Source organism: Diplocloster agilis (genome assembly GCF_019042275.1).
Classification (GTDB): domain Bacteria; phylum Bacillota; class Clostridia; order Lachnospirales; family Lachnospiraceae; genus Diplocloster; species Diplocloster agilis.
In genome coordinates this window covers 1-57384 of the sequence record NZ_JAHQCW010000005.1, presented here as the reverse complement: position 1 = coordinate 57384, position 57384 = coordinate 1, and the positions used below count along the sequence as shown (strand labels likewise).

Below are 57384 nucleotides of genomic sequence, written 5' to 3'. Positions count from 1 at the left end.
TCTGCGGTCTGTCGATATGGCCGTTATTTTGAAGAAGTTCATTGCGCAATTGATCTATTATGGCTTCCTGGTTTTTGATCTGGTTATGAAACTTTGTTAGTGCTTTTCCGTATTGTGTCATGATCTGATTTACACAATCTTTCTTTATGCCCAGATCTTTTAAAAACTTTCTATCCATAAAATCTCCACCTTCTCTGTCCGGTACTTCGCTTATTATCGGGGTCGCGTCCCCGTGTACCCGCGCCGATTACGCCCGCGCCCAGGCAGATTATTTATAATAAAGTCCGACAGCAGCCGAACCTATTACCAAGTCAATACTGTTCTACAAATTCCTGTCTTTATTTCAGCTATCCGGCATTTATACCGAATGATTTTCCATATACTGTACTCCTTCTTTGGTAAGAAAAAGGTTATCCCGGTTTAATACCCGAACCCTTCTGATATCCATCGTCTCAGCCGGACTCCAAAACACCCCCTGTATTAATTTCTCATTCTGCAGCTTCATCAAAGCAGCCAAAAATATCTGCTCTTCTATCTGTAATTTTTTACTTGTGATTTCCCCCATATTTGGCAGTTCCTTCTGGTACTCCGCATAAATAGCCTGAAGCACCTGTTGTTTTATATCTGTTGCCATCTTATCCTCCTTACGTGTGTTATCCCGCATCAACCGATGGGAATAAACATGTTTTGTGTGACCTGTCAGCTTTTTTTCTATCCTATCATTTCCAAATGGGACATGTAGGACATCCAGGACAAACTTTCATTTATTTCAAAAAAGTTTAATTTTCATTCAAAAACCTGAAATATTCCTTTTTCACGCTCTCACCGGTAGCCCCTCTTCCCATTTTTACAGCTACCGCTTCCCAAGTCAGACGCTGGAACACTTTAAACCGGATAATGCGTTGCATACGCGCCGGTACCGTGTTCAGGAACTCTTCCGCCTGCAGTTTTACACGTTCAGCATTTTTCTTCCGCTCCTCTAACAGTTTCTCTTCCAAATGCAGCTGCCAATCCTTCTCCAGCACATCTTCCCGGCCTGTAGCTTTCATGTAATTGTCTGCATTGGAATATTTATTGCCAGGACCTTCTCCCGTCTCCGATGCCCGTTTTTTCTTTTTTAAATATTTGATGTCTTCTTCCGTTTCTTTTACCAATTCGCAAGCATCGATATATTCTTCCAGTATTTCCTTTCTCATATGATCCCCCCTCACCTGGCCGTTTGCAGCGGTTCGAGCTGAAAATACTCGATACCGTTGTGTATGATATAATTTCTGCGGTAAAGTCCGTCTCCCTGCATTCTCGTCATAACAGGTATGCCGGAAGCCTCTGAAAGCTGCTTAAGCCCCTTATAAAGATGTACACAATAATCATTCAGACTGTCTAACGGCTCGATTTCTTTGCCGTCTCTTACGCCCTCCATTAATTCTCTGTGCTCCAAAAAAAGCTTTTCCAAACTTAGCATCCATGCGAGTACCTCCTTCTGATTTTCCATTGCTTTGCATCCTCCTTCCTATTTTCCATGTTCCCGTTCTAATTCGCTTGACCGGGCGGCCACGGAAACCGCATAATTAGAATAATCACCCGCTCTCCATTTTTGATATGCCGTATCCTGACACATGTTATATTTCATTAATACCAGATAAATATCTTCATTTTCCGAAAATAGTTGGGACAGATAATCGATACCAACCAAAATATTCTGTCTTGGATCTGTCAGATCGGCAGCCCCGAGTCTCTCCATTCGATCCTGATGCCAGTAACTGTTAATTTGCATCAGCCCGATACATTGACCATTTACCGCCTGCGGATTCCAGTTACTTTCAGCTTCTATGATCGCTTCCACCAGCTCCGGGCAGATATTATATTCCTCACTGATTGATTCTATATAGGTTCGCAGAGATTCCCTATTTTCCTCCGCCTCATTACCCAGTATATTCATGGGCATGACTGCAGCTAATAGTAAGAGCAAAACAGGTGTCACCAGCAGTTTTCTCTTTAAATTATTCATAATAATATCCCTTACTCTCTACTAATTTAATTTTAATAAACCGGTTATAATGAACTTTACTCTTTCTGGTATTATCAAAATGTAAATTTGGCATGATCATAACAACTTCTCCTTTTTGTTTATACAGATAATCTTTTGAGTTAGTAGAACTTTAGTTACAACATTAGATATTTGCTGATTAGAATTTAAAATAGTATGCAAAGATTAAAATCCTGGAAATATAAAACAGAAATATAAAACTCCTCTTGCACGGATTACCAAATTATGGTATTATAATATCGAACATTAGTTCTTATTTACATTTCGTGTCCTAACTCACCAAAAAAAATATGCTAACTTACTTACTTTTTATCTCTAATTCAAAATTACAATTTTACATTGTATTGCTAATTTTCATTAGATTTATGTATATATAGCTTTTAAACCATGCTAACATCCTATAAAACAAGTAGATTTAAAAAATAGAGTTCGTCACGTTTCGTGTCTATTAATGTTATATCACATCCAGTAATCTGTGTCAACACTTTTTTTTACGTTTCGTGTCTATTTTTATTTACATTCATCACAAAACGTGATATTATATAGGCATGGAGGTTGGTAATATGGGAAATTTTAATAGTGTTTTTCGGAGTTTAAGAATTGAGGCTGGATACACACAGGATGGATTGGCTGAAATACTCGGCATATCCCGGAGCGCCGTCAGCATGTATGAAAATGGAAATAGAGAACCCGATTTTGAAACCCTGGAACAAATAGCTGACCTATTTCAGGTAGATATCGATTATCTCCTGGGACGTACCGGTAAACCGGTCAAAACGGTAAATGATTATGAACCGTCTTATGAAGACATTCAATCTTTAGTAGCCAGAAATGGCAGAAAATTATCGGTGGAGCAAAAGCAGGAAATTATCAGGACCTTATTATCAGATTAGCAGGTGATCCTATGGATACGCTTCGTATTCAACAAGAAATCTTAGATGTTTTTGAGACAAATTCCATATACTCTTTTCCAATAGACTGCTTCTCTTTATTGCGAAAATATGGCTATGAGTGTTTGAAATATTCCGATCAGAATACAGAGAAAAGGGCCACCTGCCTGCAGGTCAGCGACGATGCTTTTCGCCTAAAAAATAAGATCTACTATAATGATACTTTGCAAAATTGCAGAATACGCTTTACTCTTATGCATGAATTAGGTCATCATGTATTGAATCATACCGGGGATTCACAGCAAAATGAAGCAGACGCCAATTATTTTGCCAGTAACATACTAGCACCGCGTATCGCGATCCACTATTCTGAGTGTAAAAATGCTAACGATGTATCCCACATTTTTTCTATGAGTTTTTCAGCGGCTGAAATCGCTTTTAACGACTATCGCCGCTGGCGCCGTTATATTGCCTATCACAAGATGAGTGTATTGGATAAAGACATGTACCGTCATTTTTTTAATCGCAATGCGAATCGGTTTGTCTGGCACCTGGAACAATGTTGGGATTGCGGCCGCGAGATTTATAATCAGCCGGGTAAGGAAATCTGCTCCATATGCAGCGCCAGGTCAGGACTTACTTTTGCTTCGGATTCTGAATATTCCGACCGCCTTTCAGTGGATGCCCGGGTGTTGGGTTATATTACAAAATTTTGATATTTAAAAAGGCTCCGGCTAATTGTATCTGCAATGCTGGCAGCTCTTCCCAGGTCCAGAACTGCTCCCAGGGCGTGAACAATCGTGGATATTATTTATTCCATATTTTCCTCATTCAAGCAAATATCTCAAGCATCTGATTTAACTATGGATGCTCTTATTTTATTCCGGCAATATCCTATGAATATAAATTCACATGCAGTTCAGCATCGCATATAATACATTAAAATTATGATCGGTGCGCTTACATGAATGATCCTCGTGGAACTATGTTTCAGCAGGGCGATATTATGCGAATAAATAATGCCTTTGTTGAAGATGTTTCTTGTTCTAATAACTCTACTGGTTATATAATAGTCTCTTACGCCGTGCCAGAAGGAAATAATACATTATCGATCCAAAATATTCAGTTAAATATCAATAGAAATACCGCGATCTTAAATTCTTTTGGACAACGTATGTGCTCCTGCTGTATTCAAAGGGGTATGTGGGTCAATGTTGCATTTTCCTCGCGCATGACAATGAGCATACCACCTCAAGCTGCTGCTTTCTGGGTGGCTGTCCAAAGGAATCCCCAATTTCCCTTGCCGCCATTGCGGCCCATACCACCCCAGCGTCCTTTGCCTCCCCAGCGCCCATTGCCGCCATTGCGGCCTCAGCGCCCCTCTTCTGAGACCACGGGCCGGATTGTTTTAATTGATTTTGACAATAATTATATCATCACAGAAGACCCGAATGACAGGAACAACCAAACCAGATTTCTAATTACGAATTCGACTTCCATTACCAACCGTTTTGGTGCCCCAATCAGATTACGTAATCTCCAGCCCGGACAGATGGTCAGGATTACACATTCAAATATACAAACGCTTAGTATTCCGCCTCAAACTACTGCGTTTCACATTCAGGTGATCTAATCTATGGATCCATCTTATCAAGCAGAAAACCCAGAGAATAAGCTTTCACTGGGTTTTTACTATATCATTCTGCTTATGTCACTCTACTTATAATATAATACTTATAATGTATTACTATCAACTTCATATACTGTCATCTGAAAATCACCGTTCTGCTTCCCTATAATTCATTTTCCTGCTTATTCCAACTTTTTTTCAACATTTTCAACCTCGTTCCAGCTTCATATTGTGGCATATGATATTTTGTGTTATAATGCACTCTGGAGATGTTTAAAATGGAAATTGGAAAAAATTTGGCTGCATACAGGCGTGCCGCAGGACTTACACAGAAACAGGCTGCTACTAAAATACATGTATCGAGACAATGCCTGGGAAATTGGGAAACAGGAAGACGACAGCCCCGGATTGAAGATATCATACTCCTATGCCGGCTTTATGGGATCTCCCTGGATCAGCTTATCGGTACAATAGATTAAAACCTTCCTGAATCAAAATGGCGGCTGGCCGCAGTCCGAGGGGATGAGGAGTGTGTATGGGCGTTGAATATGCCGCTTCATATATTTGACATTCCTTCTCTCCTCTACCCTGCTTATGCAAACTCGATCACATCCACAGATTCAAAAACCGCACCAACCATTGAAGATAAGTGCAGTTCATATTATACTACAAATTTATAATTTTCTTAGATCTTTCCAGCCTTAGCAACTTCTCAACGAAACGGTGAAGGGCGAGTTTTCAAAGGGGGGCTTGTACGCTATGGCTGTGCTACTCTGTACTACTACTGACCACCTTCCATTCCTCTTATCCCTTTTATGCAACTCGATTCATCTTACTAACTTTATCAATAAACTCTTTCATATCATCCACATAAGAATATGGGGCATACTCTGAATAAATATCCGGATCATCTAATATCACAATCTGTACTCCATCAGCTCTCAAAGCCTCCAATGTTCCCGGCAAACAACGCGCTTCGCTTACCGTCTTACACAGATATGCTATACAGCCCTGTTTATCAAATATTTTAGCTATAATATATATTTTTTTATCACCCATCCAAATCATCTTCCCAATATTTTAGGCGCTCAACAAACAAATATTTTATATTACAAATTCCTCTTCATATGCATAACTATTTTCATACATATATTCAGGTGCGCAATCAATCTCACCGTTCATCCATGAAACAAATCCATGTGATACATGCACATCACTAAATACCTTTTCATCAGACAAGGGGGCAAAAGCTGATCCTTGCAGCATAGTAGTATCAAACAACCTTTTTTCTCCAGTTGAAAAAGTCAGCAATAACATACCATATGGCAATGGTTTTGCCTCTTTTATTTTAATATTTTCAGTGAGTTCCCCAGCATAAACAATACCATTTACTAAATACATATATACTCCTTTCTCACTACATGGGCTTTATTTTTTCAAAATGTTCTCCTTGTACAGCCAAGTTCCAAGCTTTATATACATTCTCTTCATTATAAAGCAGCCATCCAACTAAAATCTTATACTGCTTGCTTGGCAAAGAACCTGACAACAATTCACCATCTAATCCCACTGATGCTTCATATTCTCCATAGTATACATGAACATGTGGTTTATTGTGCTGTTTTGTATCTTTAAAAAGCATAACTATTACCATACCACCAAATCTGCATAATTCTGGCATACGTCATCACTTCCTTTATATTTTTCTTTAATTATATCATTATTATGTTTTTTTTCCAGATATCGATGCAAAAAAATAGCTGCACCAACCATGAAATGTCAGTGCAGCTATATGAATCCATTATATTATATGGTTTTTCTTAGAACTTTCCAGCCTTAGCGCTCTCCTCAATGCCGACAGCCACAGCCACCGTAGCGCCTACCATCGGGTTATTCCCCATACCGATCAGTCCCATCATCTCGACATGAGCCGGAACAGAGGAAGAACCAGCGAACTGAGCATCTGAATGCATTCTTCCCATCGTATCCGTCATACCATAGGAAGCCGGGCCTGCCGCCATGTTATCCGGATGCAGCGTACGGCCTGTTCCACCGCCGGAAGCAACGGAGAAATATTTCTTGCCCTGCTCGATACATTCCTTCTTATAAGTACCTGCAACGGGATGCTGGAATCTGGTCGGGTTGGTGGAGTTACCGGTAATAGATACATCCACGCCTTCCTTATGCATGATCGCAACACCTTCGGTTACATCATTCGCGCCGTAGCAGTTAACCTTCGCACGAAGGCCTGTGCTGTAGGATTTGCGGAAAATCTCTTTCACTTCTCCTGTATAATAATCCATCTCGGTCTCGACATAAGTAAATCCATTGATTCTGGAAATAACCTGAGCGGCGTCTTTTCCAAGTCCGTTTAAGATAACACGCAGAGGTTTCTGGCGAACCTTGTTCGCTTTTTCTGCGATACCGATCGCGCCCTCAGCCGCTGCAAAGGACTCATGTCCTGCCAGGAAACAGAAACACTCGGTATTCTCTTCCAACAGCATTTTTCCTAAGTTTCCGTGTCCCAGACCTACTTTTCTCTGGTCTGCTACGGAACCGGGGATACAGAAAGCCTGAAGTCCCTCTCCGATAGCTGCCGCAGCGTCCGCTGCTTTCCGGCAGCCTTTTTTGATAGCGATTGCGGCACCTACCGTGTAAGCCCAGCAAGCATTCTCAAAACAGATGGGCTGGATTTTCTTTACCTGATCGTATACATTCAGGCCGGCATCCTTTGTAATCTTTTCGGCTTCTTCAATAGAAGCGATGCCATAGCTGTTCAATACGGCATTAATTTTATCAATTCTTCTCTCATAGGATTCAAATAAAGCCATTCTCTCTTACCTCCTCAATTACTCTTGTCTAGGGTCAATGATTTTTACAGCGTCATCTACACGGCCGTATTGACCTTTTGCTTTTTCCCAAGCGGTGTTCGGGTCATCGCCTTTTTTGATGAAGTCTGTCATCTTGCCAAGGCTTACAAACTGATAACCGATAATCTGATCCTCTTCGTCCAGAGCGATACCGGTTACATAGCCTTCCGCCATTTCCAAGTAACGAGGTCCTTTTTTCAGAGTTCCATACATGGTACCAACCTGGGAACGAAGGCCTTTTCCCAAATCTTCCAGACCTGCGCCTACCGGCAGTCCGTCTTCGGAGAATGCGCTCTGGGTTCTTCCGTATACGATCTGAAGGAACAGTTCTCTCATAGCTGTGTTGATCGCGTCACAGACCAGGTCCGTATTCAGTGCTTCCAGAACGGTTCTGCCGGGCAGAATTTCAGAAGCCATAGCTGCGGAGTGGGTCATTCCGGAACATCCGATGGTCTCCACCAGAGCTTCCTGGATGATTCCTTCTTTCACGTTCAGGGTCAGTTTGCAGGCGCCCTGCTGAGGAGCACACCAGCCTACCCCATGGGTCAAACCGGAGATATCGGATACGTCTTTTGCCTTTACCCATTTCGCCTCTTCAGGAATGGGAGCAGCACCGTGGTTCACGCCCTGCGCTACCGGACACATTTGTTCTACTTCATGTGAATAAATCATTATAAGACTCCTTCCATATGTATAGTGAGATTTGCGTGCGGCTACCTTTGTTCGACATCGTTACTTATTTAACGCCGCACCTTAGGTTATTTTCTCACAAAATGGCGGATTCGTCCAGAGGTTTCCAGAATTTTTCGGATAAATTACTTTTACAAACGATCCGTGTCTGTGCTATACTGTTACAAAAATGTCAAAGTAAGGAGTGTCACTTCATGGAACGAAAAGAACTCATAGAGATTGTACATCAAACCAGAACTTTGGTGATGGATGAAGCCAATTCCAGAGCGGTCACCGCAAAAGGCACCGCTGATTTTGTCACCAAAGTTGATTTTTCGGTTCAGGATTTTTTGAAGAAGATCCTATTTCGGGAATATCCCGGCATCGGCCTCATGTCCGAGGAACAAAAAGAAAATGAGATCGGTCCGGATACGGACACCTGGATTTTAGATCCCATTGACGGAACGACAAATCTCATCCATCATTACCAGCATAGTGCCGTTTCCCTGGGACTCTATGAGCAGGGAGAGATTACATTGGGCGTCGTATACAATCCATTTACCGATGAGACGTTTTCCGCCGCGAAAGGATGCGGTGCGTATCTGAATGAGCAAAAGATTCAGGTAACCGATCAGACCGATATGCTGCGCACCCTGATATCTATGGGTACAGATCCTTATGAAAAAGAAAAGGCCCCGGAGAATTTTGCGCTGTTCCAAAAGGTTTTCATGGAGTGCACGGATATCCGTATTTCCGGCTCATCCGCACTGGATCTTTGCTACGTGGCCTGCGGCCGTCTGGATACTTTCCTGGAACGGAATCTGAAGCCGTGGGATTACGGCGCCGGTTCCCTGATTCTGACAGAAGCTGGCGGTAAGATAACGGACTGGAACAATCAGCCTCTTTCGTTTGACCGGAACTGCAATGTCCTGGCCACGAATGGACGACTTCACAGCTATTTCTTAGAGAATATTGTAAATGATTAACGGTATCTGATTTCCGGTATATATAAAAATCGGTTAAACCTATGTAATACCTACTACTGTTACCTACTGTTATGATATCTCTCTACTGTTATAATACTTATCTGATATACTACTTATCTGTTTTAATACTTCTCTATCGTAATACCTCTCTGTAAAACGAGATTTGATTTAGCGACTGTCTGGTTGATCATATTCTTATTTTACCCAGAGGTATTTTTATCCGTTCCTTTTCCATAATCTTAACATAAAATGGCACAATGATTAGAATAGGACAATGATTAAAATGCCAAAATTTGTGCTGCCGGCCATCTGCGGGATGTAATATTTGGCAGCCTATGGCGTAATTGGGGGAAAGATGGTATGATATTTTTGTTCCGGACAATTTTGGACCGAAATTATTGATTATTGATACAACTTTGAAACAATTTTCCGATATAATGACACTATTCTGATGACATTGGCGGAACCGTGCCAAGGAATGTAGAAAAAGAAAATAAATTGAATTTTTTGGAAAATAGATGGAACTTTTTCCAGGTTTCATGGATCTAATAGACAGATGTGAAAACCTTTATGAGGATGACTTATATATGGAAGCAAATTATGAACGTACACGTTATGAGGCCCGCATGAGGCTGCGCCGGAAAAAGAAGTTGATTAAAGCAGCAAAGCTTTTGTCTTATCGCGTGATCAAATCTCTGATTTTTATCGTAATTGGGATGATTCTGGGTTTTCTTTTGGCCCATAAGACTACCGGGACGCCCAGCGAGGCGGAAAATTTGACATCTCTTGCTCCGAAGCCGGAGATTCCGGTGGTTTCCGACGCTCCTAAGAAGATTCAGGTTCTTCTTGATCCGGGACATGGCGGTAAGGATACCGGAAGCGAAGCGGCCGGAACACCGGAGAAGACGTTGAATCTGTCCATCGCGCTTCTGGTGGAGGAAGAGTTAAAAAATGCCGGCATCGAGGTGGAAATGACCCGCAGCAGCGATCAGACCGTAAGTCTGGATGAGAGGGCGGCTCTCGCCAACGAAAATAAGGTACAGGCTTTTGTCAGCATCCATCAGAATTCGTTTAAGGATGACCGTTCCATTCGGGGATTGGAAGTCTGGTATAATGATGTGAAATCTTCAGGGGCGGCCGGAAGCAGAAAATTGGCGGACGCCATACATACATATGCCAAACAGACGGCAGGTACATCGGACCGCGGGACGGTGCCGGATGAAAAATTGAAGGTTCTGCGCACAACTACCGTTCCGGCCTGTCTGATCGAAGTCGGGTATTTGACGAATACAACAGATAAGAATTTGATCTTTTCAGAGAGTTATCAAAAAGAGCTGGCTAAAAATATCGCCAGAGGAATACAGGAATTTTTACAGTCCTTAGGAACGTCGGCCGAATAGGAGGGACGTTCCGAAGGACTGTGTCTGATATCAGGAGGTATCCGATTTGATTACGATATTAATTGTGGAAGATGAAAGCGCCATCGCGGAGCTGATTCAGGCCGGGTTTGAAAAAGCCGGATATGCCTGGGATTACGCCGCGGATGGAAAACAAGCCGCGGACAAAATAGAAGTTCGTACTTACGATCTGGTTTTGCTGGATATCATGCTGCCGGAAATAGACGGTTATGAGCTGATGGAGTATATTGAACCGCTGGGTATACCCGTTATATTTCTGACGGCGAAAGGGACCACCAGCGACAAGGTGAAAGGGCTGCGCATGGGCGCGGATGATTATATTGTTAAGCCGTTTGAGATCGATGAGCTGCTGGCTCGGGTGGATTCTGTGCTGCGCCGCTATAATAAAGGGCAGACCCTCTTGTATGCGGCCGATGTGGTCATCGATACCCAGTCCAGACGGGTGATGCAGAATGGGCAGGAGATCATGCTCACGCCAAAGGAATATGAACTTCTGCTCTTTCTCGTCAGAAACAAGAACTCGGCGCTGTACCGGGAAACCTTATTTGAACGGGTGTGGATGGAGGATTTCACGGGAGACTCCCGTACATTGGATCTGCACATTCAGCGGCTGCGCAAGAAATTAAATTGGAAGGACCGGATCAAGACCGTATACAAAATCGGCTATATCCTGGAGGTTTCCACATGAAATTTTCCACCAAACTGATTCTGAGCATGACGATTCTGGTTGCCGTCCTGTTTTCCGTGGGGGGCACGATTTTAATCAGCAGAAATTTTAAACACTCTCTGGAGACTGCCGCCGCGCAAAATGTGGAGCAGCATCTGCTGGAACGCTATGCCATCGAGTCGAATATGATTAATTATATATTAAGCGGCGAGAGTTATTCCGAAGATAAAGTGGCGGACTATGCCAAACGTCTCTCCGGTTATACCGGCGGCCAGAACAAGGTGATGGCTCTGTATTCAGACGCCGGAAAGGTACTGTATACCAATCTGCCGCCCCTGTCCGATAAGAATATGGAAGCTATACTGAGCCAGGAGGGCAACACGTATCTGATCCGGCAGGCGGACGGGTTAAAGTATATGCTGCTAACCTCCCAGCTGGAAATAGACAAAAATATGGTTCTGCTGGTCAGCGCCTATGATATTACCGGCTTGTTCTCGGAGAGGGACCGTCAATTACAGGATTTTCTGCTGTTAGACGGTATCGTGATCCTCCTGTGCGTTCTGGCCATCGGGCTTATGACCCACGTTCTGACCGGGCCGATTCAAAAGTTAAATAACACCAGTCTGCATATCGCCAACGGCGCTTACAAAGAACGCACCCGTATCCGCAGCTCCGACGAGATCGGTCAGCTCAGTCGGAACTTCGATCTGATGGCCGATGCCATTGAACAGCAAATCGACGAGCTGCAGTTATCGGTACGGCAGCGGGACGATTTTATCAACGCATTTTCCCACGAAATCAAGACCCCCATGACAGCTATTATCGGTTACGCGGATATCCTGCGCACCAGCGCTACCGATAAGGAGAAACAGATCCGGTATTCCCGAACCATTTATCAGGAGAGCCGCCGTCTGGAAGAACTCTCCCGAAAGCTTATGGATCTAATGTTCTGTTCCGAAGAGAACTTAACGACAGGGCCTCAGCCTGTATATACGATCGTACATCGTCTGCATCAGCAGATGGAACCTTTGCTGGAGGGAATCCGGCTCTCCATCGCTGTGGAGCCTGCGTCGGTAGTCGCCGACGCGTCTTTGCTGGACTGCCTGCTTCGGAATCTGATCTTAAACGCAAAAAAAGCGGACCCGAAGGACCGCACCATTGAACTATATGGGAAAATCAAGGATCAGGCTTATCGCTTCTCGGTGGAGGACAGCGGCTGCGGTATCCCGCCGGAGGAGTTAGCCCGTATCACAGAGCCTTTTTATATGATTGACAAGTCACGTTCCCGGGCTATGGGCGGTTCCGGCCTGGGTCTGTTTATATGTTCGAAAATCGCAGACCTGCATCACACTAAGCTGCATTTCGAAAGCGAATTAGGCATTGGAACCACTGTTTGGTTCGAACTGGAGGTGGCAAAAGATATTTAAATATTGGAAAAGTTTAGTGTTTTTGATTCTGACTCTGATCATCGTAGCAGGGGCCGTCTGCTTTCCCCGTCTTTTCTTCACGATTCAGGACGCGCAGATGATGGCAGCCGCTCATTCCCGCCAAGAGATCCATGCAAAGCTGGCGCCTGAGGCGGAAGAAATCTATCTGGTCAACGCGATCCGGGATATCTATCACAACAACCAGTACTTTGACTACGGCGGCGGTTATAATTATCCTCTCAGCATCGATGACTCTCCTTTTTCCTCGACCATTGACAGCCTGAATGAACAGTTGGACATTATGACCGATCAGTCTGCTTTGGATATGGATTTATTGAACAGCTTCCATTATATGATTGATCCCATGATCTGGGTAAACGGCACTTACGGCATATGGGAGGATAAAGAAACCCCTTTTTCATTTTATACCATCTATGACGATGCGTTTATTGCAAACGGCTTTGTCGATATTGCGCCTCAGCTGTCTTTTTATATGGAGCCAAAGACAGGAAAGGTTCTATACCTTCGGATGTTCACTGAGCAGCGGGAAACATTAAAAATTGCGCCAAGAGAAAACATTAACGCCTATATCCGTTATCTGGGCCTGGACGTCCTGGACGACTGGACTTATCAGCCCCAGGGAGCCATGTCTGAAAAGGCACAGTTAAAGATCATATATATGCAGAACGATACGGAATATCACATACAGATCCTCCCGGTAGGTTATTATTTCTACGACCCTTATTTAAAATACCGTGATATAAATTCATCCGGCGCAGGCAGCACCATAGATAGTTATATCGAGAATAACTCTGCATATTCCGCTCAATAATATAGATCTTTTGCTTTCGCAACCAGCCTGTTTTTCTTCTCCTGCCGTATCATGGCCGCAGCCAGGATCACAGCCGTAAGGATAAACACGCTGCCCCCTATGATACCCGTCGGCGCCGGCCCGACGAACGGATTATATACATCGGTGCCGGTCAGAAAATAGATGCCTATGGACGCGAAACCGTTCAGACTGCCGTGGGCTATGGCCGCCGGCACGCAGCTTCTGGTTTTTAGGGACAGGAAGGACAGCAGCGTTCCCATGATAATGCAGAACCCGCACATAGCCAGAATTCCGGTAATGGGATAGCCGGTGTAACCAAATCCATAATTATGCCCCATGACGGTAAGCGGCGCGTGCCACAGTCCCCAGATCACTCCGCTGATCAGGAGGGTTGGCAGTATCCGGAAACGCTCCGCCAGTTTTGGGACCAGGTATCCCCTCCAGCCCCACTCTTCACCGATACAGGTGAAAATATTCAGGATTGGCCCAATCACAACCCCGATTCCGATCTGAACCAGCATATTTGTCTTGATAGCCTCCAATGGCAGATTGATTCCCATCGCCTGATAAGTCTCCATCATGTATCCCAGATTCGGATCGAACCTGTCCGGATAAATCAGAAAATACACGACACTGCCAAGCACGGTCAGGATCACCGGAAGGAACCATCCCATCACATAATACCGGATATGACCGCGAAAATTCGGCAGAATCCATGCATCCCGGAACCCTTCTTTTGTAATCAGCCTGGTCAGCAATACACAGACCGCCGGAATAAACATCATGGCGGAAACCAGCAGGCTGACCGCAGACGATGACTGTATACTGGAAACCATACTTCCGATTACCAATATCTCCAATGCATATGTTATCACGAATGTCAGCCCAAGATAAATAAGAATACGTCTTCTTGTACCACACTTACTCTTTTCCATAACCGGCCGCTCTTTTCCTTTCCCGATCGTTTTCTTTTTACCATATCACGAATAGGGCAGCTTGAAAAGAGGGGTTATTTTAAAATCACCATAGCCAGGCCAAGTCCCGCCAAGACCACGCCTGTAATCCGGTTCAAAGTCTTGGTGCTTGCTTTGTTCGCAAAACCTGCGGCTGCCAAAGCACCGGCAAGGGTAGCTAGGATACAGGCCGCCAAAGCGAACAGATCCGGCTGCCCGCCGATCGCCACATGGCTAACGGCTCCAGTCAACGCGGTAAACGCCATGATAAATACGCTGGTGCCGACCGCTGTTTTTAATTCGTAACCCAGAACACTGGTTAATATAAGCAGCATCATCATACCGCCGCCCGCTCCTACAAAGCCGCAGATAAACCCGATCACGCAGCCCGCGATCAGGGACTGTATGATCTTTTTCTTCCGGGACTTATTCTCATTCGCTTCCCTGGTCGTCATAACCGGACGAACAATAAATTTGATTCCCAGCAGCAGCGTCATATAGACGGAAAAGTTTCCCATTGTGGTGTTTGGCACATAGGATGCCACCTTACTGCCAACCATAGTCAGGATCAGCGTCGTCACCAGCATCAGAAAACCATTCTTAATATCAATATTCTTGTTGCGGTAGTAAGTCCACGCGGAAGCCGCCGACGCCAATACATCAGAGGCCAGGGCGATTCCGATCGCCTCATAGGCCGGAAAGCCTAAAAAAGTAATCAACATAGGAGAAATCACCGCAGCAGCCGACAGTCCGGCCAATCCGGTCCCAATCCCCGCTCCAAGTCCGGCAATGATACAGATCATCAGTTTGAACACCATTTCTTATAAACTCCTTCCATATTTTCTCCCATTTTATCCAGTATTTTTTCAAATAAAGCCTGTTCCTCCTCCGTGACTCCATCAAACAGCCCGCTGATAAACTGCATCTGAACCACGGCCAGGCGTCTGACCACTTTCTCGGCGGGTGGTTCGATCTTCAGATGCACCTTCCTCCTGTCCGCAGCCTCCTGCCGGCCCGACAGATATCCCCGTTCCGTCAGACTGTCTACCGCTTTGCATACATGTGATTTTGAAATCATCCGGTAATTCACGATATCACTGGCCGTGTCATAACCCGGATTGTTCCACAGACAAAGCAGCACGTCTACCTCATTCTGCGTTAGCTTTTCCGCTTTCGCGATATCGTGAAATATACGTTCATACGTCTTTTTGGCTTTCGCCGCGCTGTGCATAAAATCGATGGTAAGCCTGTTTTCAAAGATTTTTTTTGCCAAGATTCTTTCCTTCTTCCCAGTTCGGAAGTCAATTCTAAATCGTGTATAAGTCCACTTCAAAATAGTTCATTTATGAACTGTTCACTTATGAACCATTATACCTGATTTATTTCATTCGTCAAGTCCAATCAAAGTCTTAATTTAGATTCTGTTCATAAACCAATCCTAGATTCTGTGTAAATTATCCCTCCCAATAGGTTTGGTTCACAAAATATGTCTGTCAGGCAGCGTGCCCATATGCGAACACATAAAAACTGGATCTGCGAAAAAATCACAGACCCAGTCAGTAACATCTACAGAAATATGAAATCTAACAGAATATTATAGACTATTCTTTATTCAGCTTAATAAACCTCGGTATATAAAGTACGAAAGAAAGAAGCATAAAACAAACGCAGATTCCAATACAAATATTTACCGCCAGCACCGGCAGCTCCGGGAACAGGAACAGCACGAACATTACCAGATACAACACGGCTGTGCACACCTTACCATACCACATAGCCCCGTCCAGCATCTTTCCTTTTCGCAGCATCACCGCGCCCATAATCCCCATAAATCCTTCCTTCACAACAAACAGGATCAACATAGGAATCATCTGCCTGTATCGGATCGTCAGGCAGAGCACCATGGCCGCCTGGGTCAGTTTATCCGCTATCGGGTCCAGCGCTTTGCCCAGCTGCGTAATCTGATTAAACCTGCGGGCGATCATTCCGTCAAACAGATCGGATATACCGGATATCACCACAATCAACGCCGCCACATAATAATCACTGACCGAATCCGCCGTCACATATCTCCACACGATAACCGGTACCAGTATAATCCTCAGATAACCCAGCAAATTCGGTATGGTAAAAAGCTGTTTACGCAATGGCACATCATGTTTTATCTGCATCAATCCCACACTCCTTCATCATCTCATTACGCGTAATATAGCATATCTGCTCCGAAAGATCAAGAAATGACAAAAATCTGCAGATTCTGGTTTCTAATCTCCGTCAATAAGAATAAGCCCAAAGATTTTTAATCTGCGGTTTAATATCCGCATATTTCCACGTTTTTTGACTGCGGCTTGGACTATTGGGATCGTTGACGGTGATTTCCCCGTTTTTAAACCCGGTTAAAACAATAAAGTGTCCGGATGTCGTAAAATCGCCGGGGCGCATGCTGCAAATTACCACCTGCCCTTTAGCAAACACATTATACAAAACATCCTCATCTAACGGAATCTCCCTCGCCCGAAGTCCAAGCTTCTGGGCTCCGGTTGTCATCAGTTCCCAGGTAGTGCCGTACTGGGGATCGATATATCCCTGAGCCTGGCTGAATTCCGCCACTTTTTGAGGATTCATGTCGGTCTGTCCCGTCAGCCCCACGATCACCATGGACAGACAGGTGGGCCCGCACCCATCCATTCCGATCATTCCATCGTCTCCATATGAATGATATCCCCATCTCTCATCCCATTGCAGGAAAAGCGGGATCTCCCCCTTTTCGTAGTCTTTCGATATATCTATACGGCTGCTGTCCGTAAGCCGGTCCTTTTTTTCCGGATAATCCAGTACGAATTGTATCGTTTCCGGATATTTTAACACAAACTCCAGCATCTCCTGCGGATACAGGCCGGGATCCTCAAGGATTTCTTTTATCTTAGGTTCCTCATCGAGCATCTCTTCCAGCTGTCCAACCACTTCCGGATCCACCTTCACATTAGACCGGGTGACATTCCCGGAATTCGTCTGGACCGCCGCCACCGGCTCAAATACTTCTGGCTGTACGTTACTGTTGTCCTGCGTCTCATGAGCCTCCAGCTGATTCGTCCACTTGTGAATTACCGTTATAACCAAGAACATCGCCACGCAGATCAGTCCTAATTTTCTCAACATTAAAAGGCGTCTTCGGCGGCGTCTCCTCTTTTTTTTCTCCATCAGCATTTTCTTTCGTCTGATTGCTTCTTTATTATCTCCCATCCCGGTACCTCTCTGAATCATTCGACAATTTTCTCCATGCCGTTCTGCTCCTCGGCAAAAAGAGGGCAATTAATTTTATTATATCCCTTTTCCGACATTTTTTCCGAAAGATTTTCTTAACTTTTGTTTTCTATAGGTATCTTAGCATGGCAATGTATCAGGCTTGTATCGAATTTACAGCAAAAATGTTGTTTGACCAAAAAAACTGCCTGTAATAATAGCAGGCAGCTTTCCATTTTGAGACGGCTTGAGAATTTCCTTTATGAATACCTTTGTATCAGATCATTAATCTTTTTCTCCGTGATTTCATGCACCGGCCGTATCGGTTCCGGATTACTGTTATAAGGAGCGATCTCTTTTTCAAACCAGGTTACGTCATGCCATTTCCCGCATTTATATCCTGTATGACGGTAAGTCCCCAGCGGTTTAAATCCAAGGCTCAAATGCAGCCCTTCACTTTTCTCATTCGGTACGGTAACCCCTCCATATACGGTTCTGATCCCCTGTAATTTTAAAATCTCCATTAGAATCAGATACAGTTTCTTTCCCAAGCCCTTTGAAGTATAAGCACGGTCCATATAAACCGATAATTCCGCGTTCCACTGATATGCTTCCCGTTCCATCTGTCTGTGCGCGTAGGCGTACCCGATTATCATCCCGCCGTCTTCACATACCAGGTAAGGATAATCGCGGCTTATCTGTGCTATACGGTCTGCAAATTCACCGGCCGTAGGAAGCGCACACTCAAAAGTAATGGGCGTCTCTATATACTGCGCATAAATCTTCCGCAGCGCCTGGTTATCCGACACCGCAGCCAACCGGATTTTCATCTATGGTCTCCCCCTTCCCGGACACTATACCGGTTCTTATTCATACTCCGTATATTTCAGGTTCTTCCCTCTCGCCAGTTCAGCCGGATATTTTTTCCGGTTCTTTTCGATCTTGCGGACCAGAGCTTGTTCCAGATCGATCCCGTTTTTCTGCGCAAAGCGCAGCAGGAAAAAGAAGATATCCGCGGTCTCATCCTCGATCTGTTCCCGTGTGTCCGGCTTCCCGAGCATTTCCCTCATCTGTTCTTCAGACTGAAACCGGAATAGCTGCAACAGCTCATTTGCCTCCGTCGATAATCCGATGGCCAGTTCCTTCGGATTGTGAAATTGATCCCAGTCCCGTTCCTCACAAAAATCTTTCACCAGCCCTTTCAGCCGATCTAGTTCTTTCTGTCTTTCTATTTCTTTTAGTCTCTCTATTTCTTTCATTTTTGCTGCCTCCTATTATTAACCTCCAGGTAAATGAAAGAAGAGTTCCAAAAACCAGATATCAGCTTTTGGAACTCCCTTCCTTACAGCAGATTCACTCCGCGTGCCTTCGCATATTCCCAGATATCATCCGGCCAGATCGAGGACTGTACTTCTCCGATATGAGCCTTGCGCAGATAAAACATGCAGATTCTGGACTGTCCGATACCGCCGCCTACCGTATAGGGCAGTTCGTGGTTCAGCAGTGCTTTCTGGAACGGAAGTCCTGCCCGGTCCATGCAGCCCGCTTCTTCAAGCTGGGACAGCAACGTCTCCTCATCTACACGGATACCCATGGAAGACAATTCCAGCGCGATATCCAACACCGGGTAATACACAATAATATCCCCGTTTAACTTCCAGTCATCATAGTCAGGCGCTCTTCCGTCGTGCTTTTCCCCGGACTTTAACCGTCCGCCGATCTGCATGATAAATACGGCGCCGTACTCCTTCGCCACGTTGTATTCTCTTTCTTTGGCCGTGCAGTCCGGATACCGGTCCTCCAACTCCTGTGAGGTAACGAACGTGATCTCCTCCGGCAGGAAACATTCCACATAGCTGTACCGGTTGGCAATATATTTTTCCGTGACGCGCAGCGCCTCGTATACCGACTTTACCACATCCTGAAGCGTTTCCAGCGTCCGGTCGCTTTTGTCGATAATCTTTTCCCAATCCCACTGGTCCACGAAAATCGAATGGATGTTGTCCGTCTCCTCATCCCGGCGGATGGCATTCATATCCGTATAAAGTCCCTCTCCCATCTGGAAACCGTAGCGTTTTAACGCCAGCCGTTTCCACTTGGCCAGTGAATGGACGATCTCCGCCTCCGCATCTCCCCGTTCCATAATCCCGAACTTCACGGGGCGCTCCACTCCGTTCAAATTATCATTCAGTCCGGATTCCGGCAGCACGAACAAGGGCGCAGATACCCGTCGAAGATTCAGCTGCGTCGCCAGCTCCCGCTGAAAGAAATCTTTCACCCTCTTAATCGCAATCTCTGTCGCCTTAATATCCAGCAGCGGCTGGTACCCCTCCGGTATTACTATCTTACTCATCCTCAAAAATCCTCTCTCTTATAATTCGCAGTTATTTACGGTTCTGGGGAATGGGATTACGTCCCGGATATTGCCCATACCGGTGATATACATCACGCATCTTTCAAAGCCTAAGCCAAAGCCCGCATGTCTGGCCGATCCGTATTTACGAAGATCCAGGTAGAAATCATAATCCTCTTTATTCAGGCCCAATTCTTCCATTCTGCCCACCAGCTTGTCGTAGTCATCCTCTCTCTGGCTTCCGCCGATGATCTCGCCGATCCCGGGTACCAGACAGTCCATAGCGGCCACTGTCTTCTGGTCGTCATTCAGTTTCATATAAAATGCCTTAATCTCCTTCGGATAATCCGTAACGAATACAGGACGGCCAAACTCCTTCTCCGTCAGGAAACGCTCATGCTCGGTCTGCAGGTCACAGCCCCAGGACACTTTATATTCGAACTCCTCGTTATGCTTTTCCAATATTTCCACAGCCTGTGTATAGGTTACATGGGCGAAATCCGAGGATGCCACATGCTGCAGGCGTTCTAACAGTCCTTTGTCCACGAACTGGTTGAAAAAGGCCATCTCTTCCGGCGCATGTTCCAGCACATAATTGATCACGTATTTCAGCATGCTCTCCGCCAGAATCATATCATCCTGAAGATCCGCAAACGCCATCTCCGGCTCAATCATCCAGAACTCCGCCGCATGTCTCGTCGTATTGGAATTCTCCGCCCGGAACGTAGGCCCAAAAGTATAAATGTTCTTAAAAGCCATCGCATACGTCTCACCGTTCAGCTGTCCGCTGACCGTCAGATTCGTGGGTTTTCCGAAGAAGTCCTCTTTAAAGTCAATGCTTCCGTCCTCCGTGTGAGGCACCTGATCCAGATCCAGAGTCGTAACCTGGAACATCTCTCCCGCTCCCTCACAGTCACTGCCGGTAATCAGGGGCGTATGCACATAAACAAAATCCCGCTCCTGGAAAAATTTATGAATGGCATAGGCAATCAAAGACCGGACCCGGAACACCGCCTGGAATGTATTCGTCCGGGGTCTCAAATGCGAGATGGTCCTCAGGTACTCAAAAGAATGGCGTTTCTTCTGAAGCGGATAATCCGGAGCGGAATTTCCCTCCACGCAAACTTCGCTGGCCTGTATCTCAAAGGGCTGCTTTGCCTGGGGCGTAGCCGTAAGAACTCCCGTCACAATGACAGCGGCTCCCACATTGAGTTTGGAGATCTCCGCAAAATTATCGAGGGCATCCCCATACACCACCTGTAAGGGTTCAAAAAACGTACCGTCATTAATCACCAGAAATCCAAAGGTCTTGGAATCTCTTTTGCTTCTGAGCCATCCCCCAACCGTCACTTCTTTCCCAATATATTCAGATTCATTTCTAAATAGATCTTTAATGTTCACTAATTCCATCATGAAACTCCTTTTCCCTGTATTTTCCACCATAAATTGAATTATATAATAGACCCTGCAATAATTCAAGGTGGAAGTTTCAGAAATAAAGAGAGGCCGGTGGTTATCCGGCCCCATGCACATCATAGTAGAAAGCGTATTGCTGAAGAACCCCCGCGAATCCCCGATAGCGGTTCAGCGGGAACCCGGATGGATAATGGGTCAGAATGACCTTGCGGATATGGGTATCTACGGGAAAAGCGTCGATATGATGCAGGGCGAACAGGCAGACGCACTCCGCCACTTTGACGCCAACTCCGTAGCACTTCATAAGTTCGGCTTTGGCCTCCTCGTACTTAAGCTTCTGTATGGCGGACAGGTCCACGGCGCCTTCCTCCACCATTCTGGCTGTTTTGAGGATATATTTGCTCCGGTACCCCAGATGAATACTGTCAAGCGCCTCATCCGGCAGCCGCCCGAGAACCGAGGGCGAGGGAAATGTGTAGTAAGGTTCTCCGCGGTAATTTTCTCTGCGCTCACCAAATTGGGCGCACAGGGATTCCACACATTTTTTGATTCTGGGAATATTGTTTTGCTGGGAGATGATAAATGTGACCAGGGTCTCCCAGAGTTCCTGGCGCAGAATACGGATTCCGCCTCCAAAGCTTATGGCGGTGCGCATATAATCATCTGCAGGATCGACGCTTTCTTTCATTCCGGCATAGTCGGTGTCCAGATCAAAATAGCTGCGCCATAGGGTTTCAAATTCTGTCCCGGTGCAGGAAAAAGTGATCTCACCGCCCCGCTGGCTTATTTCGAGATAACGGCCCCCCGCGACTAACGCATAGGAGCCGTCCTGTCTTTCATTTAACCGGAAACACTGCCCGGAATCTGCTGTCTGCCGGATATCGAAATCCGTTATGGTTTTTGTAATCATTTTCTTATTTCTTTTCTCTATTTCTTTTTCTTTTTAACTTATCTAAAATTTACTGGCTGTCTTCACTTCCCGGAGCGCCGCCAGGATGCCGTCCAGATCCATACCGGAGACCGCGCAGATCGTGGCCTGTACCGCGCCTTCCACCAGCGGACAGTCCGCCATCCGGATCTTTCTGCCCTCCATGGCTTCTATGACCATCTCCGTGGTCATGACCGCGCTGCCCAGATCCATCAGGATGAGGACGCCGTCATCGGAATAAACGGATTCCACCGCCGCATGTATTTTTTCAAAGCTGGTCCCAAAAGAGCCATCCTCCATGCCTCCTGCGCAGGCTACTTTGGCATCCGACGCCATTACCGCGGTAAATTCGGCGACGCTCTCGGCCAGATGACAGCTGTGGGATACGATTACCACTCCAACCATGTTCTTTCTCCTCTGAAGCATTTTTGCTAAAATATTCTTAAAACTTCCGCTAAAACCTTCTTAAAACTAAAACCTTCCTAAAACATAGAAGCAATGGTTTCCAGCATATAAGCGAAGGAAGTAGCGCCCGGATCCTGATGCCCCACGCTTCGTTCTCCCAGATAACTGGCTCTGCCCTTCGTAGCGATCATATCTTTCGTCCCTTCCACGCCGTCCCATGCCGCTATTACACCGGCCTTCAAAACTGTGTGGATCTGGGCGTTTGCTGACGCTTCCTCCTCCATGGCGTCCATGGCCGGCAGCATCGAATCCAGCATCGTCTTCTCTCCCGCGCCGGCCCTGCCCCGCATCTGGACTGCTTCTACTCCCGTGCGCATGGCTTCCAGGAAATCAGACAGATCCATGTCCTCCTTTCCCGCCATCGCCACGCCTGCTTTCATAAACGCGGAACCATATAAGGGGCCTGAGGCGCCTCCCACTGTGGAAACCAGAGTCATTCCCACTGTCTTTAATATGGTTCCGATATCTTTATCGGCCAAAGACGGCAGTTTCTTCTCCACTGCTTCGAATCCCCTGGCCATGTTTATCCCGTGATCACTGTCGCCAATGGCAGCATCCAGCCGGGTGAGATAATCTTTCTGTTCCGTCATCTTATGACTGATCTGCATAAGAACAGCAGTCAGTTTTTTACCATCAACCATGGGTCTTGCCTCCTATCTCCTTCCAGGCGGGCGTATCCGCCTTAGCATCCAAGAGCTCTTTCATCTGCTCATCTAACTTCAACAAGGATATGGAAAATCCCTGCATTTCTATGGACGTCATGTATTCCCCCACATAGGTGCGGTACACGCGGATACCCTTTTCCTTCAGGACGTCCGCCACATGGTTGTTTATAATATACAGTTCCATCAGAGGAGTCGCTCCCGCGCCGTTAATCATCACTGCCACCTCAGAACCGGCATAGTCGATATCGGCCAGAATCTGGTCCAGCAGCAGATCCGCGGTCTCATCCGCGGTCTTTCTCTCTTCTCTGTGGGTACCGGGCTCTCCGTGGATTCCGATCCCGACTTCCATCTCATTCTCCCCGAGTGTAAATCCCGGGTTACCGGCAGCCGGTACCGTACAGGGCGCGATCGCCGCCCCCATAGTCCGGACATTGTCTATCACTTTTAAGGCCACCGCTTTTACCTCAGGCAGAGCAGCACCCTGTTCCGCCAAAGCTCCTGCGATCTTATGTACAAATACGGTGCCGGCCACGCCCCGGCGGCCCACCGTATACAAGCTGTCCTTTACCGCCACGTCATCATTGGTGATTACATGATCCACCCGGATTCCTTCCATTTGGGCCATCTCCTCGCCCATCTCGAAGTTCATAACATCTCCGGTATAATTTTTGACGATCAGCAGGACGCCGGCCTCTGTAGCCACTTCCTTTACCGCCTCATAGATCTGGTCCGGCGTCGGCGATGTGAACACCGCTCCCGCCACCGCAGCATCCAGCATGCCCTCTCCCACAAAACCTCCGTGGGCCGGTTCGTGGCCGCTGCCGCCACCGCTGACCAGTGCGACTTTTCTCTCTTTTTTTGCCGCGCGGACCACCACATTGCCGCAGTCCAGTTTTTTCAGATATTGCGGATAAGCCTTCACCATCCCCTGAATCATCTGCTCTTCCACAAGATCTACGTCATTGATGAATTTCTTCATGATTTTGATCCCTCCATGATACATCTTACGTTATGTTTTTCCCCACCATAAAAAAGAAAAGGCCCATATACGAAGCAGTCTCACTTATTTCGTCAGGGCCCCTCATACGGCACAAAGCCGTGCTAAAGTTATTTTACTATAATCATTTTATGAATTCAACCAACTATTTTTGAACGAATCGTGAACACTTATTCTTCCGTGTCAACGATCCGGTTTCCCATATATTGGAATCCCCCGTCTGTTATGCGAACCGTCGTCTCATGGGTAAATGCTTTGTCCGTCTCTTTTTGCGGCCACACGGCGTCAACTGTCAGCGTTAGCGTACCATCCGTATTTTCCACAGCGCGTGTCACTTCCGGAAACGGAACAATTCCCGGGATACGTTCCATTTGATCCGGTTTCTTCCATATATAATGTCCCTCTTCATGGGGAACCAGTTTTTTTATCTGCTCCTGTGACACAGGCAAATAGTTCTGAATCAGGTTTTCCACATCCTGATCCGATAGCCGGTTCCATAGTAAGGAATCCGGGCGGTAACCGTATTCCATTTCATATAAAACAGGAAACAGGTCTGCAAATTGAATCTGATCCAAATTCTGCCGATCCCAGTCTATGAGGAACAGATTCCTGCAGTGGTACCCCACCGGTGCTATCATTTCCCGGCAATAAGCCCGAAGCTCATCAGACAACGGAAGGATACGGATAGCATCACAGCCATCCGGCCCGTCATAACCATCCGGCTGATCTTTTTGGAACAGCAGATACCCTTTTTCCGTATATGCAAAACTTTTTGCTGTGTACTTTTCGATGGCGGATACCCACTGTCCCCCGGTCTCTTTCCAGGCTGTGGCGGTTCTGGTTACCGTTAACTGATTCATCTTTGATTCCAGATCCAGACGGACCAGCGTTTTATCTTCATTTATCCGATATAGCGTAGTCTGCGCTTTTTCCCCTTTTATGAGCTTCCCGCAAAAAGCTCCGGCCGCCTCCGGATTCTCCAGATTACAACGGTTTTCCTGATCTGTAACCGCATACTTTTGACTGGCCAAATACCGGACAGCCTCTTGAAGAGTTAGATCTGAATTTTCACTAATTTTATCAGTCAGTTCTCCGGCCACACGCAGAGTCTCTACCGCCAACTGATATCGCTGCTGAGAAGACAGGTGGATGCCGCTGTAACTGATCTGGTCCAGCAGCTCTTTTTGCTCCAGGTTTAACGTATTTTCTGATAAAACAGTTTGATTCCCTGTTCTCTCAGCAACGGGTTCTGTCTGACTACATCCGGCAAAGAAAGTTGACGCGATCAGTAACAGCGGTATGTATAGCCATTGAATATTCTTTTTGCCAGGTTTCCGCATATAATCAGCTCCTATCGTAACGTTCTCTTATCCTATGGCTAATATAATCTTAATTTTGTATTTCATTTATTTAAATATTACATTAGTAAGTTTTCATAGTCAAGCATTTCTTCAGTGGGGTGCGATCAGATAAGAGCAGGAAACAGACGCAAAGGGCGCAAAGCATCCATCCTGGTACACCGTCTTGGATTATCGATTCTCCAACAGAATCTCCCCAAAGCCCTGTACCAAGGACTGGCGCTTTGCGCCTCCCAGTCATCTATCCGGTCAGATCGGCAAAGCCTGCTGCATCAGCACCTGTTCCGCCTCCTCGCACCAAAGCATATCGTTTGCCTTCACGATCTCATCTAACTGCCGGAACATGGGGTCTGACTTACCTAACGCTTCAAAATCCGTCAGAGCGGTCAGCGGCAGACGGATCTGATTATAGATCAGTTTCTTCCCGCCGGGTATGGAGGGCAGATTCAGGGTCGTATCAACCACAGCGTCAAGACCTCCGATATGGGTGATCATAACCTCCGGATGCAGCTGGCCTGCGCTCATCATTTCCACACAGTGTTTCATGGAGTGCAGCGTCCCGCCGGTAACCCCTATGGTATGGGTACCCGCGTAATGGACATTATAGAGGTTAATCTTCGCTCTCAGATTCTGATCCGTAGGGCCCGCAAAGAACATGTGGCAGCCGTCATTGGCCAGTATCTGATCCGCCAGTTCCGCAACCGAAGCAACCGGCGTCATGTTAAAGACATCCTGATATCCCTCCGGTGATAACCTCATCAACTCCGCATATACGTCCGAGCGGGCGGAATTCAGGAATTCCAGCCGTACCCCCTGTTTATCCGCCTTCTCTTTCGTAAATATACGCTTTGCCCTGGCGAGCCGCTCTTCGTTGACATCCGTCACGACTACAAGACGCGGATGGTTATCACAGTGCAGCGCATAATCGATGCAGCCAAGCCCCATAGGACCGCAGCCTCCCAATATCGCCATAGCCCCGCCCGGACTGATCCCCATCCGGTGCTCCCTTGTCTCCGGGTCCACATGATAGCAGCCGTCGAAGCCCGCTCCGATACAGCCCATGGGTTCCGCCATACAGCCCCGGAACCAGGAAGAGCCTTCGTATTTTATGATACAGTCCCGCTCCATCACAATATTCGGAATCACGATATGGGTGGCATCGCCGCCCACATAGGGGAACGAAAACCCAGGGGCAGCCAGAGATCCTTTTACATTCAGTGAAGTTTGCATGACAAACCGCTGGCCGATCTGGTATTTATCCTTCCATTTTTCTCCGATACCGGTGATCACACCACAGAATTCGTGGCCGATCAGAATCGGGTTCCGGTCGATATCCTCCGGCACCCTTTTATTTTCTTTTCCCATGATCGCCACTTTATAGGTGGACATACAGATGCTGTCCGTATAAATCGTGGCTGTCATCTCATCCTCCCCCATCGGGGGCAGTTCAAATTCCTCCAGCCGTAAATCTTTCACTCCATAAATCCTTACGCCTTTTGTCCGCATGCCATTTCCTCCTTATCAACTCATCCCGCTCCGGTCATCCCCTATGGTTCAAACGGCATCTTCGCATGCCGTCTTACATATACCTCATCAATAACCGAATTATTTCGGTGAGCCAGAATAAATACGATAATCTCCGCGATCTCTTCCGGCTTACAGTAGGCGTCACCATTCAAATCAGGCCGGGTGATACGGATCATGCCGGTATCCACTCCCGTGGGAGCAATCGTATGTACCCGGATCCCCGTCTCATACAGCTCCATCGTCAGAATCTCCATCAACGCCCGCTGCGCATGTTTGGAAGCGGAATAACATGCCTGCCCCACATAGGGATACATCCCCGAGGAAGAACAGATCGTAATGATATCGCCCGCCCCGGAATCCTTCAGCATAGGTACGGCCGCCTGGGCCATGGCTAACGGAGCGTACGCGTTAATTTCAAAATGTTTCATCAGTTCCGCCTTCGTCACATCCAGAATCGGCTTTCTCGATGCGATACCCGCGTTATTGATCAAAATATCCAGCCGTCCAAACCGTCGGGCGCAATATGCGATAATATCAGCGGGGGCCCCTTCCTGCAGCAGATCCGCCGCAAAATAAGCACAGTTTTCTCCCAGCTCCTCCGCAATATCAGCTAATACATCCTCTTCCAATCCGGTAAGCAAAAGCCTGGCGCCCTCCCCGATCAGCATTCTGGCAATAGGAATCCCGATTCCGCCTGTAGCGCCGGTTAATAAGATGACTTTGTTCTCCAGTTGTTTCATCCTGTTACCTCCCATCACGGAGTCCCGCATCCTGCTGCGTCCTCCGATGAATTCTACTTTAAATATATCACAGGAAAACCATTTCGGAGCAGGGAAATCTCCCGATAAATTGGACGCGGATTTGGGAATTCTCCCACTTGGCACAGCATGCCCGGAAGACAGCGGCCATTTCTTGCAAAATCCGCTCCCATACTATATCATAGAAAAAAGAAATATAAATTACAGGAGGTTCACATGATTCCCGATAATATCGATCTGATTACCAGGGTTTTGACGGAATACTATGAACTGGGGTATACCCAGTCTGAGATCAGTTATAAAGAACATATATCGAAGTCCTCGGTCAGCCGGATTATCCAGAAGGCGAAAGAGGACCATTATGTGACTTTTCAGTTAAATCTGCCTTGTGAATCGCTGTATGAACTGGAAGAAGAATTTAAGGAGTGTTTTTCCCTTCCAAGCGTCCATATTATCCCCAGTCCGGTGGATGACTTAAACCTGCGGTTTCAAAACACAACGAAAGCATTGTGCAGCTATCTGAACGAACTGCTGGCCGACGACGATATCATTGGCGTTTCCTGGGGGAGTACGATGGAACAGCTGTCCAGGAATCTCGTTCCCTGTAAGCCTCCCAGGCATAATCTTAAGGTGGTACAGCTGTGCGGCTCACTGGCGAAGAATTTCCAGTCCTCCAAATCTTATACCATCGTCGAAAACTTTGCCAGCAATTATCTGTGCACCTCTTATATGCTGCCGGCCCCCGCTATCGTGGATACGGTTTCTATCGCCCAGGCTCTTTGTTCTGATTCTCAGATCCGGGAAGTGCTGGACGCCTCCGTGAAGGCGCGGATCGCCGTGTTCGGAATCGGCGCTCTCTCTATGCGTTCTGTCATCCTGGAGAGCGGAACCCTTTCTCCCGCCCAGTATGAATACCTCTCCCAACACAGTGCCGTATGCGATGTCCTGTTCCATTTTCTGGACATAGAGGGGAATATCGTGAGCCGGGAACTGGATCAGCGCACCATCGGAATCCGTCTGGATGATCTGCGCAAAAAGGAACACCGGATCGCGGTCGCAGTCGGAGAATGGAAGGCGAAGGCTATCATATCCGCCCTGCATGCGGGTATCATCAACATACTGTTTATTGATGAGCTTACCGCGAGAAAAACACTGGATGAGTATCACCGGTGCTTTTCTTAATTCCGGGCTCTTATGTCTCAATCGTAAATCCGCTTTTCCCTCTATTTTTCGTGGTGTAGAGTGCTTTGTCGGCCTTTCTATACAAAGATTCAAAATCATTTCCATCACCGGGCTCTGCCATCACCGCACCGATGCTGGCCGATATTGCACATGCTCCGGCATCTATTGTAATATTCCGGTGCAGGGAATCCGTCAGGTCCCTTAGTTTCTTCTCTAGGACCTCCTTATTGGGTATCTTCAAAAACACGACAAACTCGTCTCCGCCAATCCTCCCCTTTACATCGCCGTCTCTAAACTGCTCTCTAAGCGTTTGGGCAAACTCGACCAAAACCTTATCGCCAGCCGCATGCCCGAAACGGTCGTTGACACTCTTGAAATTATCAATATCCAAAATAATATAAGCGAACAAGGATTCCGGGGCCTTTTGCAGTAAAGACCGCACATGCTGCTGCGTCGCAGCTTTATTAAGCAGACCGGTCAGTGAGTCTTTCTGCATCTCTTCTAACATAAAAATCTCTCTGCGCTTCTCGTCATCAATATTTTGCCTGTATATAAGCATCCGCACCGAGTTGTCTTCCTCCCAATAAAAGATATGGGCTGTGATGCGGATCCAGTAATAGGTTCCTCCGCCATTTGTAAGCATAAAATCATTCCGGAGGTTTTCGATGCCTTCCTCATATGCCTTCAATATTTTATCCGGAGAATAAGTATCTAGATAGCTCTGCCGGAACTCTTCTTTGATCTGCTTTTGGGCAACCATTTGTAATGCCTTGTCAAAAGGTGTTCCCTTCGGAGCTCCCAGGCTCTCAAAATATTGCTCCGTTGCTTCACTGGCCGCCCGGTTATGAGTCACATCTATCTCATATATATTTTCGTAAAACTGTTCCGCCGCCGTCTGGAAAATCGTTTTGTATTCCTTTTCTTTTTCCACCGTCAGCTGAATAATTTGCTTATTATATTTTCGAATAATGTTTGTAATGGTAAAGAGCACAAAACCGATAACTGCCAGTACCACAAAGACCGAACTGGCGAACTGACGGTTTAACTGCCGGTCCAGCTCCGATGTATTGTGGTCAATCACCAGGAACCAGTTCAGGCTTTCAATATACTGAGTAACCAGATATCCTCCGCCTCCCGGGGCATCATACCAAAAATCCTGTACATCTTCTCTGTTTGAGAGTATTGGATCCTTAAGCCGTGCAAAGTCACATTCTTCGAACAAATTTTCCGCCCGGTATCCGGTTTTGTCGTCTGCGATCTCGATGATTCCGTTTGGATCCACCAGATAAGCCCGCACATCAAACTTTTCTCCATAATCTCGCAGCAGCTCCTGCAGGGAATCCACCCGGAATCCAACTCCCACGACTCCTATAATTCCCATATCCGGATCCTCGATCTTACAGTTGATAAAAACGGTGACTTCATCATCCGCCGCCTCATCATTGTCGATGTTGAGAGAATACTCCTCTTCTGAATTCAGAAATTGATAGTACCATATATTTTCATCATTGTCCGGATTCAGTATACGATCCAGACCGTTAAAAATACGGAATCGTAGCCGTATTTATTCCGATAGGTCTCCAGATAATTACGCATGGTCTGAATAAACGCCTCGTCCTCCAGATGTTCTTCCTCCTCGGCCAGGAACTCCTTGAGCAGACTATCATTAGCCATTGTCAGAGAAATATTTACCGGCTTTGTAAAGATCGTGTCGATTTGATGCGTAATTCCCTCCGCGGTCAGCGTGGAAACCTTCTCTACATCCTTTTCAAACGCTCCGCGGTTGGAATGATAGCTGATAAAAGCGGTAATCACAAATCCCACTAAGATAATGAAACAGACTAAAAGGTTGGTTCTCATTAAAACATTCTTTTTCATAATGGATGCGGTCCTCCCTGTTCTCCCGTCACTCCCTCTTGACCACAGCCCTGTGAATCTGTTCGACACTCACAGGTTTGAGCAGATAACCATTGACCTGAATGGCAGAGGCCTGCTCTAAGTAATTTTTTGTTTCCGTCACGACATAACAACTCACGTCCGGATATTTCGCCCGGATCATCTGGATCAGAGTCAGTCCATCTAGCGGAAACGGTTTCATTCTAACCTCGGTAAACAGCACGTCGATCGGATTCGTAAGTCCATACTTTACCACATACATCGGATCTGAAAAATGCAGTATCTGTGCATCGGTACTTAAGTCCTTCAGTATCCGACTCAATCTCCCGGCACTGCTTTCATCCCTGTCCGCTATGATAATATTCAATCTGGTTTCCTCCTGCTATTCCATTGTGTTTTTTCTACTGTTATAAAAAAGGCACAACACCAAGACTACACCAGCAGGAGGCCCATTCCGGGTTTTACATCAGCTTGTTGTCCAGATAGCCGATTACAAATTCAGCCCAGCTGTAATTCATCATATATTCTCCAGTATATTCATTTACTGCCTTCACATCCCATTTTAAAAACCGGTAATAATCACAATTTTCAATCCGTTCCACATCCACCGCCGTGTAATTATAAGTTCTGATGATACAATCCTCCGCCCCCACTTCCTTTAAGCTTTTCATCATAGCGGACATGATCGTTTGTACCTGTTTTTGCAGCGTCAGGCTATAGGGCTGGTCTTCGAACAGCAGCGCTGCAATCTCTCTGGTACCGCAGCCCGTGCCTCTTTTGTGAATCAGATAGGCAAAGAGCTCCTTCGCCTTGCTGCGTGCAAAACGCAGCGGCCTGCCGTTATAAAACACCTCAAAATTTCCAAACGTCTGGATACGCAGCCCCGTGTCCCGCTCCTGCGCCACCGGATGCCTGAGATTCTCAAGTTCCTCCTTTACCGCCTGCCAGGTAACCGGCTTAAGCAGATATCCGCTGACATGCATGGAAAAAGCCTGGCCCATATACTCGGAATAGCCGGTGGCAAAAACGATATTTACCGAAGGATTTATCTCTTTAAGCCGCTTCGCAAGCTCAATCCCGTTCATACTGCGCATCTCAATATCCAGAAAAGCCACATCGCAGGGATGCTCCACGACAAATTCCAGCAGCTCCCCTGTCTTTTGAAAATCATAAAGCGACGCATCCGGGCAGGCTTTATGAACCGCTTCTTTTAACACTTCCAGCGCCAAGCGCTCATCATCCGCCAGCAAAATTTCCATAATCATCCCCCCTCCTGGCGTTTTCATCATCATACTTATTCATTATCTGCAACAGCTTCTAAAAAGCTAGTATTTCTTTCTCATTCCTTATACTTTAAATACAAACAACGGGACTGTCAAGCTGTCCGAGACGTAAAGCTCCACTTTTTCCGATTAGTCTTAAAAGCAGTCGTTCAATTTGCCGCATCCTGTATCTTTCAAATAGGAAGAGCCGGTAACCACGCTTTTGTTCTGCGTGTTACCGGCTCTAGCGTCTATTTATCTTGTTTTTGTTGGTGCGTTTTAATACTCTTTCCTTTTAAAGACAGTGACTGTTACAGGATAGGAGAAAGCAAAGGCCGATAAAGCGCAGGCCAGCATAAGTAAAGTCCCCAGAATTATCTGCCAATTCGACATCCCTGCGCCAAACATAAGATTGATCATGGTGATAATCCCCATGACAATCCCAACCGCACATAGCAGGCTGATCACTAAAAAGGCGCCGTTTCTCTCCTCTGCGCCTAAGTAAAACAGCGGGAAGAAGATCGCCGCTGTAAATAGGCTTATGCCGATCCCCACAGCGAACATCATAAGGGCATCTATGCTCCGGTCAAACGGACATCCATGCAAAAGCCAGGATAACCCCATACCAATCCCTGCAAAAACCACCCCTACAAGCAGCCATATAAGCTCGTTGATAAAATAGCTCTTTACAATATCCGCTCTCTTTACAGGCGAGGTGAGTTTATATTTCCCCCATTTTGAAATATAATCTTTCCCCATACCGGCGACGGCGTTTATGGAAAATCCGGTTATCCCCAACAGCATATAAAAAAGCAAAAGCTGCTGACTGACAACGAGAGTGACAAAAGCGCCCAATAAGAGCATGAAAATTGCAAATATTTTTGCACTGGACCACACCGCATAAAAATTATTTTTAAGAAGTCCTTTCATACTCGTTCCCCCTTTACCAGCAACAGCATGATTTCGTCCACTGAAACATGGTCTACGACAAAGCCCCGGTATTTACGCTGCGCTTCTTTCCCATCGGACACCAACACATCCATTTGAAAATCCCGTTTTCGGTAGGCAAGTATGTCGCCAGGATCTAATTCGAGAAATTGACTTTCTTTACAGCGCATAACCGCAAAATTATATACCAGATCATTTCTGGAAGCGGTCATAATAAGCCTCCCATCATGGATAAAGGTGATGTAATCAGCGATTTTTTCTAAATCCGTTGTAATATGGGAAGACAAAAGAATAGAGTGATCTTCCTCCTGCACAAAGTCGAGAAATACGTCAAGCATATCATCACGCATAATGGGGTCTAACCCGCTTGTGGCCTCGTCCAAAACCAAGAGCTGCGGATGATGTGACAAGGCTGCGGCAACGGCCAATTTCATAGTCATGCCTCTGGAATAATTTTTGATCCTCTGCCCGGGCAGCAGCCGGAAATCCTCCAAATATTTATGGAACAATGCGTTGTCCCATCTTGTGTATAGCCCCCCCATAACGCGGGATAACTGTTCTGCAGTCCAGTACGACGGAAAGTTATCGCCATCATATACCACGCCTATTTTCTCCCGCAGATCCGTGTCGGCATCCGACATTTCTTTTCCGAACAGCTTAACCGTTCCGCTGTCTTTGGAAATGGTATTCAAAATACAGCCTATCGTTGTCGTCTTCCCGGCTCCGTTTTCTCCGACAAAACCCATAATTGAGCCATACGGGATCGAAAAAGACACCTGATCCAGGGCAAAGTTCGTTTTGGGAAAGGCTTTGCAAACCTGTTCCAGCTCTAAAATATTTTCCATACTATTCGTCCTCCAGGTAAAACAGGGTCAACAGCTCTGTCAGCTTAGCCAGCGGAATGTTGCTGACCCTGCCGATCTCAGCGGCAATCTGCAGATGTTCCTCTGCCAGACGTTGCTGTTCCTCCTGATAAAATTCTTTATTCTGTGCTGATACAAAGCTTCCTCTGCCAACAGTCGTTTCGATGAACCCATCCCTTTGCAAATCCTCATAAGCCTTTTGAACCGTAATAACGCTTACATGGATCGATTTCGCCAATGCACGCATGGAAGGAATTGCATCCCCGGCTTGTAACTCACCGCTCATTATCATCGCCTTTATTTGCGAGGTGATTTGTTCATAAATCGGCTTGTTGGCATTGTTGCTGATAATTATTTCCATTGTTTACCCCTCTGCGCTTCGAAGTGTACTTATTGTACAAGTACATTATATCTTTTCTAGCTACAGCTGTCAATCACAAAATACGCTCAATGGAAACGACCCGGCCGGACAAACCGCATCTATAAAAAAAGTAGCGCTCGAAAAAGCCTCGCTGTATACCGCCCATATTTACTAAAGTGTTATAAATTTTTTTAGAAACAAGTAACCGTTTTTAACTATGCCGCTCTGAATTTGACTTTTATGAGACGCAGCTTTAAAATGGAAATAAATACGCCTTCGACGGATAAGGCGTCCTCGACAAATACAAAGTTTGCGGGAGGAATGGAGATTAAAATGGATAAAAAAGATGCAGTCAAAAAGTATATGATGCTATATATGGGTTTGGGAATGTGCTTTGGTGTATCAATTGGTTTGGTATTTGGAAGGATTCTGTATCCGGATAATATGTCTATGGGAATATGTTTTGGATTACCTATAGGAATGTATATTGATATGACAATCGGTACAGCGAAGGATAAAAGGCTATCTGAAAACATCATGAAAATATGCAGAATTGAAGCGATAAGCGGCTCATCAGATACAATGATTTACTCCTTAGATAAAAATGGGACAGAAAAAGAATATAGGGTCACAGAGAAAAAAATGAAAGCGGAAAAATTTGTAGTGAATGACCGGGTTGCCGAAGAAACGGACGGTTCTTTAGTATCCTTAGAAAGTAAATAAAACCATACAAATACCGGCAGCTCATCTGACCCTATATTGATAGTCCGGCATCTCAGCCGGCATCAGCACCCGATTTCCCAGGAACCGGATACACCCGTCATCCGTAAACCGCACACGCAGCTCATGGGTAAACAACCGGTCCGTCCCCAGAATCTGACAAACCGCGTCCACGGTTAAACTTACAGTGCCATCCGGATTTTCCGAAATTCCATTAATCTCCGGCTTCGACGTATCAAAAGCCTTCGGTGTATAATTACCACAGGACAGCGCCGCCCACCCATAGCAATTATCCTGTTCCTCAAAAACCGCAAACTCTTTCAACTGTTCCCGGCTCACCGGCAGAAACTCCGTCAAAACCCCCTCAAACACCGGCGCCGGAATTCCCCGCGTATCTTCCGAAAACTCATAAGCATGATTATATTTTAATGGATACATATATTCAAACAAACCATTAAAATCCAGCCCATCCAAATGCTCCCCGTCCCAATCCGACGAAAACAGATTATGCCCCTGATAACCAACCGGTTCCAAAAACTCTCGCATAATCTCCCGCGCGCGTTCCTCCACAGGCTTCACCCGGATCATTTCAAATCCGTTCACTACCTCCGACACCACCGGAGGTTCCGGCACGCGCAATTCATAAATAAACCACCCTTTCTCCGTATAACTCCAATCCTTGACTTCCATACGGACCGTCTCATTCACCACAGGAACAAAACCGTCCCACACCGCGCAGGTATACAAAAGCTCCATCCTCTCCCCATCAAAACGGAACCATTTCTGTCCAATCCCGCCATCTCCATGCACTTCAAAAACCGCCGTCTCGCCCCTCTGTCCTTTCCCGGCCCCATCCAAAAACTCTTCCATTCCTCCACCATTCCCAATCCCGTCCCCGGAATCAGCCACCACAGCCGCTTTCCCCGTCTCCCCAATCCTTTCTGCCATCAACTCCCGATCCGACCGCGAAATCACGATATTAGCAGCCGTCCCTTTATCCGCCCGCTCATAAATATCCCGAACCGCATCCATCACAAAAACGCACTCTGAAGCCGCCTGCTCCTTCTCCCCATCACTAACCGGCAGCCGACAAACTCCCTCATCCTCCTCCGTTCCCGTCAACGGATAAAAACCCGTTTCCTCCCCCCGTCCCGGCGTTTGAGTAACCCCTTCAATCCCAGCCCCGTCTTCTCCCACCTTATCCTCCATACGCCCGCCGCAACCAACACTACCGCCCAAACCTATCACAATCCCCACTATCATCATCCCCATTAAAACCACTCTCTTTTTCATACTTTCCTCCATTTGCCGCTCCGCATACTCATTTCATATATCTTACACTTGTAAGTTTATTAGGTCAGGCCCAAACCTCCCCATTCTCCCTAAAATTGCCGGCCAGCCCAAACAAAGGGTGTCCCAAAAGTATGTATGGCGGGAGGCAGGGGTGTGCTCTGGCCGGGTGGGCCGGGCCGATTTTGGACGGCTGCCCGGACGAAGGCGGGGAATCCCCCTGTTTCGGTACATAAGGCGCCCGTGAGAAATCTTAATGAAATCTGCCCCGGTTGTTATGGGCGAAAGTCTGTTTTCCAAACAGACTTTCGGTGGCTTCTGAGCTGCGAATGTATCAACATTCGGAGCGAATAAGCCACGCACCCATAACAACCGGGGCAGATTTCATTTAGATTTCTCCGGGAACAAGCCTTAAGTACCGAAACAGGGGGATTCCCCGCCTCCGACCGGGCAGCCGTCCAAAACCGGTCCGGCCCACCCGGCCAGAGCACACCCCTGCCTCCCGCCATACATACTTTTGGGACACCCGGTCCTTAGATGACCCGGCCCTTAGATGACCCACCCCTTAGGCCTCAGCCCTTCTGATACCTCCGTATCATGGAAATACACCTCTTGGTCTCCTCCAAGCTGTCCCTCTCCGGATGAATATCAGGAATCCATCCCTCATACTCCACGCACAGATAATGATCGATGGCGCTTTGATTAATCGCATCCATCATCTCCGGAATCGGGAAATGCGGTTCCTCCCCATTTTCATCCAGAGACAGCAGTTTGAAATGAATATACGGTGAATACGGCATACACTCCCGGAACAGATCCATTGACGCCGGCGTAGGTTTCCCTGCGCTAGGATCTTCACAATGCGGGCCTAGCGGCAGATCCGGGGTATCGAATCTCCATGCCTCCAGATCCGGACACACCGTATAGTATTTGCTGTTAAAATATTTCGCCATCTCCAGGCTGAGCTCCGGCGTTCTCTCCCGGGCGCATTCATGGGAAATGGGCATATTATATTTTTCCGCGAACGGCAGCAGCTGTTCAAAATAGTGGATCAATTCCTCTTTGTTCTGCTCGTAAGTCTTATCCCTTGTATTCAGAAGCATCGGGATGCAGATAAATTTCGATCCCATTTCCGCCGCGATGATGATATTTTTCTTATATACCTCCAGCACATGAGCCTCATCGCTTGCTTTGATCGCATTGCCGATCTCCGTGCAGAACCAGGTGGCTCCCAGTTCCAGATGCTTGGATTCCGCGAATCTGCGGAGTTCTCTTAATTTTACCAAATCCGGCTGCGGATGGCAGGGAATATATTCTTCGCAGATATCGATCCCCTCCGCTCCCATATCCGCGACCATGCAGATGATGTCTTCAATAGTAGCTCCCTGTGTAAAGGAAAGCTGCTGCAGGCTCCAGGAACTTACTCCGATTGTGCTTTTCATTTTGCATCCTCCTCACATACTTCCAGGCAGCCGTCCACGAATTCCACACGGAACGGCCACTGGCATTTTAGATCCAGAACCTGAGTGTCTTCCAGCATACTCATGGTAAAGGTACATTTGACATGGTGCTTCCCGCCGCTTACTTCTTTTCCGGCATCAAAATACACCTGGGCCTCTTCACTGAGATTCCAAAACACTTCACTGATGGTGTACATTTTGGATGCGGCAAACCATTGTCCTCTGAGGACAAAATAGATATTTTTCTCATCCACGGCTTCGCCGTCCAGTTCGATTTCCAGTTTTTTGATCCAGCCGATGGGATGGACCGCGTGCAAAAATTGATTCTTGATCCCGATGCGGTAATAGGTTTCCTTTGTCTGTGCATCCGTACATTTTACCATTTTCTCAGACAGCATGCCGTCCTTGAATGTGTATGATGTTCCAGCGGGCATATTTACATCTCCTCTTTATTTTATAATTTTCTAGCCGTTTCCTATATTTCCGATATTTCTTGTAAATCTTTCAATCGCTTCCGAGCTTTTTGATAACCATAGCTTTCTGCCGTGTCTTTTCCAGGCAAACCCTTAAGCCCACCACATAGCGCCGGCCTGCTCCCGGATCAGGATGTTCTGCAGAAAAGATACCGCTTTCTCCACACCCTCCTGAATAGACATCAGCGCGTCCTCATGTTCAATGCTGATCACATCGTCGTATCCGATGGTCTTCAATGCGGATATGATATCTCTCCACACAGTTTCATCGTGTCCATAGCCGACGGTGCGGAATACCCAGGACCGGTGCTCGATATCCCCGTAATGCTTGGTATCCAGGATACCGAATTTGTCCACGTTTCTGGGATCGATCCGGCAGTCTTTGGCATGGACATAATGAATCGCGTCTTTCAGCTCATAGATAGCCGATATAGCATCCGTTCCCTGCCAGAACAGATGGCTGGGATCAAAGTTGGCGCCGATGGCAGGCCCCGCAGCTTCCCGAAGCCTAAGCATGGTTTCCGCGTTATAGACGCAGAAGCCCGGATGCATCTCGATGGCCACACGCACGCCCGCGTCTTCTGCCAGCTTTGCAGCTTTTTTCCAATAAGGGATCAGACATTCATTCCACTGATAATCCAGAATTTCTCCGTAGACGGGCGGCCAGGAACAGGTTACCCAGTTGGGCTTCCCCGCGCCCGGATCACTGCCGGGGCATCCGGAGAAGGTCACCACCGTATTTACCCCCAGAAGTTCTGCGGCTTTCAGCGTATCCAGATAATTCTCATGATCATGCCCGGCCACCTCCGGGTTCGGATGCACCGGATTCCCATGGCAGCTCAGAGCGGATATCGTCATCCCGTAGGACTCAACGAGCGCTTTTAAATCTTTCGCTTTTTGTGGATTTTCGATTAATTCTTTTACCTTACAGTGAGAATCGTCCGTAAAGCAGCCTGTTCCCAGTTCGATCGCCTGTATCCCCAGTGTTTTCAGATATTGTAACGTTTCCTCCAGGGACATTCCTGAAAAAGGAACGGTCAGTATGCCAAGTTTCATGTTCTCATCTCCTAACACTTTCTTTTCTACAGATTGACCCAGCAATCTTCTTTGTCACTTTTTAAGCAGGCCTCCACGATTCTCATCACGTACGCGGCGTCCTCAAAGGTGGCATATTCCTGTTTCGGCTCCGTAAAGGTGCCGTTTCTTACCGCCTGATAGAACAGCCTCATGCTGTTATACAGCGCATCCGACCAGCCCACCGGATGTCCTCCGGGAAGCGTCGCGTAAAAGTTCGCATCCCCGGACATTTCCCCGGATGCCGCGTAGCTTTTCGTTTCCCCATGCTCCCGGTCTCCGACGATCAGGTGATCCGGCTCCTCCTGTTCCCAGCGCACCGAGCACTTCGCACAGTCCACACTGATCTTCAGCGCATTTTTATATCCGCCGCTCACCTGGGATAACACCAGATTTCCGTATGTGCCATCCGCAAACCGGATAAGGATCATACCGGCATCCTCCGTATCCACCGGTACCGGCTCGTACGTTCCCTGCTCCTCCTTCTTCCCGAAAGTCCCCACTTCCCCGGCAGATTTTTGCCGGACAGGGTAGACGGTCAGAAGCTTGGCGTACACCGCTTTGATTTTCTGATCCAGAATCACCTGGGCGGTATCAAACCAGTGGGAACCAATGTCCGCTACCGTCCTGGAAGCGCCGCCTTTGGCGGAATCCAGACGCCAGTTATAGTCGTCCTCGTACATCAGCCAGTCCTGCAGATAGGCCCCGTGTACCAGCAGAGGCTTACCCGTCCTGCCTTCCCGGATCCTGGCCCGCATTTCCCGTACGATGGCGTTGCTGCGGTAATTAAAGTTAACTGCGTTTGGGACGTGGTGTTTTTCCAAAAGCCCGCACAGCTCCTGGGCTTCCTGTAAGGAGGCCGCCAGCGGTTTTTCAGAATAGATACCGATTCCGTGTTCGATCGCGTAGCTGTTCACCGCAAAATGTTCATGATTCGGTGTACAGTTATGTAAAATATCCGGTTTCAGCGTCTCACACATTTCCCGGTAATCGGAAAAAGCATTTGGAATACCAAGGTCCTCAGCGATCTTTGACAGGTCTTTTGCATAGGGATCTGAGATACCGATCACTTCCACTCCCGGAATTCTGTGTAACGCATCGGCATGTTTTTGTCCCATCATACCTGAGGCCACTATGCCAACCTTTAATTTATTCATTCTTATCCCCTTCTTCAGCGGTATTTTTGCCGGCCTCTTCCGCTTCTTTTAAAGACTTCTTCTGAACAAATTTCGCGTAAACGCCGTTGCTCATACGATCAATAACCAGAGCCAGCAGAATCAAAGCGCCTTTTGCCACAACCTGATAGTTGGAATTGATCCCCATCAGATTCATGCCGTTGGTAATCATACCTACGATGATACAGCCGAACACGGTGCCGACGATGTTCATATTACCGCCGCTCATTGCGGTACCGCCGATTACCACCGCTGCGATTACATCCATCTCCATATCTTTTCCGGCAGCGATCTGAGCGGAAGCGGAACGCGCCGTGGTCACCACCGCTGCGATGGAGGAACAGATTCCGGTCACAATATATACGCCCATACGAACCAGTTTAATATTGACGCCGCAGGCCCTGGTGGCAGACGCATTGCCGCCCATGGCGATTACATGACGGCCAAACGTGGAGTAGTTGGCTATTATATAGGAAATGATAATAACAACAACCATGATGATAACCGGGATCGGAACCGGCCCCAGATACCCCTGGCCGATATTGACGAAGGAAGCCGGCAGAGAGGAGATCGGAACCATACCGGTAATGATATAGACCATGCCACGGAACAGCGACTGGGTCGCCAGGGTTACGATAAAGGGCGGGATATCTAACGCGGAGATAATGCAGGCATTGGCAATACCAAATAAAGCTCCTGCCGCCAACGCGACCAGGATCGCCAGCCAGACCGGCCAGTTGGCTTCCATCATCAGTTTTGCCATAATCACGCCGTTTAGGCCAAGGATCGCGCCTACCGACAGGTCGATCTCGCCCAGGCCCAGGACAAAGGTAAAGCCCATGGCCAGAATCGTGCTGGCGCATACCTGGCGCAGTACGTTGAACAGATTATCCGTAGTGAAGAAGATCGGCTGTATCAGGCCGATTACACATGCCATCAAGATCATAATTAAAGCAGCTTTATTCCGAAGTAAAACCTTATTGATCACAAACTCTACTTTATTTGAATTTTTCATAGTCAGTCCCCTTTTCAATCATTCTGAACGCCAAACGCGTAAGAAATCAATTTTTCCTGTGTTGCATCCTGATGATTACAGCTGTAGACGATACGTCCTTCGCGTACCACATGGATCCGGTCGCTTAAGGCCAGCAGCTCCGGCATTTCCGAAGAAACCAGTAAGATTGCCATGCCCTGCTGTGCCAGTTTCGAGATCAGGCGGTAAATTTCGGCTTTGGAACCCACATCGATTCCTCTGGTCGGTTCATCCAGGATTAAAACCTCCGGCTGCGTCGACAGCCATCGGGCGAAGATTACTTTCTGCTGATTTCCTCCGCTCAACTGTCCGATTAATTCATTTGAGGAGCTATATTTCACTTCAAAATCTGTCGCTGATTTTTCAAAGAAGTCCTGTTCTTTTTTATGGGAATATAAACTGCATTTATTGGCCAGTTCCTTCATGGCCACAATTGTCGTATTCTGCATCACCGACAGCGTATAGATAGACCCTGTGCGCAGCCGGTCCTCGGTTACCATGCCGATCTTGTTTGCCACCGCATCAGCAGGGTTCTTGTTTTCGATCTTATTGCCTTTGAAAAGGATCTCGCCGGATTCGGGCCTTGTGATGCCGAAGATCGCTTCCATGATTTCCGTGCGCCCCGCGCCCATAAGTCCTGAAAAGCCCAGCACTTCCCCTCTATGTACTTCAAAATTAATATGTTCGAATACCCCTTCCTTACAGAGGTCCTTTACTTCCAGAATCACTTCATCTGTCGAATAATTCGCTTTTTCAAATACCCGGTTCTGCTTTCTGCCGACGATCATGGATATCAGCCGCTCCATCGGCAGGTCTTCTGAATTTTCCGTAGCCACGAACGTGCCATCCCGCAAAACTGTCACTCTCTGACAAATCTCATAAATCTCCTCAAGCTTGTGTGAAATAAAGATAATGGCCGTCCCTTCTTTGGCAAGCTTGCGCACAATCCGGTACAGGAGCCCGATTTCCTTGTTCGTCAGCGCCGAGGTCGGCTCATCCATAATGATGATATCCGAGTGATAAGAGACGGCTCTGGCCAGTTCCACCAGCTGCATGTTCGCCACACTCAGTTCATTGATTTTTTTCGTCGGATCGATACGGATATCCAGACTTTCCAGCAATTTTCTTGTCTCGTCCACCCGCTTCTTTTTATTCAGAAGGCCGCAGCTTTTGAAAAGCTTCTCCCTTCCAAGCCAGATATTTTCCGACACATCCATCTCCGGCACCAGGCTGATCTCCTGGTGTATCATGGAGATTCCGCTTCTTAGCGCCTCCGCCGGGCTTTTAAAATGTACTTTCTCGCCCCGCAGCATTATTTCTCCGGCATCCGCTGAATATAAGCCCAGCAGAATCTTCATCAGCGTGGACTTCCCGGCTCCGTTTTCGCCGATCAGCGCGTGAATCTCGCCTCTTTTCAGTTCGAACTGCACGCCGCTTAACGCGCGGACTCCCGCAAATACCTTTACAATCCCATTCATCCTTAAAATTGTTTCGTCCATATAAGTCTCCTTTATGGTAGGCCCTCCGTCTAACGCCGGCGCCGGCCGTAATAACCGGAAGCCCGGAATCTCGTTTCGTCCGGGCTTCCGTTATATCTTTTTATTCAACAGGACAGTACGGCCGTTGAATCCTATTATTTCTCAATCGCAAAGGAGCAGGCTGCGTAATCGCCGGCCATATATGCGTCAATGTTGGAAGCATCCACTCTCATAACCGCATCCAGGGTATATGTATTGCCGCCGTCCCAGGTATCTGTCGCCAGTTTCACTGCGATGTCCATAATCTGATCGTTGTCCGTGATGGAAGCGCCCACATCCAGATCCTGTTTTCCATCTTTGATCAGTTCCGGACCGCTGTCCAGATCGATTCCGGTCAGGACTACTTTATCCTTGATGCCGGCAGATACCAGCGCGTTGGAAGCGCCCAGCGCCATAATATCATTGGCCGCGCATACGTAGTTGATTTCCGGATAAGCCTGAATCCAGTCTTCCATAATACCCATGGCTTTCTGAGTATCCCAATCTCCATAACCTTCGGCTACGATCTCGATACGCTCCGGCATCTCTTTCGCAAGTTCTTTCATCAGATCACAGCGGATCAGCTGCAGCGTCTGGGAAGCTTTTCCATAGATCAAACCGCATTTCAGATTCACATCCGGGTTCGCATCCAGATAATTTCTCACCCAGTCCTGAACCGCCGCTTTATAGGTTTCCTCGTCTGAGCCGTAGAATACTACGTCTACCAGGTCCGAACCCATATCACGAATATCGATAATCGAAGCGCCGGTGTCTTTCATGGTCTGCAGGCAGGGAAGGCTTCCTTCCGAGTCCACACAGGAGAATACGAATACATCCGGTTTTGTAAGAGCCGCCGTCTCAACATTTGATATCTGCTGGTCAACGCTGGCCTGCGCGTCATAATAGTTCAATACTACTTCGATGTCATCCCGTTCCGCGTTAATTTCTTCCACTCTCTTCTTGCAGGCCTCTAACATCAGGGACCGTGTCGCATCCAGAGTGTCATCACACCATGCGATGTTAATCGTCTGTTTTCCGGAAGCATCCCCGGATTCCTCTTTGGCCGGTGCAGTTTCCCCCGCATCACCGCCGGTCTCTGTTTTTGTGTCTCCCGTGGAACCGGTGTCTTTCGGAGCGGAAGAATTACCGCAGCCCACAAGACTGAGGGACATAACACCCACAAGAAGTAGCGCCGTAAGTTTTTTCATTTGATTACCTTCTTTCCCATTTTTTGAAACTTTTTTCACTTATTTTCATGAAATATTTTTTAGTTTCTGAAATATTTATACCATTCATTTCATGAAAAGTCAACAGTATTTCCGGCGTTTTTTGTGAAAACAACGCATTTTTGTCAAGTTGTCCAATTATTTTCTGTCATTTTATGCACTTTTACAATGTAATATTTTAATTTTTTCATCTTTTTTCAGAATGTGTCTATACTTTTCCTTTTTGATGTGTTACAATTATTTCATGAAAATATTGTGTAAATACATAATGTAAGCGGGGAGAGATTAAATGGAGAAACAAAAAATAAAAATAACTGTCCGTGAGGTTGCCGCCCGTGCCGGGGTGTCCACCGCAACCGTCTCACGAGCCTTTAATCATAAGGGTATCGTCAATCCAAAAACATACCAGAGCATTATGGAGGCTGCCACCGCGCTGGATTATAAGCAGGAAACCGCCGGGGACATCTCACCGAACCGAGCGCCGGTTATTTCCTATACTAATAGGAACAACAGCAAAAAAGCAGTGGATAAGCGTCTGCTCATCATCAACATTCCTGCCATATCCAATCCATTTTATACAGAAATCATCAAGGGGATTCAGTCCTCAGCCTTGAACCATCAATTTGATTTCCTGCTCTATTCCGGGCATATCAAGGAATCCAGCATCGACACATTTCTAGAATTAGTGGATTATGTAAAAGCCCAGGGCGTCATCCTCCTGAACCTGATTTCCGAGGAACTGTTAGCCCGGATCACCGAAATCATCCCGGTAGTACAGTGTTGCGAGTACACCCAGAACGAATTTGCCTCTTCCGTTGGAATCAACGATTTCACTTCTACCCAGCGCGCGATGGATTATTTCCTTTCCACAGGCAGAAAGAGGATCGGTTTCATCAACGGGCCGCTCAGCTACAAATTTTCCCAAAACCGGCTGCAAGCCTACTATAAGGCCATGGAAACCGCCGGCATAGAAGTTCAGTCCCAATGGGTCATCCAGCTGCCGGATCTGAGTCCCGATATGGCGTTCTCCTCGGTCGTTAAGCTTCTGTCCATGCCGGATGCGCCGGACTGCTTTTTCGCGGTGTCCGACGTGCTGGCCGCAGCGGCGATACGGGCCGCCCATTACTGCCGTCTTAAGGTTCCGGGGGATATTCTGGTGATCGGCTTCGATAATACCGATATCTCTCATCTCACCACTCCGTCCATTACCACCGTGAACCAGCCCAAATTCCAGCTGGGGTTCCTGGCCTGTGAGCTGCTCTGTGAGAAGATCCGGAATCCGGAATCCGAGGTCAAGCATATGCTGCTCAACACGGAGCTGATCCTTAGGGAGTCTACGGCCGTCGGGGCTTTTACGGCGAAAGGGTATTAAAGAGGACGCAAGAGAGGCTTGTGTACAGCGGGAAAGGGGGTAGCCCTTCCTTTTGTATACAAGCCTCTCTTTTTTCCGGAGCATGCATGCCGGCAGGTCTGGGGCAGGTTCTATGTATCGGTGAGCTCCAGAAGATTATTATATTTTTCTTTTTCTCATAGCGTCCACATAAACGGCCGCGATGATGATAATTCCCTTAACCACCAATTGAACAAAGGAATCCACTCCCACCAGATTCAAAAGATTACTGATCGTTCCCATAATCATACATCCAATGAGCGTACCGAATAACGTTCCGGAACCTCCGGTTACACTGATCCCACCGACGATGCACGAAGCGATCGCATCCAATTCTGCTCCCTGGCCAATAATAGGCTGGCCCGAATTCAGACGCGAGCTCAGAACGATACCGGCAAACGCGGAGAGAAGTCCGGACAGGATATACACCAGGAATATAGTACGGTCCGTATCTATCCCTGAGTATTCTGCCGCTGTCAGATTATCTCCCGTCGCATATACATGGCGTCCAAATTTTGTTCTGTTTAACAGCACCCACATGAGGAGAAACGCAATCATCATATATACCGCTGATATCGGAATTTTTCCGAGGAAACCGCCTCCGATTTTCTGAAACAGCTTATCTGAAATCAAAACCGGCCGGCCTCCGGTGATGATGTAAGATATTCCGCGGATAATATTCATTGTCGCCAGCGTAACAATAAATGGCGGCATTTTCATCTTTGTAATGATAAATCCATTCATTGCGCCAAACAAAGCCCCTGCAACCAGAGCCAACAGCACCGCCAAGATCGCCGGGACTTGAAACCATGCCACCAGTACGGTTGTCAGGCAACCGGCCAACGACATAAAGGACCCTACCGACAGATCAATCCCTCCGGTTAAAATCACAAAAGTCATACCAAACGCGCACAGGGCATTGGTGGTAATCGTCCTCAAAACGTTCATCTGATTATCAAAGCTTAAGAATTTTGAAGACAATACGGACGCCAGTACAAAGAGACATACAAACGCAAGCAGGATACCGGCATTTATCTTCAAAGAGCTGATAAAATTGATTCTATATCTGTAGAATCGGTTATTTTTATTATTCATCCTTTTTTACCCCCAGTGCATAACGCAGTAATTCTTCCTGGTCCAGTTCTTTTTGTTCCTTGCACGCCACGATTCTGCCTGCTTTCATCACATACACCCGGTCACACATATTTATGACCTCCGGCATTTCTGATGATACCATAATAATACTGACTCCATTTCTTACCAGCTGATCCATAAGGGCATAAATCTCAGCTTTTGCCCCCACATCAATTCCCCGGGTAGGTTCATCCAGAATCAGTATACTTGGGGATATCGCCAGCCATCTGGAAAGCACCACTTTTTGCTGATTCCCTCCTGACAAATTGATTACATGCTGCTTGTTGGTATCTGTCTTGATCCCTAATGCCTGTATGTACTTTTCCGCCAGCTCCTGTTCCAGTTCATTATTCACAAACGGAAAATGAATAAATTTCCCCAAAATGCCCAAAGTGATGTTAAACGATACCGAATGATGCAGAATCAACCCCTGCAGTTTTCTGTCCTCAGGCACCAGTCCAATCCCCGACGCCACAGCATCCTTTGGGCTGGAAATTCTGATCTGTCTCCCTTCAATCTCAATCTTCCCGTCCTCCAAAGGCGCGATCCCGAACAAAGCCTGCATCAGTTCCGTTCTTCCTGCTCCGACAATACCGGAAAAACCCAGGATCTCCCCTTTTTTCAAATAAAAGCTCACATCTAAAACCCGGCGGTCTTTTCTGGTCAGATGTTCTACCCGCAGCACCGTATCCCCCTGTGGATGCTCCGTTTTTACGTAGTAGTCAATCAGCTTGTGTCCCACCATTTTCTGGATCAGTCTGTCCTGGTCGATAGCCACAGCGTTCATCGTATCCACGTTTTTCCCATCCCGCAGGACCGTAATCCGGTCACAAATCTCGAATATCTCTTCCATCCGGTGAGATATATAGATAACTGCTATTTTCTGCTGCTTCAGGGTCCGGATCAGCCGGAACAGGCTCTCGACTTCTCTTTGCGACAAAGCTGCCGTCGGTTCATCCATGACAATGATATTCGAATGAATACGCAGAGCTTTGGCAATTTCCACCAGCTGTTTCTGCGCCGTCCCAAGTTCGCCGGCTTTTACATAGGTGCTGAAACCGGCGTCTATTCGTTCCAACAGTTTCGCCGCCATCTCATGCATCTTTCTGTTATCCAGGAGGCCGTTCTTTTTGACCGGCTCACATCCCATAAAAATATTTTCGGCCACCGTAAGCTGCTCAGCCAGCGCCAACTCCTGATGAATAAAGCTGATTCCCAGACGAATTGAATCCTGCACGCTATGTATTTCGATTTCCTGATCTTCAAATTCAATTTTTCCGCCTTCTATCGTATAAATACCGGCCAGGCACTTCATTAAGGTGGATTTTCCCGCGCCGTTTTCCCCCAGTAAAGCATGGACTTCTCCGGGATATAATTCAAAATCCACGCCTTCCAGAGCCGGTACGCCCGCAAAAGACTTTTGAATCCCTGTCATTTTTAAAAATACGCTGCTCATGTACTGTCCCCCTATTACCCTGTCCATCAGGAAACGCCCTGCCTTTTTTGTTTTCCCTGCGGCAGGACGTTTCACTGGCCTTGTAAATAGTCAAACAACTATGGATGCTATTCGTCCAGGAACTCTTTTGCATTTGTCTCATCGATAAAGATGATCGGCACCTTGGTCAGCCAGTCGCCGTCAATCGCTTCCCCATTTAATACGCGGTACATATTTTTGGTAGACAGTATCGCCAGCTGATCCGGCTGTTGTTTCGCCGTCGCAGTCATCTTCCCCTCGCTGATCGCCTGGATTGCATCAATATTCCCATCCACTCCATAGACCAGCGTACCTTTCAGCTTACCGGCCGCCTCCAGAGCCTGGACACATGCCATTGCGGCCGGATCATGATAGGCAAACACACAGTCTATCTTATCGTATTTCTGAATCCAGGTATCCATCAGCGCAAGCTTCGCCTCCAAAGTCTCCGGATTCGGCTGATTTGTCTCCAGCAGATGTAGATTTGGCTGGTCCGCGATCGCATCCTGGAATCCCTGTACCCGCTCAACAGCAGCCGTATTCGTCTCAAAATCCATGATTAAGTAATTCTTCTCCTCACCGTTCGCCCGTTTGGCAAAATCAAGCCCGCACTGATAACCCCCGTCATAGTTATCCGAGACGGTCTGGGACACCAGAATATTTTCTTCCTCCTTCACATCCAGAAGCATATCCGCGGCCGCTACTACGATTCCCTTATCCGCCGCTTCCTTTATGGACTGGATAGGCGCCTGATTATCGCAGGATTCCACCACAATCCCATCTACATTCTGTGCTATCAGATCGCTTAAACAGGACATCAGTTTTCCAGGATCATAATCCGCATCCAGGACCACCGCCTCGTCTCCGTTCTCTTCCACTACGGAGCGGAAACCCTCTTCAAAGATCTGGCAGTGCGGATTCGTTCCTGAAATGATCACACAGCCGATCGTACGTTTTTCTTTGGCATCCCCGGCCGAATCCGTCGATTTTCCTCCATCCTTTGAAGAATCGTCTGCAGGCTCCTGCTGCGCTGCCGCCGGTGCAGAATCTTTGGATGCGGCATCTCCGGCCGCACCATCTGATCCCGATGAACATCCTGCCAATAATACTCCTGTCAAACACGCTGCCATAAAAGTAAGCCAACACTTTTTCATTTAAAATCCCCCTTCCAAATGAACACGTTATGTACTCTTTCTTTCCACTGTTGTGCGATCCACCCGTATCTATCACGCCTTACGCGACGCTTCTTCCACCAGCCCCTCTTTTTTTATCGCTACCACCCGAACCGGACTCGCTTCCATGCCTTCTATCGGCAGCGGAAGCACAAATACGAGATACTGATTGCTTTCTACTTTATCCAAATTAGTCAGCGATTCCACCAGTGGAATATTGGCCCGGAACAAGGTACAGTGCCCAGGTTGGTTCTTCGCCTCGATATCCTCGATTCCCGCCGCATCGGTACCGATACAAATAACCCCTTTTTGGATGATCCAGTTAATCACATCAATAGACAAATATTGATAATCACACCAATGATCCGGATCCCGGAACAGATTATCCCGGCCGGTCTTAAAAAACAGAATATCGCCCGCCGCAATCTGATCGTCATATTTCATGATCTCATCCAGAGTCACTTCTGCAAAAGGTTCTTTATCGGAAATATCAATCAAAACCATATTTCCGCACATCTGATTGACCGGGAACTGGGCCACGTCCAACCCATCCTTCAAATGATGATAGGGAACCTCCACATGAGTCCCATTATGTGTACACATATCAAGACGGCTGATAATGTACCACACATCATCATCGTGCTGTAATTGCGGCATAAACTCTGTCGCATCGCTGGATTTTGCCTGGAATTCAAAATTTGCTTCTCTCCCCGGCAGCATACGCTGTGTCAAATCCACGAAATACTCTCTCTTCATAATTACCTCCTGTTTGTTTTCCTTTCAAATTATTTGTTTTACTTCTGTTTGCTTTTTTATAGTATCATAATTTTATTTTTTATTCAATAATTTTATTTTAATTTATGATTATTTGTGAATTATTTATTTTTTCTTTTCCTTTTCGTCACATTCCTCCCATATATGTAAGCGCTTGTCCCTTTTCCCCTCCCGCCTTTTGTGCATTTTATTGATAGGGCTGTGTGATTTTCTAAGCAATAAAAAAAGAAGCCTGTCCCAGCTTCTTTTTTAACTTATTTAAAAGATAAAGGCCCGCCGCTTAGCGGAAGCCAGTCTTTAAAAACAGACTTTTCCATCACTACCGCTCGCATACATCAGTATCTTCAAGCTCGTCGCTTCCTCTCCGCTTAACTCCGCCTTAATCTCACCATCATATATAACATAGATCCGATCACACATTCCGATCAATTCACGCAGATCCGACGATATAAATAATATCCCATGGCCCTGAAGAGCGAACGCATTCATCATATTATACAGCTCAACCTTAGATGCTATATCCAATCCCACGGACGGATCATCTAAAATCAACATCTGTTTCCTTGAAAAATGCAACTTGGAAAAAGCAATCTTTTGCTTAGATCCTCCGCTTAAATATTTAACCGGTATATTGGGATCCACATTTTGAATATGCATCCTGTTTATATATTGAAACGTATTTCTTACAATTTTATCTTTCTGCAGGAAACGAGTTCTTGATTGTACGCGTTTCAAATTCATGATTGTAATATTAAAAAAAGTATTTAATTCCTGAAAGAGATTCTCATTCGAAATACCGCTCATATATGTGACACCTTTTGTCACCGCATCACTGGGCCTTTTAAATACGACCGGTTCCTCTTCCAAATACACCTTTCCCTTTTTTACCGCGTCCGCACCGTTGAGAAGACGGGCCAGACTGGTTTTCCCAGCTCCCTGAAGCCCCGCAAGGCCGACAATTTCTCCCGATCTTACGAAAAGGCTGACCTCTTTCACCGTATTATGTTCATTGCTTATTCCATCTGCCCGAAGAAGTATACGGCCCGGCTTACAGCCTCTTGCTTTCGGATAGCGGTTCCGATAATCGATCCCGGCCATCTCCTTGATCACCTTCGGAATATTTTCTCCTTCCAGGCCATGGTACTGCGCTCTCATTTTGCCGTCTCTTAGTATCAGAACTCTCTCCGAAATCTCCCGGACCTCATCAAGCTTATGAGAAATAAACAGGGTTGTAATTCCCATTCGCTTCAGTTTTCGAATAATTGAAAATATTTTTTGGACATCCACTGAGGAAAACGATGCCGTGATCTCATCCATAATTATCATTTCGGATTCAAAAACAATCGCTCTGGCCAACTCGATCATCCGTTTTTGCAGCAGTGTGAGCGTATTCACCCGGGCAGACAGATCCAGCCGAACTCCCAACATCTGAAAGACTTTCTCTATTTTTTCCTGCTGTACAAAACCATTGACGAACGGAGTATGCCCGTGGCAAATCTCATTTCCTAAAAAAATATTGTGCTCAACGCTTAAAGACGGAGCCAGCGCCGGCTCCTGCATAATCATACTGATTCCCAGATTCATCGCGCTGCGGGGTGTCTCTATTTTTTTCTCTTCCCCATTGATAAAGATCCGGCCTTCGTCCGGCTCATAAATTCCGGCCAATATCTTCATAAGCGTGGACTTGCCCGAACCGTTTTCACCTAGAAGGGAGCAGATCTCTCCATGATAAAACTTTGCATGAATATGATCGAGAACCAGATTCTTATGGAAAGATTTACAAATATTCTCAATGCGAATCCATTCTTTTTCCATACCCAACCCCACTCTTTTAATCTCCGTATGCGGTTAACAGCTTGATATTCTTTTTAAAAAAATAGTCTTTATACTCTTGAGGAATCCCTTCATTGGTGACCACCGCTGTAAGGCCGTCCAACGGCGCGATCTGGTGCAGCGCCTGATGGTCAAATTTTGTTTTATCTGCCAGCAGGATTACATTTTTGGATATCTCCATAATCTTTCTGGTAATTTCATGGACATACAAATTATTGGTGGTAATTCCCGCCCGGATATCCACACAGTCCGCACTGATAAACGCCTGATTAATGAACATATTCTCCAGATCCGCACATGTCTTGGGCCCTGTCGAAAAGGCTGTCCCATTGGTTTCCTGCACATCCCCTCCCAGGATCTGAACCGAATTTACTTTGTTCATCAAGATGGCCACTGCATCTATATTATTAGTCACTACCGTAATATTCCTATGCCGGCTGATATCTGAGGCGAAAATTTTACAGGTCGTCCCCTGTCCAAGGAACAGGCTCGTCGAATCCTGCAGTAAATTGGCAGCGAGGCCGGCTATATTCTTTTTTTCCGCATATGAGCTTACGTTACTGACAAATTCGATTGGGTTCTGAGTCTCGTCTTCGGTTAATATTGCCCCGCCGTGCACTTTCTTTAAAAATCCTTCCTTTTCTAATACATCCAGGTCTTTTCTAACCGTAACATCACTCACATTTAACCTTAATGCCAGGCTCGTAATATTTACCTGTTTCTCGTCCAGCAGTATTTGTTTTATCAGATTAATACGTTGACTGGCAAACAAACGCTTCACCCCCTTTTTTCTGCCACTATATTCTTACGGACATCGATAATACAGATAAATGCCGCGTCTTCGTATATTATACTATCATAAATTTCGCACCGCAAGTACAAGTACATCCGGACATATTCGCGGAACAAACGTCACTTTATCCATTCTGCCAGGGTCTTACACAAATGCGGGAAGTCAATCGGTTTTGACACGTGTCCGTTCATCCCCGCAGCCAGCGCCCGGTTAATATCCTCCGCAAACGCATCCGCTGTAAGCGCGATAATCGGTATAGCCGCAGCCTGGGGATGAGTCCCGCCACGTATAAGCTGCGCAGCGGCATAACCATTTAGAACCGGCATCTGAATATCCATCAGGATCGCCTGATAAGTCCCTTCCTCCGACGCTTCAAACCGTTCTACGGCTTCCTGTCCGTTCACGGCGCCGTCAACCTCAAGTCCATATCCGGTCAGAATCTCTCTGGCAATCTCCATGTTCAGCTCATTATCCTCCGCCAACAGGATTCTCTGCCCTTTTAACCCGTAGTCCGTTTTCATTTCCACTTTCGTTCTTTCCAGCGCGCAGCGCCGGCATACATTGGAGAGAACATCAAACAGGGACGACTGGAACACCGGCTTTCGTATCGTGCCGCCGATCAGCCCTGCGGCCTCCTGGGACCCGCAGTCCCCATAGGCGACCGCGATCAGCATAGGCTTGCCGGGAGCCGCAGCTTCCAGGATCTGTTCCGCCACTCTTTCCCCCGGAATCTCCGGGTTATCCCAATCAATGAGGCACAGATCGTAACATTCGTCTTTCTCTTTACTGCAGGCTATCTTTTCTAATGCCTCCTCTGTTTTCAGAGTCATATCATACGTAATATCCAGCCTGCCCAGCAGAGTCTCCAGGTACTGGTAATCCCCGTTCTCATCAAACAGGACCAGAACATGAAGACTGGAAAAATCATAGACCTTTTCCCTAATCCGCCTGGTTTCCGGAATACCAAAGGAGAGATTCACCGTAAACAGGGAGCCCTGTCCCTCCTCTGATTTTACATCAATGGTCCCCTTCATCATGGAGACCAGATTTTTTGTAATGGACAATCCCAGACCGGTACCGCCGAATCTCTGCGCTGTAGTGGCATCCTGCTGTTCGAATGGTTGGAACAGCCAGGACTCATACCCTTTTGGCATACCTATCCCGCTGTCTTTTATCCGGAACTGAAGATACACTCTTTGGTCATCCGCCGACTGTTGTTGTATGGAAAGCGTCACCCGGCCGCCCTCAGGGGTAAACTTTACCGCGTTTGACAGGATATTCAGCAGAACCTGGTTTAACCGGAACTGGTCACCCATCAGCTCCTCTTCCGTCAAATCGCTAAGGAACACACGGAAATTTACTCCTTTATCCGAAGCCTGCGTATGGAAGATCGAAGTGATTCCTGATATTAGTTCCCGGATATTAAATACTTCGTTGGCAATTTTCATCTTACCGCTCTCGATGGCTGAGATATCCAGCACATCGTTCACGATGTTTAATAGCTGCCGGGCCGCAAATTCGGATTTACCCAAACATTCTTTCATTTTATCCGGATTCCGCAGATTGGTTCCGGCAATCGTCAAGTATCCCAAGATAGCGTTGAGAGGCGTCCGGATCTCATGGGACATGCGGGACATAAAAGCCCCCCGGGCCTCAGCGCCCTGCTGTGCAGCGGTCAGTGCATCCTTAAGAGCCTGGCGTTTTTCCTGTTCCTCCCGCTTTGCCCGGTCTATATTTTTAATAAACACCATCAGACTGCCGGGAATCCGTTCTTCCTTCGGCGGCACCCCCTGAAGCGTGTAGGAAAACCATTGGTATGGGGACTGCGGATTCTTTCTAACCCGGCACTCAAAATATACTTCATCCCCGTTTTCCGCCATGCGTCCCATACTTTCCTTTTGCACCAGTTTATCTACACCTTCCCGATCCTCGGGATGCAGGCCGTTTATCTCCAGATTTCCTTCGTCCAGAATCTTCTCTCTGCTTCTGACTCTTCCATCATCCACCTGATAGTACCAGCATCTCTTCCCGCCCGATTCCACCTCTATTACTTTGTCGTTCGCCTTGCAGACATAGGAAATAAACCGTTCCAGCTCCCGTGCCTTTTCCCGTTCCAGGTTCAGATTCTTCTGCCTGAATATGTACAGGATTAAAATAATGGCAAAGCAGGCCGCAGCGGCCAGCATTAAAAGCCAAAGGACCGGATGCGCATACAGGAATCCTGTCAATGACATGTCGGCAGCAAAATCCGAAGTCTGTTCCAGCACAATCCGGTTAATCTCATCCGAACTCATGCTGAGTACGGCTTTATCCATAACAGAAAAGAGCAAACCATTATCCCGGCTGACAGAAACCGCAAAGCTGAGCCCATATCCCGGCACCAGCTGTTCCCGGAACCGGTTCCTGGCATCCTCGTTTACAAGCCGCTGAGCTATATAAGTCTGAAAAAAAGCCGCGTCCTGTCTGCCGTTCAATACTGCGTCCATACATTCCTGCGTCGTATCGTAGCGGGTAACCGCGGAATCGCCGAACAGCTGCTCTGCGTATTCTTCCACCACGTCGGAATTTCGCATGACGGCTACAGACTTGGGATGCCCGGCAAAATTTTTTAGCGTAACAACCGAAAGCGGCAGCTCCAGATAGGGATCTGTCACGCGCAGTCCCCGGCTCTCCGCATCATTAAAATCAGACGCCCCGTCAAACCGCACATCCGCTTCTCCCCGGGCCAGCAGTTCCCTTGCGTCTACTGTGGGAGGCGTCTCCACGAATTCATAGGGGAGCCCTGTTCTGCTCATTACTGCTTTTGCAATCTCCGGCAGGATTCCTCTGGCTTCTCCGTCGACAAAATAAGAGGCCGGTTCCCTCTGGGAATTGATCGTTACTTTTACTTTCCGGCCGCTCTCCTGCAAGGACTTAATATAGCTGCGCTCTTCCGCCGTAAATGAGATCTCATCTCCGCTGTTTGCCGTGTAATACCGGTCCGTCAGAAGCGTTTCTAAATCCTGGTGTTCTGTTTTGAGTATCCCGACCGCGCGGTTGACCTGATCCAGCAATTTTTGATTGCCCTTCTGAACCATAATATAAAATGGCGTGTCATCAAATGTGGCTATGACCCATTCCTTTTCGATCTTCCTTAAATTGCTGGTCAAAGCCGCGTCAATCTCATCCCCTTGCTGAAGGGCCTTCGAGAGAGCCCCGCTGTTCTTATAATAGACCGGCTTATAGACAAAATCATGTTTCTGCGCAAATTGGACCAGGTTATCGTTCCTGCTGTTCCCTTCCAACAGGCCGATGCGTATCCCATCAAGCTGTGAATAATCGTCCACCATATACTGGTTATTCCCCGCTTTTACCGTCAGAATGGCCGCGCTGCTCCCGATCGGCTGATCGGAAAAATCAAATCGCTCCAGGCGTTCGGGCGTCTTCCTGGCTGAAGTCAGGAGATCGATCTCTCCCGCCTCCAGCATATCCTGCATTTCACTCCAGCTCTTATCATAGCCTACGTACTCATACGTAAAATTCGTATATCGGGCCAGGTATTGGAGATAGTCATATCCATACCCGCTGCGTTTTCCTTGCCCGTCAATCATATGGTAACCCTCAAACGCAAAAAAGCCGACCCGGACCGTTTCGGACTGATGCCCCGTTTCCGAATCAGCCGTTCTGTCCGTCCGGCTATTCGGATCGCTCTGAGCAGTTTGACTCTGTATCCCGTTATTCTGTTCCGGCCGGCCGGCTCCGGCCGTTATTTTACCATTCGTATAACACAGAGCCAGTATGATAAAAGCAGCCAACAGCCACCGCCCCTGTTTGAAAGACTTTCTCAATGTCCCCTTTCTCCTTCCCCGTCCAAAACGATACCCCTGATGATGTATTATTCTCAGCATACGCCTATCCGCTTTTCTTATCAATACTTTTTTGCAGGCTGACGCTGGGTTCTCATGGAGGCTTCGGGAGAAGGTTCTTCCCCTTTGAACTGCTTCCGGCACAGAACCGGGGCTGTCGCACTAACTTAGCGCTCTTCCTGGGGGCTTCGCATGTCCGCTGCTTAGGGCTTGGCACCGCGGGCGGTATCCGGGGACGCTCCGGGCGGCCGGGTTCTTTTGTATCTCCCTGGGAGCGCATAGGGCGGCTGCGAATACGCTTAGTGAAATCGGAAAGCCGGGTTCAGGATGCACGGCGGACTTCACGTCCGACGGGCAAGAGCCTCTGAACCGGGAACACATCACGTGTTC

Annotated in this window: 60 protein-coding genes (1 of these 60 only partly in view); 12 read left to right on the top strand and 48 right to left on the bottom strand. The window is 47.1% G+C overall.

Annotation, left to right across the window (positions count from 1 at the left end; genetic code table 11):
* From KTH89_RS04555 to KTH89_RS04535, 5 genes are all read right to left on the bottom strand, one after another.
* Nucleotides 1–178 carry the 5' portion of a hypothetical protein gene (locus tag KTH89_RS04555; RefSeq protein WP_238720801.1) on the bottom strand. It extends 23 nt beyond the left edge of the window, so 178 of the gene's 201 nt are visible here — the first part of the coding sequence; the start codon lies at nt 176–178; the stop codon falls past the left edge of the window.
* Between the two features lie 180 nt (nt 179–358).
* A complete protein-coding gene (locus KTH89_RS04550) occupies nt 359–634 on the bottom strand; it encodes a YjcQ family protein (RefSeq protein ID WP_238720799.1) in 276 nt (91 codons plus the stop codon).
* Nucleotides 635–779: 145 nt separating this feature from the next.
* On the bottom strand, nt 780–1196 hold the full coding sequence (locus KTH89_RS04545) for an RNA polymerase subunit sigma-70 (RefSeq protein ID WP_238720797.1): 417 nt from the start codon (nt 1194–1196) through the stop codon (nt 780–782).
* Between the two features lie 11 nt (nt 1197–1207).
* Complete coding sequence (locus KTH89_RS04540) at nt 1208–1492, bottom strand: hypothetical protein (protein WP_158348670.1); 285 nt, start codon at nt 1490–1492, stop codon at nt 1208–1210.
* Between the two features lie 18 nt (nt 1493–1510).
* Nucleotides 1511–2008 carry a transglycosylase SLT domain-containing protein gene (locus tag KTH89_RS04535; protein ID WP_238720795.1) on the bottom strand — a complete coding sequence of 166 codons (498 nt, stop codon included), beginning with the start codon at nt 2006–2008 and terminating at the stop codon, nt 1511–1513.
* Nucleotides 2009–2610: 602 nt separating this feature from the next.
* Here KTH89_RS04535 and KTH89_RS04530 point away from each other — a divergent pair.
* The 4 genes from KTH89_RS04530 (at nt 2611) to KTH89_RS25180 (ending at nt 5046) form a co-directional block, all read left to right on the top strand.
* On the top strand, nt 2611–2940 hold the full coding sequence (locus KTH89_RS04530) for a helix-turn-helix domain-containing protein (protein ID WP_158348668.1): 330 nt from the start codon (nt 2611–2613) through the stop codon (nt 2938–2940).
* A gap of 11 nt (nt 2941–2951) precedes the next feature.
* The gene (locus tag KTH89_RS04525; RefSeq protein WP_238720793.1) at nt 2952–3653 is read left to right on the top strand and encodes an ImmA/IrrE family metallo-endopeptidase; all 702 of its coding nucleotides are present in this window, start codon (nt 2952–2954) and stop codon (nt 3651–3653) included.
* 290 nt (nt 3654–3943) lie between these two features.
* Nucleotides 3944–4570 (top strand): hypothetical protein, encoded by a 627-nt coding sequence (locus KTH89_RS04520; protein ID WP_238720791.1) that lies wholly within the window; start codon nt 3944–3946, stop codon nt 4568–4570.
* 266 nt (nt 4571–4836) lie between these two features.
* A complete protein-coding gene (locus KTH89_RS25180; protein WP_158348557.1) occupies nt 4837–5046 on the top strand; it encodes a helix-turn-helix transcriptional regulator in 210 nt (69 codons plus the stop codon).
* 334 nt (nt 5047–5380) lie between these two features.
* On the opposite strand, the gene KTH89_RS04515 is transcribed toward KTH89_RS25180, so the two are convergent.
* From KTH89_RS04515 to KTH89_RS04495, 5 genes are all read right to left on the bottom strand, one after another.
* Nucleotides 5381–5626, bottom strand: coding sequence for a DUF6718 family protein (locus KTH89_RS04515; RefSeq protein ID WP_158348556.1), 246 nt, complete (start codon nt 5624–5626; stop codon nt 5381–5383).
* Nucleotides 5627–5671: 45 nt separating this feature from the next.
* A complete protein-coding gene (locus KTH89_RS04510) occupies nt 5672–5968 on the bottom strand; it encodes a DUF2442 domain-containing protein (RefSeq protein ID WP_158348555.1) in 297 nt (98 codons plus the stop codon).
* Nucleotides 5969–5984: 16 nt separating this feature from the next.
* Nucleotides 5985–6248: a DUF4160 domain-containing protein gene (locus KTH89_RS04505; protein WP_238720789.1), complete on the bottom strand. Its 264-nt coding sequence runs from the start codon at nt 6246–6248 to the stop codon at nt 5985–5987.
* A 139-nt stretch (nt 6249–6387) separates the two neighbouring features.
* Complete coding sequence (locus tag KTH89_RS04500; RefSeq protein WP_158348554.1) at nt 6388–7398, bottom strand: GGGtGRT protein; 1011 nt, start codon at nt 7396–7398, stop codon at nt 6388–6390.
* A gap of 18 nt (nt 7399–7416) precedes the next feature.
* Nucleotides 7417–8109 (bottom strand): iron-sulfur cluster assembly scaffold protein, encoded by a 693-nt coding sequence (locus tag KTH89_RS04495; RefSeq protein ID WP_158355063.1) that lies wholly within the window; start codon nt 8107–8109, stop codon nt 7417–7419.
* A gap of 212 nt (nt 8110–8321) precedes the next feature.
* Here KTH89_RS04495 and KTH89_RS04490 point away from each other — a divergent pair, with 212 nt between their 5' ends.
* The 5 genes from KTH89_RS04490 to KTH89_RS04470 all read left to right on the top strand — a co-directional run bounded on the left by KTH89_RS04490 (nt 8322) and on the right by KTH89_RS04470 (nt 13436).
* Nucleotides 8322–9092 carry an inositol monophosphatase family protein gene (locus KTH89_RS04490; RefSeq protein ID WP_238720780.1) on the top strand — a complete coding sequence of 257 codons (771 nt, stop codon included), beginning with the start codon at nt 8322–8324 and terminating at the stop codon, nt 9090–9092.
* A 587-nt stretch (nt 9093–9679) separates the two neighbouring features.
* The gene (locus tag KTH89_RS04485; RefSeq protein ID WP_238720778.1) at nt 9680–10492 is read left to right on the top strand and encodes an N-acetylmuramoyl-L-alanine amidase family protein; all 813 of its coding nucleotides are present in this window, start codon (nt 9680–9682) and stop codon (nt 10490–10492) included.
* 46 nt (nt 10493–10538) lie between these two features.
* Entirely contained in the window at nt 10539–11198 is a 660-nt protein-coding gene (locus KTH89_RS04480) for a response regulator transcription factor (protein ID WP_238720776.1), read from the top strand.
* The gene (locus KTH89_RS04475; protein WP_238720774.1) at nt 11195–12604 is read left to right on the top strand and encodes a sensor histidine kinase; all 1410 of its coding nucleotides are present in this window, start codon (nt 11195–11197) and stop codon (nt 12602–12604) included. The genes KTH89_RS04480 and KTH89_RS04475 overlap by 4 nt, the downstream gene beginning before the upstream one ends.
* A gap of 16 nt (nt 12605–12620) precedes the next feature.
* Nucleotides 12621–13436 (top strand): hypothetical protein, encoded by an 816-nt coding sequence (locus KTH89_RS04470; RefSeq protein ID WP_238720772.1) that lies wholly within the window; start codon nt 12621–12623, stop codon nt 13434–13436.
* Here KTH89_RS04470 and KTH89_RS04465 read toward each other — a convergent pair.
* From KTH89_RS04465 to KTH89_RS04390, 16 genes are all read right to left on the bottom strand, one after another.
* Nucleotides 13430–14371 (bottom strand): CPBP family intramembrane glutamic endopeptidase, encoded by a 942-nt coding sequence (locus KTH89_RS04465; protein WP_238720770.1) that lies wholly within the window; start codon nt 14369–14371, stop codon nt 13430–13432. The two genes, KTH89_RS04470 and KTH89_RS04465, sit on opposite strands and share 7 nt — an antisense overlap.
* A gap of 74 nt (nt 14372–14445) precedes the next feature.
* Nucleotides 14446–15207: a sulfite exporter TauE/SafE family protein gene (locus tag KTH89_RS04460; RefSeq protein WP_238720769.1), complete on the bottom strand. Its 762-nt coding sequence runs from the start codon at nt 15205–15207 to the stop codon at nt 14446–14448.
* Complete coding sequence (locus KTH89_RS04455; protein ID WP_238720767.1) at nt 15192–15662, bottom strand: MarR family winged helix-turn-helix transcriptional regulator; 471 nt, start codon at nt 15660–15662, stop codon at nt 15192–15194. Before KTH89_RS04455 ends, KTH89_RS04460 begins: the two co-directional genes overlap by 16 nt.
* Nucleotides 15663–15990: 328 nt before the next feature.
* A complete protein-coding gene (locus tag KTH89_RS04450) occupies nt 15991–16560 on the bottom strand; it encodes a CDP-alcohol phosphatidyltransferase family protein (protein ID WP_238720765.1) in 570 nt (189 codons plus the stop codon).
* A 103-nt stretch (nt 16561–16663) separates the two neighbouring features.
* Nucleotides 16664–17653: a C39 family peptidase gene (locus tag KTH89_RS04445; protein WP_238720764.1), complete on the bottom strand. Its 990-nt coding sequence runs from the start codon at nt 17651–17653 to the stop codon at nt 16664–16666.
* A gap of 239 nt (nt 17654–17892) precedes the next feature.
* Complete coding sequence (locus tag KTH89_RS04440; RefSeq protein WP_238720762.1) at nt 17893–18462, bottom strand: GNAT family N-acetyltransferase; 570 nt, start codon at nt 18460–18462, stop codon at nt 17893–17895.
* 36 nt (nt 18463–18498) lie between these two features.
* Nucleotides 18499–18891 (bottom strand): nucleotide pyrophosphohydrolase, encoded by a 393-nt coding sequence (locus KTH89_RS04435; RefSeq protein ID WP_238720760.1) that lies wholly within the window; start codon nt 18889–18891, stop codon nt 18499–18501.
* An 83-nt stretch (nt 18892–18974) separates the two neighbouring features.
* Nucleotides 18975–19985, bottom strand: a complete 1011-nt coding sequence (asnA, locus tag KTH89_RS04430) for an aspartate--ammonia ligase (protein WP_158348536.1) — start codon at nt 19983–19985, stop codon at nt 18975–18977.
* Between the two features lie 18 nt (nt 19986–20003).
* Nucleotides 20004–21395, bottom strand: coding sequence for an asparagine--tRNA ligase (gene asnS / locus KTH89_RS04425; RefSeq protein ID WP_238720916.1), 1392 nt, complete (start codon nt 21393–21395; stop codon nt 20004–20006).
* Between the two features lie 103 nt (nt 21396–21498).
* Complete coding sequence (locus KTH89_RS04420; RefSeq protein ID WP_158348534.1) at nt 21499–22311, bottom strand: DNA-3-methyladenine glycosylase family protein; 813 nt, start codon at nt 22309–22311, stop codon at nt 21499–21501.
* A gap of 42 nt (nt 22312–22353) precedes the next feature.
* Nucleotides 22354–22734, bottom strand: coding sequence for a dihydroxyacetone kinase phosphoryl donor subunit DhaM (gene dhaM, locus KTH89_RS04415; protein ID WP_238720759.1), 381 nt, complete (start codon nt 22732–22734; stop codon nt 22354–22356).
* A 77-nt stretch (nt 22735–22811) separates the two neighbouring features.
* Nucleotides 22812–23435, bottom strand: coding sequence for a dihydroxyacetone kinase subunit DhaL (dhaL, locus tag KTH89_RS04410; RefSeq protein ID WP_158348532.1), 624 nt, complete (start codon nt 23433–23435; stop codon nt 22812–22814).
* On the bottom strand, nt 23428–24438 hold the full coding sequence (gene dhaK, locus KTH89_RS04405; RefSeq protein WP_158348530.1) for a dihydroxyacetone kinase subunit DhaK: 1011 nt from the start codon (nt 24436–24438) through the stop codon (nt 23428–23430). Before dhaK ends, dhaL begins: the two co-directional genes overlap by 8 nt.
* 188 nt (nt 24439–24626) lie before the next feature.
* Nucleotides 24627–25796, bottom strand: a complete 1170-nt coding sequence (locus tag KTH89_RS04400) for a DUF6070 family protein (RefSeq protein WP_238720757.1) — start codon at nt 25794–25796, stop codon at nt 24627–24629.
* A 267-nt stretch (nt 25797–26063) separates the two neighbouring features.
* On the bottom strand, nt 26064–27320 hold the full coding sequence (locus KTH89_RS04395) for a zinc-binding dehydrogenase (RefSeq protein WP_238720755.1): 1257 nt from the start codon (nt 27318–27320) through the stop codon (nt 26064–26066).
* A 41-nt stretch (nt 27321–27361) separates the two neighbouring features.
* A complete protein-coding gene (locus tag KTH89_RS04390) occupies nt 27362–28081 on the bottom strand; it encodes an SDR family oxidoreductase (RefSeq protein ID WP_238720754.1) in 720 nt (239 codons plus the stop codon).
* Between the two features lie 234 nt (nt 28082–28315).
* On the opposite strand from KTH89_RS04390, the gene KTH89_RS04385 reads away from it, so the two are divergent.
* Nucleotides 28316–29281 (top strand): sugar-binding transcriptional regulator, encoded by a 966-nt coding sequence (locus KTH89_RS04385; protein WP_158348257.1) that lies wholly within the window; start codon nt 28316–28318, stop codon nt 29279–29281.
* A gap of 10 nt (nt 29282–29291) precedes the next feature.
* On the opposite strand, the gene KTH89_RS04380 is transcribed toward KTH89_RS04385, so the two are convergent.
* The 7 genes from KTH89_RS04380 to KTH89_RS04350 all read right to left on the bottom strand — a co-directional run bounded on the left by KTH89_RS04380 (nt 29292) and on the right by KTH89_RS04350 (nt 34611).
* A complete protein-coding gene (locus KTH89_RS04380) occupies nt 29292–30662 on the bottom strand; it encodes a diguanylate cyclase domain-containing protein (protein ID WP_238720752.1) in 1371 nt (456 codons plus the stop codon).
* 137 nt (nt 30663–30799) lie between these two features.
* Nucleotides 30800–31159, bottom strand: a complete 360-nt coding sequence (locus tag KTH89_RS04375; RefSeq protein ID WP_238720751.1) for a hypothetical protein — start codon at nt 31157–31159, stop codon at nt 30800–30802.
* 28 nt (nt 31160–31187) lie between these two features.
* A complete protein-coding gene (locus tag KTH89_RS04370) occupies nt 31188–31544 on the bottom strand; it encodes a response regulator transcription factor (RefSeq protein WP_238720749.1) in 357 nt (118 codons plus the stop codon).
* A 94-nt stretch (nt 31545–31638) separates the two neighbouring features.
* Nucleotides 31639–32442: a response regulator gene (locus tag KTH89_RS04365; RefSeq protein ID WP_238720747.1), complete on the bottom strand. Its 804-nt coding sequence runs from the start codon at nt 32440–32442 to the stop codon at nt 31639–31641.
* Between the two features lie 276 nt (nt 32443–32718).
* Entirely contained in the window at nt 32719–33369 is a 651-nt protein-coding gene (locus KTH89_RS04360) for an ABC-2 transporter permease (protein WP_238720746.1), read from the bottom strand.
* Entirely contained in the window at nt 33366–34232 is an 867-nt protein-coding gene (locus KTH89_RS04355; protein WP_238720744.1) for an ABC transporter ATP-binding protein, read from the bottom strand. Before KTH89_RS04355 ends, KTH89_RS04360 begins: the two co-directional genes overlap by 4 nt.
* Nucleotide 34233: 1 nt before the next feature.
* The gene (locus KTH89_RS04350; protein WP_158348265.1) at nt 34234–34611 is read right to left on the bottom strand and encodes a GntR family transcriptional regulator; all 378 of its coding nucleotides are present in this window, start codon (nt 34609–34611) and stop codon (nt 34234–34236) included.
* A 333-nt stretch (nt 34612–34944) separates the two neighbouring features.
* Here KTH89_RS04350 and KTH89_RS04345 point away from each other — a divergent pair, with 333 nt between their 5' ends.
* Entirely contained in the window at nt 34945–35334 is a 390-nt protein-coding gene (locus KTH89_RS04345) for a hypothetical protein (protein ID WP_238720743.1), read from the top strand.
* 21 nt (nt 35335–35355) lie between these two features.
* Here KTH89_RS04345 and KTH89_RS04340 read toward each other — a convergent pair whose 3' ends face one another.
* The 8 genes from KTH89_RS04340 to KTH89_RS04305 all read right to left on the bottom strand — a co-directional run bounded on the left by KTH89_RS04340 (nt 35356) and on the right by KTH89_RS04305 (nt 44561).
* Nucleotides 35356–36624 (bottom strand): DUF6070 family protein, encoded by a 1269-nt coding sequence (locus KTH89_RS04340; protein WP_238720742.1) that lies wholly within the window; start codon nt 36622–36624, stop codon nt 35356–35358.
* Between the two features lie 569 nt (nt 36625–37193).
* Nucleotides 37194–38063 (bottom strand): sugar phosphate isomerase/epimerase family protein, encoded by an 870-nt coding sequence (locus KTH89_RS04335; RefSeq protein WP_238720740.1) that lies wholly within the window; start codon nt 38061–38063, stop codon nt 37194–37196.
* Complete coding sequence (locus tag KTH89_RS04330) at nt 38060–38515, bottom strand: C-glycoside deglycosidase beta subunit domain-containing protein (RefSeq protein WP_158348273.1); 456 nt, start codon at nt 38513–38515, stop codon at nt 38060–38062. Before KTH89_RS04330 ends, KTH89_RS04335 begins: the two co-directional genes overlap by 4 nt.
* 132 nt (nt 38516–38647) lie before the next feature.
* Nucleotides 38648–39610, bottom strand: coding sequence for a sugar phosphate isomerase/epimerase family protein (locus tag KTH89_RS04325; protein ID WP_158348275.1), 963 nt, complete (start codon nt 39608–39610; stop codon nt 38648–38650).
* Nucleotides 39611–39636: 26 nt separating this feature from the next.
* Nucleotides 39637–40785 carry a Gfo/Idh/MocA family protein gene (locus KTH89_RS04320; protein ID WP_238720738.1) on the bottom strand — a complete coding sequence of 383 codons (1149 nt, stop codon included), beginning with the start codon at nt 40783–40785 and terminating at the stop codon, nt 39637–39639.
* Nucleotides 40778–41818 (bottom strand): ABC transporter permease, encoded by a 1041-nt coding sequence (locus KTH89_RS04315; RefSeq protein WP_158348278.1) that lies wholly within the window; start codon nt 41816–41818, stop codon nt 40778–40780. Before KTH89_RS04315 ends, KTH89_RS04320 begins: the two co-directional genes overlap by 8 nt.
* A 14-nt stretch (nt 41819–41832) precedes the next feature.
* Nucleotides 41833–43335: a sugar ABC transporter ATP-binding protein gene (locus tag KTH89_RS04310; protein ID WP_238720736.1), complete on the bottom strand. Its 1503-nt coding sequence runs from the start codon at nt 43333–43335 to the stop codon at nt 41833–41835.
* A 134-nt stretch (nt 43336–43469) separates the two neighbouring features.
* Nucleotides 43470–44561, bottom strand: coding sequence for a sugar ABC transporter substrate-binding protein (locus tag KTH89_RS04305; protein ID WP_158348282.1), 1092 nt, complete (start codon nt 44559–44561; stop codon nt 43470–43472).
* A gap of 307 nt (nt 44562–44868) precedes the next feature.
* Here KTH89_RS04305 and KTH89_RS04300 point away from each other — a divergent pair, with 307 nt between their 5' ends.
* Nucleotides 44869–45951: a LacI family DNA-binding transcriptional regulator gene (locus tag KTH89_RS04300; RefSeq protein WP_238720735.1), complete on the top strand. Its 1083-nt coding sequence runs from the start codon at nt 44869–44871 to the stop codon at nt 45949–45951.
* 138 nt (nt 45952–46089) lie between these two features.
* Here KTH89_RS04300 and KTH89_RS04295 read toward each other — a convergent pair whose 3' ends face one another.
* The 7 genes from KTH89_RS04295 to KTH89_RS04265 all read right to left on the bottom strand — a co-directional run bounded on the left by KTH89_RS04295 (nt 46090) and on the right by KTH89_RS04265 (nt 56976).
* Nucleotides 46090–47064, bottom strand: coding sequence for an ABC transporter permease (locus tag KTH89_RS04295; RefSeq protein WP_158348286.1), 975 nt, complete (start codon nt 47062–47064; stop codon nt 46090–46092).
* Nucleotides 47057–48559, bottom strand: coding sequence for a sugar ABC transporter ATP-binding protein (locus KTH89_RS04290; RefSeq protein ID WP_158348288.1), 1503 nt, complete (start codon nt 48557–48559; stop codon nt 47057–47059). The genes KTH89_RS04295 and KTH89_RS04290 overlap by 8 nt, the downstream gene beginning before the upstream one ends.
* 107 nt (nt 48560–48666) lie before the next feature.
* Nucleotides 48667–49731 carry a sugar ABC transporter substrate-binding protein gene (locus KTH89_RS04285; RefSeq protein WP_238720733.1) on the bottom strand — a complete coding sequence of 355 codons (1065 nt, stop codon included), beginning with the start codon at nt 49729–49731 and terminating at the stop codon, nt 48667–48669.
* 72 nt (nt 49732–49803) lie between these two features.
* Nucleotides 49804–50505, bottom strand: a complete 702-nt coding sequence (locus KTH89_RS04280) for a cyclase family protein (RefSeq protein WP_238720732.1) — start codon at nt 50503–50505, stop codon at nt 49804–49806.
* A gap of 315 nt (nt 50506–50820) precedes the next feature.
* Entirely contained in the window at nt 50821–52338 is a 1518-nt protein-coding gene (locus KTH89_RS04275; RefSeq protein ID WP_238720730.1) for a sugar ABC transporter ATP-binding protein, read from the bottom strand.
* Nucleotides 52339–52354: 16 nt separating this feature from the next.
* Nucleotides 52355–53128, bottom strand: coding sequence for a DeoR/GlpR family DNA-binding transcription regulator (locus tag KTH89_RS04270; protein WP_238720729.1), 774 nt, complete (start codon nt 53126–53128; stop codon nt 52355–52357).
* 140 nt (nt 53129–53268) lie between these two features.
* The gene (locus KTH89_RS04265) at nt 53269–56976 is read right to left on the bottom strand and encodes an ATP-binding protein (protein WP_238720727.1); all 3708 of its coding nucleotides are present in this window, start codon (nt 56974–56976) and stop codon (nt 53269–53271) included.
* Nucleotides 56977–57384 lie beyond the last annotated feature (408 nt).

What these genes read in the sequence shown, in the direction of transcription:
- KTH89_RS04550 (WP_238720799.1), bottom strand. Translation starts at nt 634, where the DNA reads ATGGCAACAGATATAAAACAACAGGTGCTTCAGGCTATTTATGCGGAG.
- KTH89_RS04545 (WP_238720797.1), bottom strand. Translation starts at nt 1,196, where the DNA reads ATGAGAAAGGAAATACTGGAAGAATATATCGATGCTTGCGAATTGGTA.
- KTH89_RS04540 (WP_158348670.1), bottom strand. Translation starts at nt 1,492, where the DNA reads ATGGAAAATCAGAAGGAGGTACTCGCATGGATGCTAAGTTTGGAAAAG.
- KTH89_RS04535 (WP_238720795.1), bottom strand. Translation starts at nt 2,008, where the DNA reads ATGAATAATTTAAAGAGAAAACTGCTGGTGACACCTGTTTTGCTCTTA.
- KTH89_RS04530 (WP_158348668.1), top strand. Translation starts at nt 2,611, where the DNA reads ATGGGAAATTTTAATAGTGTTTTTCGGAGTTTAAGAATTGAGGCTGGA.
- KTH89_RS04525 (WP_238720793.1), top strand. Translation starts at nt 2,952, where the DNA reads ATGGATACGCTTCGTATTCAACAAGAAATCTTAGATGTTTTTGAGACA.
- KTH89_RS04520 (WP_238720791.1), top strand. Translation starts at nt 3,944, where the DNA reads ATGCGAATAAATAATGCCTTTGTTGAAGATGTTTCTTGTTCTAATAAC.
- KTH89_RS25180 (WP_158348557.1), top strand. Translation starts at nt 4,837, where the DNA reads ATGTTTAAAATGGAAATTGGAAAAAATTTGGCTGCATACAGGCGTGCC.
- KTH89_RS04515 (WP_158348556.1), bottom strand. Translation starts at nt 5,626, where the DNA reads ATGGGTGATAAAAAAATATATATTATAGCTAAAATATTTGATAAACAG.
- KTH89_RS04510 (WP_158348555.1), bottom strand. Translation starts at nt 5,968, where the DNA reads ATGTATTTAGTAAATGGTATTGTTTATGCTGGGGAACTCACTGAAAAT.
- KTH89_RS04505 (WP_238720789.1), bottom strand. Translation starts at nt 6,248, where the DNA reads ATGCCAGAATTATGCAGATTTGGTGGTATGGTAATAGTTATGCTTTTT.
- KTH89_RS04500 (WP_158348554.1), bottom strand. Translation starts at nt 7,398, where the DNA reads ATGGCTTTATTTGAATCCTATGAGAGAAGAATTGATAAAATTAATGCC.
- KTH89_RS04495 (WP_158355063.1), bottom strand. Translation starts at nt 8,109, where the DNA reads ATGATTTATTCACATGAAGTAGAACAAATGTGTCCGGTAGCGCAGGGC.
- KTH89_RS04490 (WP_238720780.1), top strand. Translation starts at nt 8,322, where the DNA reads ATGGAACGAAAAGAACTCATAGAGATTGTACATCAAACCAGAACTTTG.
- KTH89_RS04485 (WP_238720778.1), top strand. Translation starts at nt 9,680, where the DNA reads ATGGAAGCAAATTATGAACGTACACGTTATGAGGCCCGCATGAGGCTG.
- KTH89_RS04475 (WP_238720774.1), top strand. Translation starts at nt 11,195, where the DNA reads ATGAAATTTTCCACCAAACTGATTCTGAGCATGACGATTCTGGTTGCC.
- KTH89_RS04465 (WP_238720770.1), bottom strand. Translation starts at nt 14,371, where the DNA reads ATGGAAAAGAGTAAGTGTGGTACAAGAAGACGTATTCTTATTTATCTT.
- KTH89_RS04460 (WP_238720769.1), bottom strand. Translation starts at nt 15,207, where the DNA reads ATGGTGTTCAAACTGATGATCTGTATCATTGCCGGACTTGGAGCGGGG.
- KTH89_RS04450 (WP_238720765.1), bottom strand. Translation starts at nt 16,560, where the DNA reads ATGCAGATAAAACATGATGTGCCATTGCGTAAACAGCTTTTTACCATA.
- KTH89_RS04445 (WP_238720764.1), bottom strand. Translation starts at nt 17,653, where the DNA reads ATGATTCAGAGAGGTACCGGGATGGGAGATAATAAAGAAGCAATCAGA.
- KTH89_RS04440 (WP_238720762.1), bottom strand. Translation starts at nt 18,462, where the DNA reads ATGAAAATCCGGTTGGCTGCGGTGTCGGATAACCAGGCGCTGCGGAAG.
- KTH89_RS04435 (WP_238720760.1), bottom strand. Translation starts at nt 18,891, where the DNA reads ATGAAAGAAATAGAGAGACTAAAAGAAATAGAAAGACAGAAAGAACTA.
- asnA (WP_158348536.1), bottom strand. Translation starts at nt 19,985, where the DNA reads ATGAGTAAGATAGTAATACCGGAGGGGTACCAGCCGCTGCTGGATATT.
- asnS (WP_238720916.1), bottom strand. Translation starts at nt 21,395, where the DNA reads ATGGAATTAGTGAACATTAAAGATCTATTTAGAAATGAATCTGAATAT.
- KTH89_RS04420 (WP_158348534.1), bottom strand. Translation starts at nt 22,311, where the DNA reads ATGATTACAAAAACCATAACGGATTTCGATATCCGGCAGACAGCAGAT.
- dhaM (WP_238720759.1), bottom strand. Translation starts at nt 22,734, where the DNA reads ATGGTTGGAGTGGTAATCGTATCCCACAGCTGTCATCTGGCCGAGAGC.
- dhaL (WP_158348532.1), bottom strand. Translation starts at nt 23,435, where the DNA reads ATGGTTGATGGTAAAAAACTGACTGCTGTTCTTATGCAGATCAGTCAT.
- dhaK (WP_158348530.1), bottom strand. Translation starts at nt 24,438, where the DNA reads ATGAAGAAATTCATCAATGACGTAGATCTTGTGGAAGAGCAGATGATT.
- KTH89_RS04400 (WP_238720757.1), bottom strand. Translation starts at nt 25,796, where the DNA reads ATGCGGAAACCTGGCAAAAAGAATATTCAATGGCTATACATACCGCTG.
- KTH89_RS04395 (WP_238720755.1), bottom strand. Translation starts at nt 27,320, where the DNA reads ATGCGGACAAAAGGCGTAAGGATTTATGGAGTGAAAGATTTACGGCTG.
- KTH89_RS04390 (WP_238720754.1), bottom strand. Translation starts at nt 28,081, where the DNA reads ATGAAACAACTGGAGAACAAAGTCATCTTATTAACCGGCGCTACAGGC.
- KTH89_RS04385 (WP_158348257.1), top strand. Translation starts at nt 28,316, where the DNA reads ATGATTCCCGATAATATCGATCTGATTACCAGGGTTTTGACGGAATAC.
- KTH89_RS04380 (WP_238720752.1), bottom strand. Translation starts at nt 30,662, where the DNA reads ATGGGAATTATAGGAGTCGTGGGAGTTGGATTCCGGGTGGATTCCCTG.
- KTH89_RS04375 (WP_238720751.1), bottom strand. Translation starts at nt 31,159, where the DNA reads ATGAAAAAGAATGTTTTAATGAGAACCAACCTTTTAGTCTGTTTCATT.
- KTH89_RS04365 (WP_238720747.1), bottom strand. Translation starts at nt 32,442, where the DNA reads ATGATTATGGAAATTTTGCTGGCGGATGATGAGCGCTTGGCGCTGGAA.
- KTH89_RS04360 (WP_238720746.1), bottom strand. Translation starts at nt 33,369, where the DNA reads ATGAAAGGACTTCTTAAAAATAATTTTTATGCGGTGTGGTCCAGTGCA.
- KTH89_RS04355 (WP_238720744.1), bottom strand. Translation starts at nt 34,232, where the DNA reads ATGGAAAATATTTTAGAGCTGGAACAGGTTTGCAAAGCCTTTCCCAAA.
- KTH89_RS04350 (WP_158348265.1), bottom strand. Translation starts at nt 34,611, where the DNA reads ATGGAAATAATTATCAGCAACAATGCCAACAAGCCGATTTATGAACAA.
- KTH89_RS04345 (WP_238720743.1), top strand. Translation starts at nt 34,945, where the DNA reads ATGGATAAAAAAGATGCAGTCAAAAAGTATATGATGCTATATATGGGT.
- KTH89_RS04340 (WP_238720742.1), bottom strand. Translation starts at nt 36,624, where the DNA reads ATGAAAAAGAGAGTGGTTTTAATGGGGATGATGATAGTGGGGATTGTG.
- KTH89_RS04335 (WP_238720740.1), bottom strand. Translation starts at nt 38,063, where the DNA reads ATGAAAAGCACAATCGGAGTAAGTTCCTGGAGCCTGCAGCAGCTTTCC.
- KTH89_RS04330 (WP_158348273.1), bottom strand. Translation starts at nt 38,515, where the DNA reads ATGCCCGCTGGAACATCATACACATTCAAGGACGGCATGCTGTCTGAG.
- KTH89_RS04325 (WP_158348275.1), bottom strand. Translation starts at nt 39,610, where the DNA reads ATGAAACTTGGCATACTGACCGTTCCTTTTTCAGGAATGTCCCTGGAG.
- KTH89_RS04320 (WP_238720738.1), bottom strand. Translation starts at nt 40,785, where the DNA reads ATGAATAAATTAAAGGTTGGCATAGTGGCCTCAGGTATGATGGGACAA.
- KTH89_RS04315 (WP_158348278.1), bottom strand. Translation starts at nt 41,818, where the DNA reads ATGAAAAATTCAAATAAAGTAGAGTTTGTGATCAATAAGGTTTTACTT.
- KTH89_RS04310 (WP_238720736.1), bottom strand. Translation starts at nt 43,335, where the DNA reads ATGGACGAAACAATTTTAAGGATGAATGGGATTGTAAAGGTATTTGCG.
- KTH89_RS04305 (WP_158348282.1), bottom strand. Translation starts at nt 44,561, where the DNA reads ATGAAAAAACTTACGGCGCTACTTCTTGTGGGTGTTATGTCCCTCAGT.
- KTH89_RS04300 (WP_238720735.1), top strand. Translation starts at nt 44,869, where the DNA reads ATGGAGAAACAAAAAATAAAAATAACTGTCCGTGAGGTTGCCGCCCGT.
- KTH89_RS04295 (WP_158348286.1), bottom strand. Translation starts at nt 47,064, where the DNA reads ATGAATAATAAAAATAACCGATTCTACAGATATAGAATCAATTTTATC.
- KTH89_RS04290 (WP_158348288.1), bottom strand. Translation starts at nt 48,559, where the DNA reads ATGAGCAGCGTATTTTTAAAAATGACAGGGATTCAAAAGTCTTTTGCG.
- KTH89_RS04285 (WP_238720733.1), bottom strand. Translation starts at nt 49,731, where the DNA reads ATGAAAAAGTGTTGGCTTACTTTTATGGCAGCGTGTTTGACAGGAGTA.
- KTH89_RS04280 (WP_238720732.1), bottom strand. Translation starts at nt 50,505, where the DNA reads ATGAAGAGAGAGTATTTCGTGGATTTGACACAGCGTATGCTGCCGGGG.
- KTH89_RS04275 (WP_238720730.1), bottom strand. Translation starts at nt 52,338, where the DNA reads ATGGAAAAAGAATGGATTCGCATTGAGAATATTTGTAAATCTTTCCAT.